Here is a 57,671-nt window from a genome sequence, read left to right on the forward strand (position 1 = left end):
CGATATATTTTTTTAGTTCGGACGATATATGGACTTGTTGTGTTGACATTCCATCCCCTCTGGTTGATTTTAGAGCGGGGATGGATTTTTTTCTATTCAAACTTTCTATGAACTTTCCGAAGTCATGAGGTAAACTAAGGTTGCTGGCAATAAGACCAGTTTTTCTTGGAGAAGGCGTTTTTCAGACACCAGAGCCAATAGCGAAGCCCTTGCATCCCGCACCTTAAAACAAAGTATTATATACAAAATGTGTATGGAGAATTCGCACTACTTGTGCAGGATGTGTCAAAAATGCCAACTGTAGTGGATGAAGAAAAATGCATTGGATGCGGCAGCTGCGTGGATGTATGTCCTGCTGATCCGAAGGTCTATGAAATAGTGGACGGGAAATCCAAGATTGTAAACCCAGATTCCTGCATAGATTGCGGGGCCTGTGTGGACGCATGCCCTGTGCAGGCAATTTCAATGAAGTAAGCTGAAAGCTAAACAGGATGTGACACCATGAAAGGGATGTACCAGTACATCAGAGATGCTTGGAAGGACCTTGACGACTCTTATGTAGAAAAATTGCTGAAGGAACGGATGATACTCTGGAGACAACAGGAGGCCTGTACGAGAATTGAGAGACCAACACGACTTGACAGAGCCAGGGCACTTGGCTATAAAGCAAAGCAGGGCTTTGTGCTTGTGAGAGTTAGAGTCAGGCGGGGTAATCTGCAGAAGAGAGCCATCAAAGCAGGAAGAAGGCCAAAACACAAGGGTATCCTGAAGATGACAGTCAAGAAGAGTTTACGCTGGATTGCAGAGGAGCGTGCTAACAAGAAATATCCAAATCTAGAGGTGCTTAATTCCTACTGGGTTGGAGAGGATGGCAAGCATAAGTACTTCGAAGTCATTCTGGTAGATCCCTGGCATCCTGTAATCATGAGCGACCCTAAAATTAATTGGATTGGAAGAAACACCATGAGAGGCAGGGTTTACAGGGGTTTAACCGCTGCAGGGAAGCGAGGTAGGGGATTGCGCTGGAAGGGTAAAGGGGCAGAGAAACTCAGGCCCAGCAGACATGCCCACTGGAGAAGAGAACGCAGGACACAGGTAAATGTGCTCAAACTCAAATACTCTTAAATTTTCTTTTAACCCCATTTTTAGGGTCTTGTCCTTTCCAGAGAGAGATAAGTTATTTCTTGTTCCGCTACGCCAGCAAACACAATTGTTTTTCTGACGCCATGGGCTAAACGCACTGCACCACTTATATCAGGCCATGAACCCTTGTAGTTTGCCTTAAGCGCATGAACGAGATACTTTGCGTGGGTTTTGTCTGGGTCATCTTCATAAGCCCTAAAGTGGGTTCCGTATTTGAAGCCAGTTTTCACAATCAAATTCCTTGCCTTCAATTCCTTATAGACCTTGAGCCGTTCATCAAAATCCTTCTGGATTTTCCTGCATTTTTTCAGAAATTCATCAAGCATTAGTTCTTTCTGGCTTTTTGCATCTGTCAATTTGAGACGTCCTTGCTCGCAAAGGTAATATGCTTCTGTGAGCGAGAGTTGGAGACGGCTGCCCACCATATGCCCATAGAATCCTGATGAATAAAGGGCTCTGGACTCATTTTCATCAAACACCATGACCCTGTCTTCAATGAACACTCCTGTTGCCACCGGCTTTCCTACCTCTTCAAACTTGCCTTTTGGCACCGACTTTTTCACAGAGTAATAAGTGATGTCACTTTCTTCGTCCACAACGCCAAGCAGCACCTCTTTTCTCTGGGCGGAAGCGGTCTCCAGAATTGAATTGAGTTTCCCGTAATCAAAAACCTGTCTCTCAGAGATTGCAAGCATCCAGTATTTTGCAGGGGTTTTTGTGGGAATGCTTCCACGGGAGAACACAAGAAAATGGATGTGTTCATTGCCCTTCTTCAGCACATAACCTCTTGTCCTCATGTCACGGTAGACAATGTACTTTATCTCAAAGGTCTTCTCCTTTTTAGAGCCATAGTTTATAAGGTCCTGGAGCGTGTAGGTTTTTCCACTTGTATCTTTCAGTTCAAATTTCTTGAATTCAAGCAGGTATGCGGTCTCAAAAAGGTCAAGCAATAGAGAACCGCCTGATTGTGGTTCACCAAAATGTCCCTTGTTGTAAATTTGAGATGCCTCAGACTGGTTCTTTATGATAGCCGCATCCTTTTCCAGAATCGCTTCCATGCTTTAACCCTCTTTCAGTTCATGGGCTTTGATTAGAGCTTGTAGTTTCACATTTTTGGTTGCGATTGCCTCGTTGCCGCCCTCCTCCCTGTCCACGACTACGATTACCTTTTTGACCACACACCCAGCATTTCTTAGAATATCCACAGATTTCACTATAGAACCAGCAGTAGTGCAAACATCTTCTACGAGCACAACTTCATCACCAGCTGCAAACTCACCCTCTATTTGCTTCATCGTGCCATGGGTCCTCTCGCCCTTGCGGATTATGAGAAATGGTTTCTTGGTCCTGAGCGAGAGAGCGGTTGCAAGTGGCACAGCACCCAGTTCCATCCCAGCAATCAGCTTTTCATTCTCAACATGCGCCGCCATCATATCAGCAATCAGGGAGAGAATCTCTGGTTTCGTGATTGCAAGCTTTATGTCCACATAGTAATTGCTCTCCTTCCCAGATGTAAGAATAAATTTTCCGAATTTGAGGGCACCACAACCCTTCAGCAACCTGATGAGTTCTGCTTTTGGTTCCATGTATCTTGAAAGAGAGAAGGAGAATATAATGGTTATCAACCCACCCTCACCCTGAATCCCTGTCTCATACCCCATTTCTCAATGTGTCTGAGCACATACCTTGAGCCCTGCTTTGCAATCACATCTAGCATTGGTTTTGTGAGACCTTTCAGTTTTGAAACGCTGTCAAACATTGTGTCGATTTCCTTTATCGTGTGTTTCCAGCATTTGTAAACCAGGTTGAACCTTGTCTCATCAAATTGTTTCGTGAAATCAAAGAATCCCTTTTCTTTCCATGCTGCAAGAGGCACAAATGCAAGCGGTGCAACGATGAAATGCAAGCCCTCCCTCTCCATCCTGTCAATCAGTGCAATACTTTCCTCGACATCCTCCTGTGTTTCCTCAGGCAAACCAAGGATAAGGGTCATCCCCGGAAGCCAGTAATTCTGGTTGAGAATTTTTACAGCGTTAAAAACCACATCAGGCCATTCTGATGGCTTAAATGGTAGAGTTTTCCTTGGCATTATCTTCTCCATCAATCTTCCAGAGCCAGTTTCAAGTCCTGGCTGAATACCAATCCATCTATCTGGCCCAGCCCTTAAAATCTTTGAAAGCTCTGGAATTAGCTCTGGTGCTGCTGCAATTGCTGCAAGTGAGCCATGCGTTGGATTCGCATGGGTGACTCCCTTAATGTTCATCACAAAAGAAAACAGTTCTTTGATTGCTTCCGTGTTCGGATAAAATTCCCTGCTTTCAACTTTGTAAAGGAATATATCGTCTGAATGCATCCAGACCTTGCTCACACCTTTCTTCAGATTCATTTCCACATCATTTTTCACAACCTCAAATGGAATAAATCTTGCTTTTCTCATGTTTGGCTGGCAGAATCTACACCCTCTCCCACATCCCCTCATAACCTCTACAAGTCCTATCATCGTTGCTCCGATGTTAGGACAGATGGTTTCAAGAGGTGCTGGCTCCTTTATCTGAACAATTTCGTCTGCATTGCCATCTTCAATCTCCCTTACCACTTTTCCAGCTATGTGGTCGCATTCTCCACTCACCACATGGTCTATTCCAAGTTCTCCCATTTTCTCAGGAAAATTTTCCAGTTGCCAGGTGCCACAACCGCCTATGACCATCTTGAAATCCCGCTCCCTCGGAAGCTGCTGGAGAACACGCATGAACATGAATTTTGTAAACGATGTATGTTTTCCACCGGTAGTAAACATTAGGGAAACTGGGCCTAGTCCGAGAGGGTCCATCGTGTGAATTCCCACAATTTTTGTTCTCTTCCCGATGAATTTATCCAGATGTTGGGGAGAAGCAACAACTACATTTTCTTTTCCTATGTCTCTAACCAGTGCTGCCTCAAACCTTCTCAATCCCATCGGTGCAAAATCCAGGACTGGTTCTTTCGCATATGTCTTAGGCATGAGCATTCGATGGACAAATCTGGACAACATCCTATCGCTTGGAACACAACTGAAAAACTGCCCAAGTGGTATGTTTCTGTACTCTGAAAGCAAGGTTTCATCTGTTGTAAGCACTACCTCCGCACCTTCACTCTTCACTACTCCTTTTCCCAGCATATCCATCACCACATTCGTATTGCAGTGAGGACTCTGTATGAAAAATATACATGAAGGAAGATATATACCCTGCGGTTTGTGATGCCCACTCTGTTTTTTCGTTAAAAATTTTGCAAGCCAGTAATCACGAAATTATTTCTCCTAATTTGTGATTTGCCACTGCCAACTTTATTTCTCTTGCTATTCTTCGCCCTGTGGACATACCTGGCTCAACTAGTTCAGAGTAGGGACTACCGCCAATGGCAACATTGGTTCCAGCCACAATCCTTGCGGAAATTTCAAACACCTTGATTTTAAGTTCATCTGTCACTATGGTCTCCAGGCAGAATGGTCCTATCATTCCTCCAAAGAGCTGTAGGGAACGCTCCACAACCCTTTCTCCCATCTCCAGAATCCTAGGAAGCAAGGATTCTCGCATCACAACTTCAACATTGCCTGTAACAACAAATGTCTGCTTCCAGCCCAACTCACGGAGGCGTTCTATGCTTCCCACCTTGTAGACCTCATCGATGTTGGCTTCGTCCCTTCTATCCATGCCAAGCAATTCCAAAGTTCCTTTCGAAAGCCGATAACCATCCTCTTTTATTGGAGAGTAAAAGTAGTGAATGTAGTACCTTGTTCCTATCACATATTCCTGAATTGTGTATTTTTCTTGCGGATTTACCTCTAAAAATTCTTCATAGTTCTTTGCTATGAAAAAGCCCTTTCCACCTTTCGCACCATAGAATTTCACAAGCACAGGGCGGTCTATTTTTCTGGGGTCATCAAACTTCATTGGCATTTCAATGCCAGCACTTTCTAGCCACTGCCTTGACTTGTCTCTGTCTGACTCCCATTCTAGGACTGCTCGATTTCCGAATGTGGGAATTGGAAGTTCTTCAAATTTTTTATGACCCAGGTATTCAACGAATGAACCATGGGGTATAATTATCGCATTTTCCTCTTTCAGTTTTTCCACTATGTCTGGTATTTCCTGGTAGGAGTTCAGAATAATGAATTTATCTGGCTTCCCGAGTGGAAACGCATCGTAAAACTTTGGTTGTTTACCGATTGCTATGCCAAGTGTTTTGAAACCCTCTTTTCTTGCACCATTGAAAATCTGCAAGCTAGAATGAGAACACACCGTTGCGATTGTAAGATTTTTCAGGTCATAGGAAGTAAGAATGTCTAGAATTTTCTCCTTTGGAACCATATCCAAGATATTGAAAACCTATATATATAGTTGATGGAAACGACAAGAGAGAATTCCACAATAAAAAAATCAATAGCATCAATAGCAAGATATTATAGATCCTGGCTTTAATTTTGAATTTTCAGCCAGTATCCCAAAGTGATGCCGAAAATGGTACATCGTGATATACCCCATTCTAGCGAGGTAATAACCCGAGAGGTTTTAAAAACATTCAAACCCGTTTTGCAATCGAAGAAAAATAGGAGGTGAAAAAATGAAAACGATAAAAAGAGGAAAAATGCGAAAATTGGCAGCAATCACAGCAATAACAAGCTGTGTAATGCTGCTCCTGCTCGGATTCCTCCAAGCTAGTCCCCAGATTTCAGGGATGGGGACGCAGAGTAACGAATTCGAAGACAATCAGACAGCAGTTCCGGAGGGAACAATCAGTGCAGAATTGAATGCGATTAAAGTTGGCTCAAAGGGTGTCTGGGTCTGGGGTACTGATGTGGCAAATGTAGGGGCAACAACACTTGCCTCAGAGTTTGCCAAACATGGTATTAGTGATGTCTTTGTGTTGATAAAAGGCGTTTCAGGTGCTTACAGATTTGACTTATTAGAAGCTATGTACGAGAAGGCACATGGAAAGGGAATTAGAGTTCATGCCTGGGTAATATGCTTTGACGATGAATCCTGGGGTGGCTGGATCAATCCTAGTTCTGATACTTACAGAGCTTATCTCAAAAACAACATATTTATTCCACTCGCCAAGAACCATAGATTCGATTGTGTTGTCCTTGACTGTATAAGGTATCTGGGCACTGCATATGGAAACACCTATCCAATAACCTCTTTTTGCAAGGAAGTTTCTGCGATTATCAAAGCTTACAGACCAAATGCAATCATGGGTGCTGCAGTGATGCCAGAAATGGCGTCCAATGCCTACTATTATGGACAGGACTATGCCCAGATGGCACAACATCTGGATGTGCTCATACCCATGGCGTACACCCACAACTATCACCAGTCACCATCTTGGGTGGGTACAGTAACCCAGTATGTGCGTCAAAAGGCACAGCAGACAAATCCAAACTGCAAAGTATGGACTGCAATTCAGGCGCTTGATGACAATGGCCAGTACATGAGTAACACAGAACTCCATGCCTGCATAAACTATGCTCTCTCTGGAGGTGCTGCAGGGATCAACTTCTTCAGATACCCGATTACCTCTGCACAATACCAGGTCATTGACAGGTATTCTGTTGACAATTCTCCACCAAACCCCTCCTCATTGACCAAGCAGGAAACTTTCGAGGCCTGCATTCAGCTTGCAAACTACATTGACAAGCATTTGAGGACTCCAAAATATGTGAGTACAAGCAAAGGCAACATTCCAATGCCCCAGATGCTCTACATCTCCTCAAAGTTTGTCTACGACCTTTCAACTGGCTCCCCGAATTCCAGCTACACCATTATCTCCTGCAACTATGCAGCAAATCCTCATGGAGAAGCGTATTCTGGCTCACTCACACGCCCGGACTATGTGGATATCTCGTACAGGGTCTATAGATTCATTGAAAATAACGGTGTCGCACCGAATTGCGCAAATTCAGCTGTGGGCAAGATAAGAATGTGGGAGATTCTTTACATCAATGCAAGGGTTGTCAGATGGTACTACTACAATGGAATGCTGCCCACGCTTGCCTATGTAAAACCAGTGCCCGGCTTCAAGACAGATGCCTATTCTCAATATACGGGTGCAACCGTGAACTGCCAGGCAACAAATGGTGCCATACTCAATCTTGCTATGAGCATCATATGTAGTTACTCAAATCAAGCAAACAACGGCACGATGAATCCAAATGAGGCAATGTATAAATCAGGAGAAGCGATCTATTCATGGGTGAGAGACAACAAGGGTTATGCGTTCTATTACAACACCAGGTATGGAGCATACAGGGCAATCTTTGAAGCAAGTTCAATCAACTGCTGCGACCATGCTAACGCAGAGAATGCGCTAGCAAGGGCAGTTGGAATTCCTGCACTCTATCGCCATGCCTACTGTCAATTCTCAAGCGGTGCCTATGGGCATGTCTGGGGTTATTTCTATATCAACGGAAAGGGCTGGATAAACGCAGACCCGGTGAAAAAGAGTGGTGGTTACTTCGGCTACCGCTACCCCATTATAAGTGACTACGGGACATACTACCAACTCCAATTCGTGATAGAGAACTAAAACATTTTTTCCACTTTTTTACTCTGCCTTAAATTTTTGAAATCTCAGTCCTTGCTTTCTCAACCCATGCTCTGTTCCCTATGCTCTCAAAAAATTGCAGGACTTTTGCAATCGCATCTTTATCCGCCGTACTCCTACCAAGCTCAAACAGAATTCTGTAATAGGAATAGTCATGTCTTCCAATTTTCTCGTACATTGTAAGTGCCTGCCTCAGTGATTCAACTGCCCTCTTCCTTTCCCCCTTTGCAAGATAAAATTTCCCCTCCACATATTTAGCAAAAGCAACTGTGTCTTTTTCTCCAAATATGAGTGAAACTTCTAAGGCCTCCTGAAGCAACGGAAATGCTTTTCCCAGTTCACCTGTTGCAATGTAGATTTCTGCCATTCCACACATGGCGGCACACTCATTACCACGGGCACCCACCTGCCTGGCAAGTTCAAGTACCTTTTTAAAACACTCCTGGGCTTTCTCGTAATTTTCCATTTCAAAGAAAAGCATGCCTAGAAGAAAGTAAATGCTACAAAGACCTGCCCAATCACCAATTTGCTCCTTTATGCTAAGGCCTTTCTGATAAAACTCCAGCGCCTTCTCATACTCTCCTTTTTGATAGTATGTTTCCCCCAGGCTACTGTACGAGATTCCGATACCCCTGAGGTCGCCAATTCGTTCTTCCAGCGTTAAGCTCCTCAGATGATACTCCAAACCCTTCTCAAAATCTCCCTTCATCTTATATATCATCCCAATGTTATCATAACAAGCTGCAATTCCTCTCAGGTCTCCAATTCTCTCTTTTATAGCAAGAGATTTCTGATAAAATTCCAGTGCCTTTTCATATTCCCCTCTATAATCGTAAATTACTCCCATGTTGTTGTAAATCACTGCAATTCCCCATACATCACCGATGCGCTCATAGAGGGAAAGCCCTTTCTGGAAGAACTCCAAAGCTTTCTCATGCTCTCCAATCTGGTCATAAATCAGTCCAATGTTGTTGTATGCCCCGGCAACTCCTCTTACATCGTTGATTTTTTCTCTTATTTCGAGGGCTCTTTTAAGATATTGAAGTGCTTTCTCAGATTCTCCCAGGTAGGCATAACATGTACCGATTCGGTGTAATGCATTTGCAGTATCTTTTTCTCTTTCCATGGTCTCAAACACTTTCAGCGCTCTCTCCTGCCATTCAATCCCATTTTTATACTCTCCTTTACGCTCATATATATGTGCCTTGGTGCTCCATACCCTCGCAAGTTCAAGTTTCCCTTCAGATTTCCCCATGAGAATCTCTACCGCTTTTTCCACTTCCCGTAATGCATTCTCGTATTCTCCTTTAGTAGTGTAGATTTCTGCCATCTTTCTATGTGTTCTTCCTGCCTCCAATGGCTCTTCTAAAATTGCATACTCCCGCCTTTTACCCAACAACTCAAGTGCATCCTCAAATTTACCTTCCACCTCTAGCACCTCTGCAAGCTCCAAGAGAACCTCAATTTTTTGCCGTCTTTCCGCACCAGTTTCTCCAAGGAACTTAATCGCTTCCCCAAGAAATGCTGCCGCTTCCGTATTTGCGAATTTTTTCGCCGCACTTCTTCCAGCTTTCACAGCAAACTCCACAAACTTGGTATTGTTACCTCCTTCTCTGTAATGATGGGCTATCGCAGGCCAGAATCTTTCATCTGTGCCATGATATTTCTCTAGAACTTCTCCAGCCTTCAGGTGCATGTATCTTTTTCGAGCACCAGTTAATTCCTCATATATTACCTCATGTATGGTATTGTTCACGAATTTATATCCCTCCTCCAGTTCTCCTGTTTCCACCAAAAAATTCTGGTTCAAGAGTAGCTCAATAGAATCCAATAACTCTTCTTCGGTCAAGTCCAAGAGTTCCGCCAGCACTTTATACTCAAATACCCTTCCCAGAATCGCACAGCGTGATAAAACACTCCTTACCCTTTCATCCAACCTCAACACAAGGAACTTCACAATCTCTTTCACACTCTCTGGTAGTGTCATCCTTTTAATTGCCTCAATATCATTTACTCTCGCACTTCTCATCGCTGCTAAAAATTCGACTACAAAGAAAGGATTTCCAGAGGTTCTATCGTAAATGTAATTTGTAATCTCTTCTGGCTGTGGGAATCCAAGCTGTTCAACAATTGCCTCCACCTCTTTCTCACCAAAGTTCTCCAGCTTTATCTGTGTGGCAACTCTCTCTATGTTAATGTTTCGCAAGGTTTCCGCAAAAAGAGTTTCTACAGTAGCATACTTCTCCACATAGGTTGCTAAAGCAATTATTCTTTCGTTTCTTATGTTTCTCGCCAGATAATGAAAAAACGCGAGGGTTGCAGAGTCAGCAAGATGGAGGTCATCTATTATAAACAGCACTGCTTGCTTTTTTGCAATTCCAACAAACTGCTGGAGCAAATACTCGAGCATTCTTGTTCTCTCCTTTGTCATCCCATTCGGAGTTCTTTCCTCAATCTCCAGCGGTTGAAACCCAGCAAGTCCGACCGGCACATAGGTGTCTTTCTCCTCTCGAGATTTTTTTGCATAGTTTTCAAGTGTGCTGACAACGGGAAGGTAAGCGGGCTCACTGGTGCCCAGACACATTGAGCTCAGCACTACAAAGCCCTCTTTTTCGCAAATTTCCGCAAACTCCTCTGCCAACCTTGTTTTACCTGTGCCAATATCACCAGCAATCAAAACAGTGCTGCCTCTTCCCGCCTTACAATCTTCCATTACTTTCTTTAATACAGCAACCTCTTTCTCTCTACCCACAAACACTGGTGGAAATTTTTCTATCGCCACAAAAAGCCAATGCTCTTGCAATATATAACAGTTTTTTGGTTTATTGTAGTATCATCCGATTATCCTATTCAATAAATGTGAAATTTTATCACTCTTCATGACGCACCATACTGTGAATTATACATCCAAAAATTTTATCTACATGGTTGCCTATGCCATGTGGGAGCTTGGGAAAATGGCGACAATCAAAGTAAAATGTCCCAAATGCGGTATGGAAGTAGATGCCCCAGATAACCTGGAAAGAGTGTTCTGTCTTGGTTGTGGGTCACCAATAAATGTGAAGGCACCAGGAGCACCCCAGGAAAATGTGGATAGATGCATGAAATGTGGCAACATCATAACCCTAGAAAACAGGAGACACAAGTGTTCTGTGTGTGGAAACGAATTTTGTGAACAATGCCAAGAACCCCATGTTCCTCCCGAACCTGATAAAATCACTGTGGATGTGCATTACCGTTATAGATTTTATACTGAAACAAGGTGGTTTGTAGATGTAGCTCACTTTCCTGAGACCTTACCATCCCCTCTCTGTTCTGCATGTTACGAAAACGAATTTGAAAAAGCAATTCAGAGGGCAAAAACAAAGATAAAGGCCTGGCGTGCAGAACTCGCAAAGGATGAAGAAATTAAGATTCTAAAGGAAGAATATCCCCAGCCAAAGAAGAAGAAACTTGAAACCGCAAGAGAGTTTTTGAAACTGATTAGCTCAGGGGAAGAGTGATGCCACCCGAAATAACTGCATCCGCAGAGGGGCTAAGGGCTGAGAGCATTGAGTTAATGCGAAGGTTAGTTGCAATTCCCGCAATTGCACCGGAGAACGGTGGAGACGGAGAGTACACTAAAGCAAAGTTTCTAATAAATTATTTGGATAAGATGGGGTTCGATGAACTTAACTGGTATGATGCGAAGGATGTACGGGTAAGCAACAACTATCGCCCTAACATCGTGGCAAAACTCTATGGAAAAAACAGGGAAAGAACAATATGGTTCATCTCTCATCTGGATATTGTGCCACCTGGAGACCTTGCAAAATGGGAAACACCGCCGTATGAGTGTACTGAAAAAGATGGAAAGCTTTATGGACGAGGAACAGAGGACAATGGTCAGGCCATTGTCTCCACGATAATGGCTGCAAAAATCTTGAAAGACCTGAATCTGGTTCCTGAGTACAACATGGGACTTGTTTTTGCAGCAGATGAAGAGCAGGGCAGTGTTTACGGTCTCAAGTTTCTCGCCACTCAAGATATCTTTTCACCAAAGGATATGGCAGTAGTGCCCGATTATGGCAATAGTGATGGAAGCGTTATAGAAGTTGCAGAAAAATCTATACTCTGGCTTAAGTTTAGCATCATAGGAAAGCAAACTCATGGCTCACGACCAGATACGGGAATAAATGCCCATCGTGCCGGTGCGAATCTTATTTGTGCTCTTGATCGAAGCTTGAAAAGAAAATTCAACGCTAGAAACAAAATCTTTGAGCCAGCAACTTCAACATTTGAAGTGACGAAGAAGGAAGCAAATGTGCCGAATGTGAACACCATCCCAGGCCAGGATGTTTTCTATTTTGACATGCGAATTCTTCCAGAATACAAGCTAGATGAGGTATTGGCCCATGTGAACAGCAACTGCAGAAAAATTGAGAAAAAATTCGGTGTTAAGGTGAGTTTTGAAAGTGTGAACAGTGAGCCAGCAGCACCGCCCACCTCAACAGAGAGCGAGGTTTATGTACGGCTTGCAAACGCAATCACAGAGTTGCGGGGAATTAAACCAAGGCCAGTGGGTGTTGGTGGAGGCACATGTGCTGCAATTCTGCGAAAGCAGAGAATTCCCGCGGTGGTGTGGGAAACTTTGGATGAGAAGGCACATGAAGTCAACGAGTATGCCTGGGTCAAAAACATTCTTGGAGATGCTGCAATTTTTGCAAGGATGATGCTGTAGTTAGAGGATTGCTTGTAACCTCTCATAAGGCATGAGTGTGCGTTTTCTGCCAAAGCACTCCACAAAGGTTTTCTCAGCTTTGCTCACCACTTTGTGCTCTATCTTCTCTTCTGTTAGAATCCTCTCAAGAAGTGCAAGAGATGCAGGAAGTGTTGCCAAAAGCTTGGTGTATCTTTCCTGTAGTCCTTGACTGAGCAAATAATTTTCCTTTTTCTCCAGTATCCCAAGTTCTATGAGTTTGCTCAATGTTCCATAGAGCGAGTTTTTGTTCCGCCCAGTTAAACTCTCAAGCCTCTCAATGCTCATTGGTTTTTTACATGCTAGAATAACCTTGTAGTAACTCTCTCTTTCAAGAACTGAAAAAAGTGGCACATCCACTGCCATCTCTTTAATTACCACACCGCCATTTGGAAGCACAACTAAGTATTCCAGATTCCCGAGTTTTCTATGCAAGCTACTCTTAGGCATCTGGCAAAGTTTAGCAAGCGTTCTTACTCTGATGCAGGGTCTTTCAAAGATGCAAAAAATTGCCTCCTGCATCCTTGGGTCAGCCAGGTTTGAAAACTCATAGAAATCTTTGCCTGGCATTTTCCGCGGCCTCCACAATTTCCTGCTCTCCTTCCATCTTTCCATTCTTTATCCGAATCTTTCCATCTACAATAACATGCTCTATTGCCGCCTGGCTTGCGCTATAAACAATCCCCGAAACAATGTTTGCCTTGTCTGCGGGTGCAAGTGAAGGATGGGCTAGATTGAAAAGCACAAGGTCTGCCTTCTTACCTACCTCTATAGAGCCAATCTCGTTTTCCATCCCGAGAGCTGAGGCAGCATTTATGGTAATCATGTCCAGAATTGTTTGGGCAGGTATAAGTGCAGGATTCGCAAAGGTAACTTTTTGGAGTAAGCCAGCAATTCTTGCCTCCCTCAAAATGTCCAGACAATTATTTGATGCATTGCTATCTGTGCCCAAGCCCACATTTACTCCTGCTTCAAGCATTGGAGCGACTGGCGAAATGCCAGAAGCAAGTTTCATGTTGGATGCAGGACAATGGGCGACACTCACTCGCTTCTCAGCCAGCATTTTGATTTCTCTGCGGAGGAGATAGCAGCAATGCACCGCAATCTGGTTCTTCGAAAGAAAACCAATTTTCTCCAGGTGCTCACAGGGTCTCTCATTTTTCCCCCTCATAAACTCATATACCTCTTTTCTGGTTTCTGCCAGATGGTATGTGCACACTGTCCCATGTTTTTCAGCAATTTCCTTTGCCTTTAGCCATGTCTCATCAGAGGCAACATAGACGCCCTGAACTGCAATGCCTGGCTTTGTGAGGGCTTTATCTTTGAAATCGCTGATAAACTTCTCTGCGTTTTTGAGTGGATTTCCCTTCTGGGTTGTAAATTGCTCATCTAGCGTGCACCAGCAGAGCACACCCCTGATTCCAGATTTCTCAACTGCTTTGGCAATCACATCCTCGCTGTAGTAAAAATCAACGAAAGTGGTAACGCCTGAGCGAAGCATTTCAGCAATTCCAAGCAAGGCACCCGCATAAATGTCTTCCTCCTTTCTTTTGGCATCCAGTGCAAATGTAATCTCAAGAAACTTATCAAGCGAAACATCGTCCGCCATTCCTTTAAAAATGCTCATTGCTACATGAGTATGGAGATTGATGAAACCGGGCAGGGCTGCAAGTTTGCCAGAAATCACAACATCTGTTTCTGTGTCTATCTTCTGCTTTGATATCTCTCTTATAATACCATCTTCAATCAAAATGCTTCCCTCAAATATATCCCTATTCGCATTCTGAGTGACAATCAGCACATCCTCTAACAGAATTTTCATGCTCCATGAAATAGGAGAAGAATATATAACTTGTACGGAATAATCTCAAAATTGTTCCTGATTTTCTACACTGAATACCAGAATAGTGCGGTCTGCTCACAGATACTTTCAAGCCTTGTCTGGAACTCTCTCACCCTATGGGCAACCTGAAGGGTGGAAAGAAGCACATTTCTCTCAATGTTCTCGGGTTTCGGAAACTTTATTCTTGCCTGTATCTCAAAAATTCTTCTCTCTGTGTTGACACGCTCCCTTGCAATTTCCATCCGCATCTTCAAGCTGGATTTGCCATCGCGATTTTGCACATACTCTTTTATTTCTGGCAGAATCTGGATGCAGTGTCTCACTGCCCTGAGATACTCCTCTTTCAATTCAGCCACGCATTCGGGAAATTTGGGTTTCTGAAACTCTTTCATCAAAATCTCGTAGGGATAGTTCAGATGTGGCCTGGGAATTCCATAAATATCACACATCAACTCTGCAATTCCAATTGAGGAATCACCAAGTCGCTCTAAAATGTCGTTCACAAGTACCGTATAATTCAACTCTATGAAGCTCCTAAACTTAAAATTCAATCTAGACAGGTTGCGAATAATCTGGTAAACGCCTCTGTCTATATCCCTGTCCTCTATTGCTGCAAGCATCTGCATCAGATGAATTGTTCTTTCAGGATTCAAATCAAAGTAGGTGAGGACTTCGTAGGCAAGATTCATCGCGTCCTGCACCCTGTCAAACAGAAGCGAAATTGCCTCCTCTATGTTGAACTCCTTCTCCACAAATCTATCAGTGAATTCTATTCTATGCTCATCTGTGCTTGTGACAAGTGTCTCGTCAAGAAATCGCATCACATTTCTTGCCTCCAGAATGCTCTCCTCATTCAGCCCCTGCTCTGCTTCCAGTGTAAAGTGGGAGAGCCCATTCACATAGGCAGAAATCAGTGCCTGCTTTGTTTCTCGTTTGTCAGGTTTTTCCATCTGAACCTTGTTTTCCACATTTTTTGCTGGTGGTAGAATGAGAACTGCTTTTTCCAGAATTTTTAATGAGACAAGGTACTCCTTTTCATTCTCTCTATCTGAAAAAACCTTTCTTATCCATTCCTTGGGAAGGTAAATTGCATAAGTCCCACTGCCTGTTCTTGTGAGTTTTTTTACATATGTTTCTTTCATGAGAATGATATATACTTACATCTATGTATATTTTTTGATTCTATGTAGTTGACATGCAAAATATATAAATACTTCTCTGGGCTTCGCTCTCTCCAAAAATAATGGAGTGTGAAACAATGGAAAAGAAATCTGGAACAAAGCACGGTCATATGCTTCACATAGTCAGGTTCGGCACAAAAGGACTCATCTACAACGGAGAACTTTATGCCTTTCCCAACCAGAAGATGAGGGAAGAGGTGTTCAGGCAAATCTGGAAAGTAGAGGAGGGAAGGAGCCTTTATGCAGAAATGGACCTCAAGGCAAGATTGTATAAATACTCGAAAGGAAAACTCGAGACCAATTAATCACTGACGATGATGGTGCAGGAATGTGATACCTCTGCCAACCCATTTCTTACCCCCTTTCCTGCACAAATTTATTTTATTTTTTATAGACCTCCGCGTTTGCTTTTCACTTTTTGTCTGAGCTTGCCAGATTGAGGTTATGGTAATTATGCAGTTATCTTTGCCATGCTGTGGGCGAAACCAGAGCCAGTAATATGGACTTCATCTCCGACAGACACATATATATCTGGGATGAAAGAAAGGAGAATTACATCACCTGCATACCAACTTAATTTCGAATCGGTTGTAATCAACGGAACACCACTAGCCACGATGTTGTTGTTTCTCAATACCACCACATTCTGGGGACAAAACTCGTGCCCCGTTGTGTTGTTAACAACAGATATTCTGGAGCCAGCTAGAGGTGCGTTTGAAGGGGCGGATGCCACAATCACATTCACATTGTGAGAATCGCTCACACTTGCATAAAGGTCTAGCGGCGGAGGGGTGGGTCCACCTGTTAACATGCTAATTATTACTACATAACTTACTATCGTTCCTATTATCAAAATAACAGTAACAATTACCATTGCATCTGGGACTTTATTTTTTGCCTGCTTATCTTCCATTTATTCCACCTCCCTGTGTCTTTTTTATTTATGTTTAGAGGTAATTATCTATATTATAAACTTACCCTCCACCATTCGGTAAATAACGATTTGTAATTCGATATTTGTTTTAAATTGATTAGAATTAGCACTTTTTCATTTGCAGGTTCTATGCTATCTCCATACAAATAGACTGATGTTGCTTATAGGAGTTTGTAGTGTTTATATGCCTCCACATCCTCTGCAAAGCAGTATTTGATTGTCTTGAACTGTGATTTGAGTTCGATAACCTCCTTCTTTACCTCTTCTGGGTCTTTCTTGTCAATGCAGATTTTCTTCAGCAGATACGCAACCTCTTTCATCTCGCTTTCCCGCATTCCGATTCTTGTAAGTTCCTGAACACCGAGCCGTATGCCAGATGGATTCAAAGCAGCATTCACATCATCCCAAGGCAGCAAATTCTTGTTGGCAATTATGTTGGCTTTTTCCATTGCTTCCACACACACCGTGCCTCCACCAATCTTCGAAACATCAATAGCCAGTGTGTGAGATTCTGTAAAGCCCTTATGGGCACATAGCACATCAAAACCAAGCTCATGCATCGCCTGTCCAAGTGCCTTTGCGTTTCTCACGATTTGGTCAGCATACTCTCTTCCAAAGACGATGTGTTCAGCAAGGGAAATACAGAGAGACGCCATTGCATGCAGGTGATGGTTGCTTGTCACACCCGGGAATACTGCATAGGTGAGCTTGTTCTTCATTTTTTCATCTTTTGGATTCGCAAGAATGATGCCATGCTGAGGTCCTGGGAGCGTCTTGTGGGTGCTTGCGGTCATCACATGGGCGCCCTCTCTTAATGGGTCCTGGAATTTTCCCCCTGCAATCAAACCCAGCACATGGGCGGCATCATACCAGACAACCGCACCGACTTCATCTAGCACCGGCTTCAGCTCCTTGAGTGGTGCTGGGAACAGAAAAACAGACATCCCGAAAAGTGCCAGCTTCGGCTTTGTCTCCCTTATCACCTTTTCAGCTCCATCCACATCAATGCACATGTCCTTCACATTGAATGGGTAAGGAACACCAGTAACACCACGAACACCAACTGCTCCAAACTTAGCACTGCTTATATGGGCACCGTCGGAAACATTGGGAACTGTGATCTGGTCTCCAGGCTTTGTGAATGCGAATAGCACTGCGAGGTTTGCGACAGTGCCAGATGTAGGCCTCACATCCGCATGCTCGCATTTGAAAAGCTTCTTTGCCAGTTCTATCGCCTTCAATTCCACCCTATCCACATAGATATTACCCTGATAGTATCTAGCACCTGGAAGTCCTTCTGCATATCTATCACAAAAATCTGAAATAAGCATTTCTCTAGCAAGTGGGGATATCAGGTTTTCAGATGCAATCATTGGCAGTGAGTTCTCAAACCACTTGTGATGCTGAGCGATCTGGTCACGGACAAATAGCACATTTCCAAACATTTCCTCAGCGATCTCGTCATTCATATATCTATCTGGAATTTTCAAGCTCATTGTATCACCGCACCCGCATACGCAACAGATAAATTATACTTTTGCATCCTCCCTACATGGAAGCGGAAAAGTCGCAAACAGGTGAGAAAGCAGCAATTGGGAAAATCGCTGCTGCAGAGAGGGCACTAGGACTTGTGCAGAACGGAATGGTTGTTGGGCTGGGAACTGGTTCCACAGCGGAAATCTTTGTGAGAAAATTAGCCGAACGGGTGAGTTCTGAAAAAATAGATGTCAGATGCATACCTACCTCCCAGAAAACTGCTGCACTTGCCAGAGCCCTCGGGCTCAAACTGATAGAAATAGAAGAATACACTGAGATCGACTTGACGGTTGATGGTGCAGATGAAGTTTCGCCAAAATTGGATCTTATAAAGGGAATGGGCGGTGCTCTTCTCTGGGAAAAAATTGTGGCTAAAATGAGCAGAAAAGAGTGTATAGTCGTTGATTCCTCCAAACTTGTGAAAGTTCTGGGCGAGAAAACACCAGTGCCCATTGAGGTAGTGCCATACGGCTGGAAAAAAACTAAGCAGATTCTAGAAACAAAATTTGGTTGCAGAGCAGAACTGCGGAGAAAATGTGGTGAGATTTACTCGACGGACAGTGAAAATTACATTCTTGACTGTAAATTCGAGAGAATTGAAGAGCCAGAGGCAATTGAGAGAGAAATAAAGTCGATGACAGGCGTCATAGAATCAGGACTCTTCTGTGGGATTGCAACGCTCGTAATAGTAGGTGACGAAAATGGAAAAATAAGGGAGATAGAAACTAGCAGGACTACTTGAAATTCTTAGCGAGACGCTTTATTTTTTCCAGGTTTTCATTTATCTGTTTGATTCTCTCCTTTTCTTTTTGTTCAATGTACTCTACCACCTTTTCAAATGGGACTATCATCTTGTATGTGTGAATAGGCCTCCCTTTACCTTCTTTCCTTCTCTCAAATTTGATCACCCAATTAAGCTTTCTAAGTTCCTGGATGCCTATTGAAACCTCTGGCTGTCTCATATCCATTCTATTTTCTATGTCTCTAGATGAAGATTCACCATTAAGTGCTAGGTGCACCAAACACTTTGCAACATTTTTGGAAATATTCGCTTTTATTAAAGCGGAAACCATCTCCATTTCTTCATCTTTTAGTTGGCCGCACATATTGATACACCCATAGTTATTATTAAAACACCAATATTTAAATCTTTCCATAATCTGGCATCGAAAAAAATTTAAGTTTTAGAAAAGTAAGAATAAATCACACAACTGCTGGCACACCAGGCACTCTTGGGAACACCTGCACATCCTCAATATGAGGCATCCCTGTGAAGTATCTCACAAGTCGCTCAATCCCGATTCCTGCACCAGCAGAAGGTTTCAACAATCCTTTTCTTGCAATCTCAAGATATGGCCAGAAGTTTGTGGGGGAGAGGTTTGACCTTTGGAGTTTTGCAATTATTTTCTCATACTCGTGTTCTCTTTCGCCACCTGAAAGCACCTCTCCATAACCCTCTGGCATCACAAGGTCGTAGTTAAGCGTATGCCCTGGTTTTACCTCATCCTCTTTGTCATAGAACTCCCTTGAAATGTCAGTTATCCAGAATGGCTGGGTTGAGACCCTACTCAACTCTCTATCATTTCCGTATTCTTTCACTACCTCCTCCATAGTATAAACCTTAAAAGGACGCTGGAAAACAGGAATCTCTCGCTCAAATCGCTCCCAGACAGTTTTTCGGACTGCTTCTGCAGTTCTGCAAACTGCTTCCTCAACAAACCGCATCACATCGCCCATTTTTCCATAAGCAATCTCAAAATCAAGCTGGGTGAACTCATATGCATGGTGCCCATCGTCCCTCTCGGGCCGCTCAATTCTTATGTTCGGAGAGAGAATGAAAATTTTATCCAGCCCCATGCTCACTGCAATCTGCTTGTGCAGTATCATACTGTGCATCAACTTCATTTTTTTGCCATAAATCTCAACTTCCGGTGCCGTTATCTGAGTGCTCGATGGCTCTGGCCACAAAGGGTCCGTAACAAAGCTCAGCATCACTGGCAGCATCCATCGGAATCCGTTTTCCTTGAAAGACTCAGTTAGTGTGTGGATTACCTCCGTCTGGACTTCCATAACTTCGCACATCCGCCTTCTTGCCACAATCTCTTCTATGGTCCTCAGTGCCATTTTTACACCTCAATTTGTCTGCACGACATCCATGTTTATAAGCGTTTTGTTTTATTTGTTGGCAATTTTACGGCATTATTTGGAAAAATTTAAATATTTTTAGGCATTATGACGGACATGGGCGGAATAAAGTTTGATGAGATGGATGCCAAAATTCTTCGCATTCTCGTAGAGGACGCCTCAATGCCAGTGACAAAAATCGCTGATAAGCTCGGGCTACCCAGAACAACAGTGCAGGAAAGAATTGCTAGAATGAGAGAGCAGGAAATCATCCAGAAATACACTGTGATTGTGAACCACAGATTGTTGGGAAGAGGGACTGCTGCCTTTGTGCTGGTTTCATTCATGCCTGGTGTTGGCTATTCTCAACGAGAAGTGGCAGAAAAAATTGCGAAAATTTCTGGTGTGGAGGAAGTGCATTTGATTGCTGGCGAATGGGACATTCTGCTAAAGGTGAGGGCGGCCACCATAGAAGATATCGGGAAACTGATAATTGATAAAATCAGGGCAATTCCTGGCGTAGCTAGAACGCTCACATGCACCGTCTTTGAGACCATTGTAGAAGACGAAAAGTAACCTAAGCAGCGCTGAAAATCCGTCCAAACCCTACCAAAAACCGTATATATTCTTATGCCTTTCTGATTAATGGTGTAAGAAATGGGTGACAGATTTCAGGAACTATTTTCCCATAGGGCGCAGCAAATGAAAGCGTCTGATATAAGGGAACTTTTGAAACTTGTCCAGCAGCATGACATCATTTCTTTTGCAGGCGGGTTACCAAACCCACAGGCGTTTCCATCTGAGGAGATAAGGAAAATAGTCATGGATGTGGTAGAAAAGGACGCAGCGTCTGCCCTCCAATATGGTCCCACTGAAGGAATAAAACCACTTCGCCAAAAAATCTCAGAAAGGATGGCAAAAAAAGGAATTCATTGCGAAGATACCGATGTGCTCGTGGTGACAGGTAGCCAGCAGGCATTAGACCTTGTTGCAAAGGTATTTCTGAACAGAAAGGACATAGTAATAGCAAGTGCACCAAGCTACCTTGCCGGATTGAGTGCATTTTTAAGCTATGAAGGTAAGGTGGAACAAACGCCGATGGATAGCCAAGGTGTGCTAACAGATGTGCTAAGAGAGAAAATTCATGCAATTCACAGGCACGGGGGTAACATAAAGTTCATCTACGCCTTGCCAACATTCCATAATCCTGCTGGTGTAACAATGCCAGAAAAGCGAAGGAAGGAGATGCTAGACATTGCAAAGGACTACGATTTACTTATCGTTGAGGACGATCCATACAGCGAGCTCAGGTATGTGGGTACCGATTTAAAGCCGATAAAAGCATTTGATGATGAAGGAAGAGTGATTTACACAAGCACATTTTCGAAGATTCTCACACCGGGGCTACGAGTTGGTTGGGTCATTGCAGACCCAGAAATCATAAGAAAGCTGACAATTGCAAAGCAGGCAACTGACCTCTGCACGAGCACATTCAATCAGTATATTGCGTATGAGTATATGGCAAGAGGCTACATTGATAAGCATATTCCGAAAATTAAGGAATTATACGGTAGAAAAATGAAAATCATGCTTGAGGCAATGAATAAATATTTCCCAAAGAGTGTGAAGTGGACAGAGCCAGAAGGAGGCATGTTCTTGTGGTGCAGTTTGCCGAATGCGGGGAAAACGGACACGCGGGAGATATTGAAGGAGGCACTCGTACAGAAAGTTGCGTTTGTGCCAGGCAATGGGTTCTATGTAGATGGAAGTGGAAAGAACTGCATGCGGTTGAACTTCACCCATCCAAAAGATGAAGACATTCCTGTAGGTGTGAAACGGCTTGCAAAGGTGCTGGAAGAAGAACTCGCAAAAGCAAAGGAATACAAGTTCCTAGATACTGCACCAATTGGAGTTTAAAATGCGTTGAACTAACTTTAAATATTCCATCTACCTTGCAGCCAATATGGGCGTGGACATTGTATCAATTGTTGAGGCTAACCAGGCGACACTGGAAGATTTCTCTGGCAAAATAATTGCAATTGATGGTTACAACACCCTCTACCAGTTTCTTGCTATAATTCGACAGCCCGATGGAACACTACTGATGGACAAACAGGGAAGAGTAACATCTCATTTATCAGGGCTTTTCTACAGAACTGCAAATTTTCTGGAGATTGGGATTAAACCTATTTTCGTCTTCGATGGGGAGCCCTATCCTCAAAAAATGAGGACAATAGAGGGAAGAGTCGCCGCAAAGGAGAAGGCGATGGAAGAATGGAAAAAGGCGCTAGAAGAGGGAGACCTGGAGATGGCAAAATCAAAGGCACAGCAGACCTCTCATTTAACAAAGGAAATGGTAAGTCAGGCAAAGCGATTGCTAGGATATATGGGTATCCCTTGGATTGATGCCCCGAGAGATGGCGAAGCGCAAGCAAGTTACATTGTGCAGCGGGGCGATGCAAATTACAGTGCGTCTCAGGACTTTGATTCCCTTCTTTTTGGAAGCCCAGCTCTAGTTAGGAATCTCGCAATCTCTGGCAAAAGAAAATTGCCAAGGAAAAAAGAATTTGTGGATATAAAGCCAGAGATAATCCTACTCAACGATGTGCTCCAGAAAAATGGAATTACCAGAGAACAGCTCATTGACATTGGAATTCTGGTTGGAACTGATTTTAACGAGGGTGTTAAGGGCATTGGGGCGAAAAAAGCTCTGAAATTGATAAAGGAGTATGGAACGATAGAGAAAGTGATTGAGGTAAAGAAAATAGATGTGCCTGGCTATGAAGATGCAAGAAAGATTTTTTTACAGCCAGATATTGTGAATAACTACAACCTCAAATGGTCGTTGCCTGATACTGAGAAAATTATAGAAATGCTGTGCGAGGAGTTTGAATTTTCGGAAGACCGCGTAAGAAAAGCGCTATCATTCGTTGCGGCGAGAAAGGCCATGTGTATGCAAACTTCACTCGACCAGTTCTTTTGAACATGTTGAATTTTCTTAGAAGAAGGGTAATCTGTGCACCGATGGCTGCAGTCACTTCACCTGACTTCCGATACATGATACGCAAGTATACGGACACCCTGGTGTTTACAGAAATGTGCAGTGCCCATGCACTAGTGCACAATCCTGCGTTACTTTCTGCTAGAATCTATGAATGGGACCATCCAATTGGGTTGCAGATATATGGTGCTGACATTAGAAGAATGGTAGAAGCGGCAAAAATTGCGGAAAGGCTTGGTGCAGACATCATAGACATCAACATGGGCTGTGCGAGAAGAATTATAACCAAGCAGGGAGCCGGTGCCGCCCTACTTAAAAAGCCAGAATTTGCAAGGCAACTGATAAAGGAAATCGTAAGGAATGTTTCAGTCCCAGTAAGTGTGAAAACTAGAATCGGTTGGGATAACTTTCAGCCGGATTTTTTCGAGGCCATTGCAGATTGTGACCTCGCATTTGTTACAGTTCATGGAAGAACTGCAAAAGCAGGTTTCAGCGGTGATGTAGATTTTGACGCTATAGCCAGTTTGAAAAAAATTTTAGGCACAGTTATTGTGGGCAATGGTAACATTTTCGCACCTGGAAAAGCAGTTGAAATGCTGAAAAAAACGGGTTGCAATGCAGTGATGGTAGCGAGGGGAATGATGGGGCGACCTTATTTTCCAAGTCAATGTATAAAAGCGGTGAATGATGAAACCTTTCATGAGCCAACGAAGAACGAGATTCTATCGGACTTGCTAGAACATGCTCGAAAATTCTGCGAAATAAATGGCACGACAGCACTGAAAAAGTTTCGTCAGCATATTTACTGGTATTTCAAAACCTTCAGGAAGTCACCTGAATTTTACGAAAAAATTCAGGAGGTGAAGGAATTCTGCCAACTCGTGAAGTTGCTAGAATGGTATACTAGAAGTGTACCCTCAGCACGGGAAAAAGAATCACCTTAGGCATTCCAGCCCAATCCTCATTTCCAGCCCCTGAGGGCAAGAGAAAAAAGAAATCGTGATAAAAGGTTTTTCCGTCTCAGTATCAATATCCATAAATATTAAGAGCGTATATGCAATGCTGTGAGAGAATGGCTGAGAAAGAGGACAAACCAATAAATGAACTCTTTACTGAAATACTCATCCGGATAAAGCAGGATGTGGAAATCTCCTTACTCATGGACTCTTTAGGGAGGTACAAGAGAAAGTACAGAGAACTAGCAAAAATCGGAGTAACGCCTGACTATGAAGTAACCCTGAAGGGGGAAATTAAAGATGTGGAAGAGACCTTGCTTGGATTCCTGTATGCGGTCTACGAAACAGCCAAGGAAAAATCTGGAGTGGAAAGGGCGAGGGCAGAAATGAGCGAGGTACTTGAACATCTAATTGCCACGAGTGAGAACACCTCGGTAGCAAAAGTTGCTAAGGAATTTCTGAGTAAGATCCGACTTGAGCGGAGCCCTGTGGAAGAAATTGCTGAAAAATTGCTCAAGTATAAATTTGAGGGTTACCCAATTGAGGATGTGATTGGAGAGAAGGAGAAGGGAAAGGATGCCTTCTTGAAGGCCTACGAGGAATATGTGGCAAAAATAGAAAAATTAAAGAGTATCGAGGCACAGCTTGATGAATTAGATGTTACTGGTTTTGAGAAGGAAGCCCTTGAAATTCGTTCACATATAAAAAACCCTGCAAAACTAGATTATGTGGAGCAGCTGATGAATAAGATTGTTGCTGGTGCGAGCATTGACAGAATGGAGAAAGAATTAAATGAAATTTCAAAAGAGATAGATGTACTAGAAAAGAAGGTCGCAAAAAAACCAAAAATTCAGCCCGCACCGAAAACTCCTAGGGAAGGTAAGGTAAACGGACGGAAAGATGGAAGAATTAATGGCAGGATCAATGGAAAAGTCAATGGGATGCGAGAAAGTAAAGGTGTTGTCCCAAAACGAGAGACCGAAGCTGGAAAGAGAACGGCAATCGCACTGATTGTATTCCTCTTGCTTGCTATCCCTCCTGCAGCAATCCTTCTCTATACAGAGGCAGGAATAAAGATAGATGGAAATCTAGATGATTGGGCTGGTAAGGCATCAATAGAGCAGGTGCCAACTGGAATGGATGTGCCAATAACGAAGTATGCGATCGATGTAGATGAAAAGTATGTGTATTTCTATCTGCAAGTGCAAAGCCCTCGTGCAGTGTTTGAGAGCAGTGGGAATCAAAGGGACACCGTTTTGCTGTTTCTAGATACAGGACAAGCTGGCTATAGATTTGATGGAATAAATGCAAAGTACAAGGTTGAGATTTCTGGTAGTGAGGGAAATGTGGTTTCTACATCGCTTTCCGAATATCAGGGCGATGGCACAAGCTGGAAATGGGCACCAAAGGGTTCAATTGAAGCAAAGGCAAGTATTGGAACACTTGAAGGTAGGATAAAGAAGAGCGATATTGGAAATGCTGAGCCGACAGTTTACATTCTAGCACAGCATGCGGATGGCAAGACGGGGAAGAGTATCATACCATTCAACAAAGAAATGAAAGGTGTGGCACTCACACAGGTTGGCATTGTGGACGAGATAGTACAGCCAGATGCCAATGCTACCTTGCTCACAGTTAATGCAAGGGCTTATGGAAAAGATGTGGAACTCAAGACACTTCTGCTGAAGAGAAGTGGGGGCTACAACGGAGTGCTAAATGTGAGAGTGGTTGATGCAAACAATGCGGAGCTTGGCACTGCGAGCTTCAGTGATGGAGCAATAGAGACAACAGCCACGCTGAATCGTGCAGTGGGTACGACTGGAGACCTTACTTTTAAGGTCGTTGCAGATGTGAGTGGAATTGCTAACAATTCAATTGGATTGAAGGTTGCTGGTGCCACAGTTGAAGGCACTGTAAAGGTTTATGGGGAAAGTAAAGTGGTGTATGTTGGTGCACCCACAGGAATAATAATCGATGGAGCATTTGGAGATTGGGCAGGAATTCAGGGACATGATGACCCTACGGGAGATGTGGCTATGATTCCAACGACTCTACCAGCGAATTCAAACATAGACATAAATGCAACAAAGTACACGAACGACACAAACAATGTGTACTTCTATGCAAAGGTCTATGGTGATAAAATAATGGCAGGGTTGACACAGGTGTATCGAGGAGTAGCAGGTGGAGGTCAGAGTGGCACACCTACACCAATTGAAGAGGTGGACATTTACGATTACCTTTACATCAACTTTACAGTGAGTGCAGTGGGGAAGGAGTATTCGATCCAAGTTGTGGGTAAAGATGGTGTAGTTCTCAGCAAGAAGGTGTTGGAGAAAGATATACAGGCAATGGTTTGGAGTGAGAGCACAGGATTGAGTGCAAGCTTGACAGTTGCTTGTGCAGCAGGGGAACTTGAGCTTGGCATACCGTTTGCAGATGGACAGATTACCACATACACAGTGACAATGAGCGACTGGATTGGAAAGGACACGACAAGTGTGATATTCAGTTACCACGGAGGGATAAGAGCATCTGGGGAAATACAACCAAAAGGCACACCGCATGCACCGATTCACATAAACGGGAATGCAGATTTTGCTGCAAAGGCAACAGCTGAAAGCTGGCCTGGAGATGGGACACAAAACAATCCCTACATTATTGATGGCTATGAGATAAACGCAAATGGTGGGAGTTATGGAATCTGGATTGAGAACACGGATGTCTATTTCGTGATACGGAACTGCAATATAACAAATGCAAGTAATTCGGGCAGTGCTCCGTACGGTTCGGGCATTGCATTGAATAATGTTCAAAATGGAACAATAGAAAACAATACTTGCACAAACTCAAAAAGAGGCATATACTTATCCAACTCCGGTAACAACACGCTGACAAACAACAATGTGTTAAGCAATGAGTATGGAATTTACCTATCTGCCCAAAGTACTAATAATTACAATCATAATCTTCTCTACTCTAACAATGTGTTAACCAATGAACATGGGATTTACATATATAGATCGAGTAACAATACGATAATCAACAACAATATTTCTGAAAATACAGTTAACGGCACTTATCTATACCAATCGAGCAATAATACGCTATCAAATAACAATATTTCAAAGAATAATGTTGGAATTTTTCTGAATTCCACCAGCAAGAATAACCTTATCACCTACAATTGGATTACACAGAATTCTAATTACAGCATAAACATAAGTAGTTCAAGTGCGACTGGCAACCTCATCCACCACAACAACTTCATAGCTAACAACGGTGCTGGCAAAGGCCTAACAGGTAGATGTCAGGCATATGATGCAGGTGGAAATCAGTGGTACATTGCCACAAAGGATGGGAAAGGTACAGAGGGCAACTACTGGAGCAACTGGGATGGGAAAGACGATTATCCGATTGATGGAAGCAGTGCAAGTGACCCGTCGCCGTTTAGCAGTCCAGTATCAGAATTCACGCAATTGCCCCTCTTTGCCATGTTCCTTATCGGGGCTCTTGTCGCAATTGCCAGAAAACGAAAACACTGAAATCTTTTCTTTTCAATTTTTTAGTTTTCAGTAACGGCCAAGCGATTTTTAAAATCCCAGAAATCTTAATAAATACCGAAGGGTATAGCAAGGTGATGCAAGAGGTAAACCGATTTGTGGTTGGCAACTTAGAAGTAATTATAAAGCGAGGAGACATCACAGAGGAAGAAGTGGATGCAATTGTAAATGCTGCGAACAACCATTTCTGGATGGGAGGTGGTGTTGCAGGCGCAATAAAACGCAAAGGTGGTGTAGAGATAGAAAGGGAAGCTGTGAAAAAGGGTCCTGTGGAGGTTGGAAAGTGTGTCTATACTAGTGCTGGAAAACTCAAGGCAAGGTATGTGATTCACGCTGCAGTTATGGGTCAGGACCTTGTAACAGATGCGGAAAAAATTGCCACAGCAACAGCTAACGCACTGAAAATGGCAGAGGACCTAAAGCTGCAATCAATTGCATTTCCAGCTCTTGGCACTGGTGTTGGCGGCTTTGATTACTCAGAATGTGCAAAACTCATGCTTCACCAGGTCTTGGGATTCAAACCAGTGAACCTTATGGAAGTTCTTTTTATTCTCTACAGCTCTGAAGCATTTGAGGCTTTTCTAAACATTGCGAGGAAATTGTATGGCTGAAAAAACAGAAAGACAGAGAGCAATGGTTTACATAATGACTGGCGACTCCCTGTCAGATGAGGGAAAATATGTTGATGCCATTAAATACTACAACATGGCAATTGAAATAGACCCAAAGAATGCAGTTGCTCACAATAACAAGGGGGTTACACTGAACGCGATGGGCAGGCATTTAGAGGCAATCAGGTGCTACGACAAAGCCCTTGAACTAAATCCAAAGTATGAAGTGGCATGGTACAACAAGGGTAATGCTCTCTCTTATCTAGGAGAATACCTTGGTGCAATTGAATGCTATCGTAAGGCCTACACTCTCAATCCAAAGTATGAGGCAGCGTTCTACGATGAGGCAAGCACAAGGTTTCTAATGGGAGATGTGAAGGGAGCGATAGAGGTCATTGACAAACTAATTGAAATGAATCCGAAGAGTGTCAATGGCTGGCTCAAAAAAGGTCAGATGCTAGAGGATTTGGGACAGTTTGATGCTGCCCTTGCATGCTATGAGAATGCACTTTTGATTGATCCAGAGAGCGTAGAAGCCTACAATAGCATCGGTGGACTTTACTTTTCTATTGAGGAATACGAGAAAGCCATAGAGGCCTACCAAAAAGCAATTGAGTTGAATGATGGAATTGCCGAAACCTGGAACAATCTAGGATTCACCTACTTCGTACTTGGTTTCTATGATGAGGCATTAAACTGCTACGACCGTGCTCTCCAGATAAATCCAGAGTACAAGCATGCGTGGTACAACAAGGGCTACACCTACCACGGAATGGGAAAACTTGAGAAAGCGGTGGAGTGCTATCAACGAGCTATCAAACTCGACCCGCATGACGAAGTGCTCTGGAACAACTTAGGCAATGCTCTCTACAACCTGAAGAGATTTAAAGAAAGCATCCCCTTCTTCGTGAACGCACTTGAAGTTAATCCGGAATACGAAATTGCATGGAACAATATAGGGAATGCACTGGACAAAATGGGAATGCATGATAAGAGCATAAAGTATCACGAGAAAGCAATTGAACTCAATCCGAAATTTGACTATGCATATTATGCAAAGGGCTACGCCCTGCACAAGCTTGGTAAATCAGAGGAAGGACTGAAATTTGTTGAAATTTCACTTGCACTCAACCCGAACTATGACCATGCCTGGTATGCACTGGCAGACATCTATCTCGCACTGGGTGAAAGGGAAGAGGCACTTGCAGCCATAGAAAATGCCCTTATCCTTAACCCAGAGTATCCTGAAGCATATTTGATGAAGGCAGAAATTCTTGGAGCGATGGGCAGAGAGGCAGAGGCACTTGATATGCTCCAGACAGGATTGAAGGCTGCTCAGGCCTTGCTCAAATTTGAGAGAGATATTGACAACCTGAAGGTTTTGGAGAAAATTTTGATGAAATTAGGAAAATATGATGATGCCATAAATGTAGAGATGGAAATTCTCAGCATTGATTTTGTGCCTCAAGTAGCAGAGAATTTGGCTGCAAATCTTTTTGACAAAGAGCAGTACGCTAAAATCATTGAACTCTTTGGAATGCGAAAGGAATTGCCAAAGAATGTAGCTCTCCTGCTTGCCAGAAGTTATCGTGAGATAGGCGAGAAAGAAATGGCATTAAAGACCTGCGATGAAATGTTTCAGAAAACTGGTGACATAGATTTTGCAGTGGAAAAACTCAAAATCCTCTATGAATCAGGGTTGAGCGAAATTGCGAAGCTCATTCTTGAGTTGCCACAAAAAGACCCTGATGCCATCGCTTTGCTTGGAGATTACTACTTCCGGAAGAAAATGTATGCTGCGGCACTGCCTTGCTATACTTTTTATGTAAAGAACCGCGAAAATCTGGAAATCTGGTACAGAAAAGGGCTCTGTCATCTTTACCTCAACCAACTCTGGCAGGCAGATTTCTGCTTTGACTACCTTACTGGTGCCTATCCCGAATCTGGACTCGGTTGGTATGGCAAGTATCTAGTGCTGAAGAAGAAAGGAAAGTCAAAGAAAGCCAACGGATTTCTAGAAATTGCACTCTCAAAAGATGAAAAGATTGGAGAGGTTACTAGAGATGCTGAAGCGAAAGTTTCTGATACTCTGCCATGATGCAAGCACAGATGGTGCTTTCACGCTTGATGATTTACCAGGTTCTGGCGGAAGAATCGATGTTGCAGCAAGATGCGTAGTTGCAAGCTTGTTAATTTCATATGGCATAAGGAAGGATGCAGAGGTCATTCTGTTTTTCTGCAAGGGACCCAGAAATGGATTAACCATTAGAGTTAGTGGCAACAATGTAAAATACCTAAACCCAGATGAGCGGAGCACTGCTGCTCTCCTCAGAAATGCGATGTTGAAATACAAAAATGTGGCAATGGAAAGTTCACCAGGTGTGGAGGTGTGCACCACGAACCTGGAAACCATTCTGGCCGGGGAGAAAAATGTGTACTATCTGAAGGAGGAGGGGTTTCCAGCAGGAAATTTTGAGTTCCCAGACGAGGAAATACTGTTTGTGCTTGGTGACCACAAGGATTTGACGCCGGAAGAAGAGACAATTGTGCTGAAGTACGCAAAAGCCAAACTCAGCATCTCGCCGCTCTCCCTCTACTCAGAGCAATGCATTACTATCATTCACAACATCCTTGACAGGAAATTTTCAGGACGCTTTATACCAGAAAATCGAGAGCATAAGTCCGTTGACCGCAACGATGGCAAATAGTGGATATGCCATTATACTCATGGATGCAAAAAGAAGCCCCCCGACCAGTGCCCCTGCAGCCATACCTGCGGAAAGGGAGAGGTGGTAGACACCCATTGCACTTCCAGTGTGATAACTCTCTGCAAATCGCATCACCATTCTCACACTTGCAGAGGAAATGCCTGCCCATCCTAATCCCATCAGGCCATTTAGAACTATTGCTGTGAGTAAAACAAGCGAGGCGGAGGGTAAGAAAAAAATAAAGGCAAAGCTGGAGATAATCCCAATTCTGAGTGCAGTGGCAATTTTCAAAAGTTTGTCTGCTCTGGTTTGACTTACAATCAAATAGCCAAGCGTACATGCGAATGCACTGCTTAGATGTACAGCAAAAATTCCAGTTCCTGAGACACCGCTCTTGATCAGAAAAACAGGAAGGGTAGTGTTAAAAGCTGCAAACCCGAAAAGCATGAGCGAAAAGCCCAAGCATAACCAGTAAATTCTCTTGTCAACACTCGCAAACTTCAGTTTTGTAGCAATCTTCGAAGGCAGATAGTGGAGCCGTTCATATATCCCAGTGTTTATTTTCACAAGTTCCGACTTGGAAAGCATCGGTTTATGTGGTGCTTTATCAGGAAGATATGTTGAAAGCCCGAGACCTAGTGCAAAGGCAGCAAACACAATCAGAAGCAGAAGGCGAAGTCCGAATTCATCGTCAAATACATTGAGTAAAAGGGCTGCAAACGCAAGGGCTATGAGCGTGCTGGTAGATATCACAATATTGTAATTTTTCAATCTGTCTCTGTACTTGCCTGCCTTTGTTTGAGCTACCAGTGTACTTCCCAACAATCCAAAAACACTGAAGAAGAAGCCGAGGAGGGCTGATGCTATAATCAACCAATAGAAGCTATCACTGAAAATTCCAATTATTGTAGCAGTTGCAACACAACAGAATCCAAGAATTGCAGGGGCCCTGCGTGCCTCATGTCTGTCAATCCACATGCCCCAGTAGACAATGCCCAACATTGAAAAAAGAGAAACAAACATGTTCAAGAACCCAACTTCTCTCGCCCCTAGTCCAAGTGCAAGCAGCACTAGGAGTGGAAGGGTATTTGAGAAAATTGCATAACCGAATTGGGCAAAACCGAAGGGGATGTAGAGTTTCTGCATACAATAAATTTATTCACTTTATTCTATGCACCATGAAATCCGCAAACATGTTTAGAATCTCTCGTTCCCTGTTGTTAGGTAACACTTTGAGGCACTCCTTTGCTTTGAGTGAAAACTCAACAGCAACTTTCTCTGCATACTTTATGGAGCCTGTGGTTTTGAGAATGTCTATGCAGCCCTCAATTTCCTCTGGCGTTGCAAATCTGTTTCCAAGGCAGGAGACAATCTTCTTTTTCTGGCTCTCGCTTGCATTTGCAAGTGCATGAACCACAATAAGCGTCCGCTTCCCTTCTTTGATATCTCCTCCCCTTGCCTTTCCAGTTATTTCTGGATTGCCAAGCAGGTCGATTATATCATCTGCAATCTGGAAACCTATGCCCACCAATCTTCCAAATTCAGCACAACTTTCTATCTGCTTCTCGGTGCCATCTGCAACGATTGCACCGCCCATTGCCGCAGTCCTGAACATCAGTGCAGTTTTTTTCTCTATCATCTTCAGATACTCCTCTTCACTGATGTTGTATCGCTGGGCAAAGTCCATGTCCATCTGCTGTCCCTCTGCGATTCCCAGCACCATTTTTGCGGTCTCTCTTACCAGTCGCCGCACGATCGCATCACTTGCATCCACGCTCTCCAGCACCTCAAATCCTTTTGCGAAGAGGGCATCGCCAACATCTATGGCATAGGCAAGGCGATAATGTTCATCGGGATGAATGGTTTTGTCAGCGTGAATGCACTTTATTTTTCTTCTTGTTTCAGCCATGTCCATGATATCGTCATGCACAAGCGTGAAGTTATGGATTAGTTCAAGAGCAATCCCAAAGAGCATTGCCTTGTCTCCAGCACCTGCAATGCAGTCAGCAGTGAGCATTGCAAACACGGGTCGCCAGCGTTTCCCGCCTGCAAATGGATAACGCTGCATTCCTTTCAGCAACGGCTCATATTCTCCATGTCCGAGAATTTCCTTTATTGCTACATCTATCTTCTCTCTGCGCTCAAGGATTTCAGGCAATTCAGAAATGTCATTCATTCCTCACTCCTCCAGATACTCCTTTGTTTTACCAACAATAATGCAGGGAACCTTCTTCAGTTCTTCGATGTTCTTCACACCAAGCAAAAACATTACTGCCTTCAACTCTTCCCTGATTGCTTCAAGCTTCCGCTCTAGTTTCTGCTGGCTATCATGTGCGGGTTTCAACAGAGCTCCCGCAATGCCTACCGCATCTGCACCAAGTGCAATTGCCCTTGCTACATCCATTCCGTTTCTTATCCCTCCACTGGCAACGAGTGGTAAACCTTTCACCCTTGATTTGAGCACGCACACTGGAGAGGGAATTCCCCATTCACCAAGAGTGGTGCCGAGAACCGCATGAAGGTAATCCTTCTGAAGCACAGCCCTGTACTGCTCTACCTTCGCAAAACTCGTGCCGCTCAAACCAGAAATGTCTATTGCTTTCACTCCCGCAGCCCTTAGTTTTTCAGCAGTTCCACGCGAAATTCCCGCACCAGTTTCTTTTACCATTACTGGCATTGCTGATGCAAATTCCTTGATTTTTGCAAGACAACCCTTGGCATTTTTGTCGCCTTCGCGCTGCACAACTTCCTGCAGAAAGTTAAGGTGGATTGCTAAAACATCACCATCAATCATCTCAATTGCTTTCTTTCCATCCTCAACAGTAAATACATGTCCACCTTTCTTCTGCGGAATAAGTTGTGGTGCACCTAGATTGGCTATTTTCAGAGGAATTTTATGGGCTTTAAGTATCTCGTAGGACTTCACATCGCCGCCCTCAAATGCAGGTCTCTGACTTCCCACACCCATTCCAATCCCGAATTTTTCTGCAGCCGATGCAAATCTTCCATTATACTTCTCAGCTTCTGGGATTCCACCAGTGATTGCGTTTATTATTACGGGCATCTCTAGTTTTTTTCCAAGAAACTTCGTTTCTAGTGAGATATCATCATAGTCAATTTCTGGCAATGCATTATGCTCAAAAGTAATGTCATCCCAGTAGTTATGCTGCGCCTCCACATTTTCACGAAGGCATATTTCCAGATGCTCCAACTTTCTTTTTTGTGCGGTCATTTTATCACAACCTTAGTTCCATGAATGTCTTTTCCTATAAGTGCATTTCTAAGGTTGACAAAATCTCTACCCGAGATTATCCATATCTCTACATTCTCTTTTGTTTTCAAGAACTCAAAACACTTCTGAACTTTGCCAAAAATCCCGCCAGTCACATCAATTTCTGGGTTGGCAGCTTTGAGGTTACCAAGAAAATCTGGGGATATCTCCTCTAGAATCGCTGTACCTTTTTTTGGAGGATAATCTGCATAGACGCCTGGAACATCACATACGAATATCACTCTCTCTGGCTTAAAATGGGCTGCAAGACATAATGTGAGGTCGTCACCTGAACAGATACTGAAACCCATTTTTTCATCAAACACTACATCTCCAAAAGTTACTGGCAGAAGGGAATTCGCAAGTGACTCCTCAAACTTTCTCACATCTAGTGATTTGAGAGTGCCACCAGAATTGAGGGCTGTGGCTAGAGGAGGCAGGGAGATTGCTGGTACACCGACCCTCATGAGAGTTTCCATCACACGATGGTTGAGCGTTCGCACATCATGATGTACCGTAGCAAACCCGAAATTCTGGTTCCTAATTTTCAGATTTCTGCCAAATTGGAGTTGATACTCCTTTGCCTTTATGTGTCCGAAGGAGCCAGCACCATGAACTATCATGATTTTTTCATCGGCATCAGTTGCTCTTTTTATCTCGCTTGCTATTTTTTCTACAATTTTGCGCCTGAACCTACGATATCTTTTCTTGTCTGTGATGACAGAACCACCAAGCTTTATCACATGCATGCTACCGTATATGCATTGCCCAATTAATGTTTTTTGGTTTTTATTCAGCATAACAAAAAAATAATCTGCATTTAAAGGATTGTCTCCAACCCTCACATATAGTTATTTCAACTATAGAAAATTCAATGAAATAGAAAAATTTATATTTAGTATTTTTATATGGTTGTGCGGTAGAAATGAGGGGACTGACAGTAAAGGAGAAGTGCACGTTGTGCGGTCTAATATTGTATCCTGATGCTACTGATAAGGAGATCGCTAACAAACTGAATATCCCAACTAGCACAGTGACTGCAATTAGACGAAGGCTCAGAGAACGAAATCTCTTTAGATTTGTCTATCTCCCGATGCTCAACTTACTGGGACACGAGTTACTCGTGATCTCTTATGGAAAATTTGACCCAAATTCCTCAGAGAAGACAAGGGAATTATTTCTGAGTAAACTAAAAGAGATAAATCCAAAGATTTTCGCACAATGCAGAAACCACGAAAACTGGCTTATGATGAGCAATGCTGCAAACTACACAGAAGCAAAAAAAAACCTGGATGCTTTAGAAGAATACATTGGTAGACATGAAATTGCAAGCACCCAGAAAATCTCACACATCCTGTTTCCATATGCTGTAACTGACATTATCAAATTTTTTGACTTTGGAGGACTAGCAAGATACATAATGCCATCTGAGATTAACGCTAAACTCTGGAAAGAAAGTTATGAGCTCCCCCAAAACTATGCAAGAGAAGTGCTTACAAAAAAAGAACTGCTTGTACTTGCTGGGCTTTTGAACTATGCTGAGTACCCGTTAAGCGAGATTGCGACGAAAGTGAAGGTCTCAAGGCAGTGTGTGTCCAAGACAGAAAAAGAATTAAAGGAAAGGAAAATTCTAAAACCTATAATAATTCCAAATCTGCATCTGCTTGACTACAAATACCTACTTGTACTTCATCTTCAGTATAAAACCCATATACAAAAAATAGATAGGGATAGGATTGCAGGCACAGTTCTGGACAATTTTCCTGTGATATTTTTTGTGAGTGGAACTTTTGAGAGTTTCATGGTTACGCCTGTAAAAACATTTGAGGATTGTGTGGCTGCAAGAAAAACCCTGATTGAACTACATGCCTCACACGACCTGTTGAGAGCGGCGCCAACATTCATGTTCTTTCCCACGGACCACATGGCATGTTTACAGGATTTTGATTTCAAAAGATGTATTGGTGGCGGAAAGGTATAATTCTATCTAATTTTGAAGGTAGGAGCCACAGATTCTGCATCTCTTGTTGCCAGGTGCGTTTATGGAGCCACATACTGAGCATTCCAATTCCTGTATTTCTGCCTCTCTAGCTTCCCTAATGCTTCGCTCAATCTCGCGAATCTTCTCTCGTTCTATCTCAATCTTTTTAAGTTCGTGTTCATGCTCTTCCAGCATCTCATCGATCATCTGAAGCTTCTTTCCAATCTCGGGGTAAACACTCTTATCAGGAACTGCTCTCCCAATCTCTGCGAGCATTTTCACAATTTCTTTCTCCTTCGCAAGAAGCTTGTGCTCTTTCTCGTTGAGTTCCTTTTCTCTTTGTATCAATTCTTCGTATTTTCTAGTAATTTCTATCTCTTTCTCCTGCAAACGGGCTTCAAACTCATCTAGTTCATGCTCCCTCTTGTACAATCGTTCTAATCTTTCTTTGTAATCTCTTTCCTTAATCTCCAGCTCACTTTCTCGCTTTACAAGAGCTTCCTCCCTTTCCTCTATAATTTTCAGCTTTGAGTCAATTTCATCCTGGATGTTCTTGAGTATATCTCCAATTGTGATTACCAAAGCTTCCTCAAGGTTTGTGCCACACACAGGGCAATGCTTACACATCGGATCAACACTTGTGCCGCAGGTTCTACACCTGACTTCTTTTATAAGGACTCGCATTACTGCACCTGTTCATTTGTGGACCGAACCCATGCATCTTCTGGTATCTGGTAATATACAGAAGTCAAATCATGGTCCAGGTCCTCTACTTTCTTCTCAGGGGCTTTTATCAACTCTAGCACTCTTTCTTTCCTAAAAATCCAGTAATGGATTCTCCACTCCCTCCCATCATAAAGGGTGGTTTCCTCGCGCTCTGTCGTTAAAATCCCCACATCTTCAAGGGTATAGAAGACATCTCGGTCTTCTGGTTCAAGAACATTATCTATGATTCTCTCCCCATAACCAAAAAAATTCAGGATGTGATGCGCAATCCTTCTAGCCTCTTCATCTGGAATTGGGCGTCCTGGTTCTGAATTCTGAATTGCAATAGCAAGCTGTTCTACATCTACATTAGTTTTCATGTAACCACCACTCAACCCGTTCTCTTTTCCAATCTTCATTTTTTTCGGAACCTCTTCATACTTCATTCTAAAAGCCATAGTTTCACGGCTCCTTTTATGTGTAAACTATAATGTAATTGAACTGAGGTGTATATATAAGTTTCTGTGGCTAATTGGCACGTGTGCTATCAAGAGTTCTTCTGTGAAGCTGACTTTTAGTGTTCCGAGGGCATTTATATAATGTACCCCTCCAAAACCCTAACATGGATATTATCAAGAGCGCAATCAATGAGAGTTGTGAGCACTCACTCACAGGGCTTCCCATTGGATACCAGTCGCTTGCACCCGCACCGCCATCAATTGGGTAGGCATTTGCAGTGCCGTTGCCATTGCCATCCCAATTGCTCCAGTAGTTGCCCTCGTTCACACTGTTGTCATACCAGTAGTTGCCACCAACATCATCGTAGGCCTGGCAGTTGCCGGAGACGCCTTTACCAGCACCGTTTGGGGTATCGTTAGATACCCCTTGACCCAGGTACCATAGGGCGGTAGCCCTGTTGCCAATGAAGTAGTTGTGATTGATTTTGTTGTTCGTAGACATATCTGTGAGGTAAACTCCATACTTTACATTGTTGCAGAACCAGTTAAGGGTTATGGTGTTATTGGTTGAGCGATGGAGGTAAGTTCCATTGGAATTGCCAGACACATTGTTTTCTGTGATTGTGTTATAGTTTGAATAGTATGTGAGATAGAGGCCATTTTCGTTGTTGTTGGAAAGAATATTCTTCGTTATTGTATGGTTGGTTGAGGTGTGCAGAAGCATCCCGTAATAGTAATTCCCGCTGAAATTGTTGTATGCTATGTTGTTGTAATTTGAGAACTGAATGTAGGCACCATCATAGTTATTGTAGCCAGTGTTAAATGTTATATTGTTATAGTGTGCCTGGGAAAGATAGATTCCGTAATTGTTTCCATTTACCAGATTTGTGTTTATTGTCGCATTGTTTGAGGAAAACAATGTGATTCCATATGTGTTGCCGTTTGCGTTTGTGTTGGAAATTGTAATATTATCTGAAGAGCCAACATAAATTCCACTGACAGAATTGCTGTTCGCATTGCAGAAATCAACAACGACATTACTTGCGTAGTAGAGATAAATCCCGTAGGTATTGCTGTTGGCTGAATTGTTAACAATAGTATTGTTATCAGAAAAATAGAGTGCGATACCTTGCTGCACTGTATTTGCAGTGTTGTTCACAATCGTGTTGTACATAGAGGCACCATAGATGTACACTCCACGAATTGAGGCTGTGCAAGTGTTGTTTTCTATTTTGCCGTTTTGTACATTGTTCAGGGCAATTGCAGCCCCGAATGGTACAGTGCTGATGCTAGTTGCACCTTGGATTGTGCAGTTCCTAACTGCGAAGTGCACCGTTGTGTTCTCAATCCAGATACCATAACTTCCCCCAGCACTGTTGATGTCATATCCCTCAATGAGGTATGGAGCATTCTCTGTTCCATCTCCACTCCAACCCTCAGATAGTGCCTGTGATGCAAAATCTGCATCTCCGTTTATATGTATCGGAGCATGAACTGTCCCTCTGGATGCAATAACTGGCGTTACTGTTGGTGTTTTTGCGGTTAATACTCTCTCTGCCAACATGAAGTTATCAGGATTTACATACTGCAAAGCATTCTCTAGCTTGCACTCCTTGTTCTGCCAGTCAATCATGTAGAAGTAAACTGCATAATTTTCACCGATGCCAAGCAAACTTTTGCCTGCCATTGTTTCTACCTGCTTTCCATTTGTTGCTGCAGCCACACTCTCTCCAATTACCCATGTCCATTCCTGCTGCACCACACCAGCAAATGTAAGCACTCGACATGCCTCTATCTTTCCATTCTTGCCCACAATCTCTATTGATTTATCCGCACCCACTGCAAAATTAACAGAGGGCTTGAAGCCAGTTGCTGCGTTATTGTCCGTGTCCACAAACACATACGCCACATCCCTGCCATTCTGATTCGGAATTGCCGTCTCCCTCTGGTATGCAACATACACTGGATTTTCAGATGGTGCCTCCACAATGTATCTGCCATCGCCAACGAGCAAATTGCCATACACCTTCGCATAAAACGCCACATTCTTACCAGATTCTGCAGTTGCATACTCCGCAATGTCAATGTTCTCTGGCACACCCAAATCTCTTGCCCTCGTGGTCTTTTCAACGCCCTGCCAGTCCTCAAAACTGCCATCAATCTTGATCACATTTGAACTGACACCCTGCCATGCCAGAACACCGACAGCACTGAACACCAACACCGCAAATAAAACACCAATGCCAGCTTTACCATATTTTGCTCTATTCCTAGTCATTGTCATACTCCTTTTCCAGTTACTGCCCTGCAACCCGTTGGTAAATCCATTTTTAGCACTCGAGCCATTCTTTCTAACGCTGTAAAAATCAATACCCTTTGTAGTTCTGCTTTTCAATCTCATTTAAGCCACCATTATGAGATAGAACTGGTAGTATATATTACTTTAGAAATGGGTTGATCTTATAGTGTAATAGTAAAAAAGTTTGATGGAAAAATATACATAAATATAATAAACATTGCTCTATCTTACTCTATCTAAGATAGATTACTGATTATCTTGACTGCACTTTCCACTGTGTGGGCATCATTTTGATAAATTCCAACACTTGCAAGCATGAAACCAATTTCCCGCTTCGTCTCCATTCTGTAGAAATCATCCTCAATTGCATCTGCCACTTCCAGCGCCCTCTGAATCAAATTGTGGTTCTTTAAAACGCCAAGCTTGGCAAGGTTGAGGGCAATCTCTCGAAACACAGAGGTTCGGTAGTGTATGGTCAGGATTGCTTTGCCGATGCTGTACGCTTTCTCCAGCAAAAAACTGTTATCCGTCTTTTCGCCTTGTTTTGAAAATTCAAGAGCAATTTCTCTCAGAATTTCATCCCTTGATGCATGATTTTTCATATCCGAGAGGGCTTCAAGTCCTTTTCTGAAGGTCTCACGTTCGTTGACAATGCCCTTCATTTTAGCAATTTCCACGATTAAGTCCCTTATTGCCCATGCCTTTTGGGTTTCGTTCTCAATGGACAATGCCACATTCATAGCTCGGCTCAGCACCTTTTTTGTATTGTTGAAATTTCCATTTGATAGCCAGCTTCCAGCCACAATGGACAATGCCCAAACCTTGTGTCTTGTGCTCTCAAGTTGTTCCGATATTTCCTCTGCAGTAGCCAGCAGTTCCTCTGCTTTCTCGTTTTCCTCCACCTTAGAAAACAGATTTGCGGTCTCACAGATTGCAAACACACGGACACGGGGGTCGTCAATTGAATATGCAAAGTTCATAATGTTTTTCAGCATTTCTTTGGTTTTGGCTTTTTTTGTTTCAAATGTGCGGGCAATTTTTTCACTAATGAGGTCAGCAATCACGGTAGCACATTGGTAGTTTCCACTATCAAATGCTTTAACCGCCATATCGTATTCCACAGATGGATAGCTAAACCCATGTTCTTTCATTTCTCGGATATTCGAATGCAGTTTGTCAATTGCATTCCTTGTCTCTCTGTAGTCCTCATACACCTTTAAGAGGGCTTTTTCTGCTAGTGCGGCCTGTTCTGCTGCCTCCGCATACTTTCCACTTTTGTAAGAACGATGTGCTTCATTAACAATTATCTGAATTTTGCTTACATTTACGCCCTCTTCCAATGCACTAACAAGTTTTTTATCAAGCTCATCCAAAATTTTTTTTACATCAGTTTTTTTAATCATTTTTTCACCCCATATACAATGGACTACATAGTATTTATAAGTTGTTATAGTAGAAGTTTTTTTGTTAAAAATTTTATTGTGTGTTCTGCGGGACTCACTCCTTCTTTTCCTCTCCACTTTTATGGATGGGGCAGGGTCTTCCTAACCTGCAAAAATGGCATTTTTCCTTTGGCACTGGTTGAATGGGCTTTTGCAACCTTCCATACTTACGCCTAGGCATTTAACTTCTCCCCTGGTGTTATGTCCATCATGGTCAAGCCAGAAAGCATTTTTGGATAAAAGTCCGTGCTTTTTTCAGGCATCCGCTCGTGATTTTTTGCAATTTCAAGTACCTGCTCTGGCCTTGTCGCATTTACAAGAAAAGCTACCTTTCCCTTGCCACAGTTCACCTTGTCGATTGCTTCATCAATCCATCTACAGTAGTCAATGTCCACATCAATCTTTAATTCCTTTGCATTCATTATTCCCTCAAAAATCACATCTCTCAGCACGACCACATCAAGTCGCCTATAGCTCTCGCTGTACTCGGGCTTGAAAAATTTGTTCACTTGCTCTATGCCCTTGAGCATAAGACCCAAATACCTTTTGCCATCGTAAGCTACGAAGCAGATTTTTTCCCTGTGCTTTGCAAGGAAATCCTCAACATCTGCCCTTGAAATCTCCATTACCTCAAAATATTTCCTGACTTCCGTGAGATGTTGTTCAGTGAGAGGAATCTGCAAGAGAATCCTGTGTCCGGGCAAAATTACAAGCCCAGGGTCATTCACTGGCACGAGCAGGGTCATTCTGAAGTTAAAGGCATCATTTTCGTCCCATTTTACTTTCTGACGGAGTTCGTCCCTGAAAGCCACAGCTGTCTCATACCTATGATGCCCATCTGCAATCACCACCTGCTTGTCCTTGAGCACTTCCTGGATTTTTCTGATGTCATCAGGCTCTTCAATTTTCCATAGACGGTTGCGAACTCCATATTCATCTACCACTTCCAGGAGTGGTTTCTCCTTCGCATACTTCTCAAAAATTTTCACAGTTTCGTGATTCTCATCTGGATACAACATGAAACCCGGCTCCAGGTTTTTGAGGGTTGCTCTGAGCATGTTGAGGCGGTCTATCTTTGGTCCCGCATGTGTTTTTTCATGCGGAAGCACCACATTCTCGTTGAATGGATGCAGTTTAACTGCACAAATCATGCCCCGCCTCAGATATTTTTTACCAAGAACTTCAAATTCCTGGTAATAAACATATATTCCTGGCTTTTCGTCCTTTGCAAACACTCCTTCAGCTAAAAACATCTCAAGTCGCTGCTTCGCAATCTCATATCTGTTTTCTTCAATTGGCAATATCAATCTACAATAATTGAAATCTGACTTTGCGTAATATCTTTTTTGCATCTCCTGCGAGATTTTATCGTATGGTTGTGTCACCAAGTCCTCCAGTTTCCCTGCTTTCCCTGTGTATCTGATTGCCCGAAATGGCCTGATTTCCACCATTTTCTCCACCTTTTTCTCTTTTAGTTCTTCAATGCCTCAATAACTCGCTCTGCAATCTGCACGCCTGCACGCTGCTGGCCTTCCTCTGTCTGAGCGCCAATATGCGGTGTAAGAATAACCTGTTCTAAACTGAAGAGTTTGTGTTCTTTTGCAGGCTCTACCTCAAACACATCAAGACATGCGACCTTTACCTTGCCAGATACCAGTGCATCATACAACGCATCTTCATCCACAACACCACCCCTTGCACAGTTTACTATTATCACACCGTTTTTCATTTTATCAAATGCGGTTTTGTTCAATAGATGGGTGGTTTCCTTTGTTTTGGGTATATGAAGGGAAATGAAATCAGAATCTTTTAATATTGTATCCAACTCAACTATCTTGGCGAAATCAGAGGTTTTTACATAGGGGTCATAGGCAATAACTTCCATCCCCAGTGCTCTTGCCCTTTTTGCCAGTTCAGAGCCAATCCTACCGATTCCAATGATACCTAGCGTCTTTCCATAGAGTTCAGTCCCGTGGAATCGCTTCTTCTCCCATTTGCCCGCCTTCGTTGAAACCGTTGCCTGAGGAATCATTCTTGCTGCAGACAGCATCATTCCTAGAGCAAGCTCGGCAACAGATATAGAGGTTGCCTCTGGCGTGTTCACTACTTTTATTCCCTTTGCCTTTGCATGTTCCGCATCCACATTGTCAAGCCCTACGCCGGCTCTCCCAATCACCTTCAAATTAGGTGCCGCATCAATCAATTCTTTCGTGACCTTCGTAGCACTTCGCACAATTATGGCATCACAGTCCTTTATCAGTTCTGGCAATTGCTCCTTGGGCGCCTCCCAGGCCTCAACTACCTCAAGTCCTGCATCCTTCAACTTTTGAATGCCTTCCTTTGCAATTTTGTCAGCAACCAGCACCTTCATGTTCACAGCCCCCAGATGTCCTCTATGTTGAGAAGCAGGGATTTGATTTCTTCTGGCGTCCAGTCGCCCATGTGTCCAATTCTGAAGGTTTTATCCTTCAAAGCGCCATAGCCATTCGAAATCTGGAAGCCCCTTTTACCCAGTGCCTTGTTCAGTTCGCCAATGTTCTTGTTTAGATTGTTCTTGAGCGTGGTCACAGTAACTGATTCGTATCCCTTCTCCGGGAAGATTTCAATTCCATGCTCAGTTGCCCATTTCCTTGTCATCTCAGCCATTGCTAAATGTCTCTCGTATCTTTTCTGGGCTGTTTCTGCAAGCATTCTATCAAGTTGGTAATCCAGTGCATACATCAACGACACATTTGGCGTCGTTGGGTTCTGCTTCTTCTTTGCAAAGTAGTCAAAGATTGCAATCAGGTCTGTGTAATGCCCTCGGCCTGGCACCTGTTTTGCCCGTTCAAGTGCAGCATCTGAGACAATGCCTATTGAAAGGCCAGGTGGAAGTGCAAAACACTTTTGAGTGGATGTAAATATTATGTCCGCATTCATCACATCTGGTTCAATCAGGTCTCCACCTGCTGAGGAGACAGTATCAACAACAATCATGATGTCTGGATATTCCTTCTTCACTGCCTGACAAATCTCATTTACAGGGCTCCTTACACCTGTAGAGGTTTCGTTCTGGCAGACTGCAAGGGTATCGTAGTTCCCACCTTTCAACCGCTCAAGCACCATTTCCGGCTTTATTGCCTTGCCCCAGTCAACCACAAGAGCATCCACATCTTTGCCACAATCCTTTATGGTAAGATACATTCTCTCAGAGAATGCACCGTTCACGCATGCCAGTGCCTTCTTCTTTACCATGTTTCTGCCTGTTATGTCCATCCAGATTGTACCAGATGCAGTGAGCACGGTAATATTTCTTTTTGTGTTGAAGTATTTCTGAAGTTTTTCAATAATTCCTGTGTAAAGCTTTGTATAATCATCACTTCTGTGCCCAATCATAGGTTTTGTTTGCTGCAGCAGCACTTCTGGAAGAACATCTGTCGGGCCCGGGATTAACAACCTTTTATGTGCCATTTTACCACCTCAAGACCCCCAACTCATTGAGATAATTAAACTCTTCGGGGCTCTTTATTAGAAACAAAATCAGGGAAAAACATGGGATTGTTGTGAGAAAAAATTTTATTCTATAAACATGATGTTGCCATAAAATATAAAAAATAATATTTCAGGAAGAATTTTTGATGTAAAGAGACCCATAAAATACCTTTGAAAATCCATTTCGACCATGGATGGTGTATTTCAGGTAGTAATAGGGCACATAGCGTTCAAATGGATTTTTGAGGCTCTGATTCTCTGTGTCTGGCTTATAAGAAACTTCGATCTTCTCAATCACCACTTTTGTCACCTCGCTTGCGTTTATATCCTTGCCTATGTTGATTCCATGGGTTTTGTAGTAATTGAGAAGCTCTTGGGGTGTTCCAGAGTAAACTTGTGATTCGGGTGTGAGAACAAAGTCTGTAGGTGCAGTGTAGCTGAAAACCCCTCCTGTATGATTTATCCATACATTTATCAAATCGCCAATCCAGTAATTTCCATAATAGAGAGCAAATGCTACCACTTTAGAGACTGTGTACGTAGGATAAGGCCCTCCTGTTACATTGTTGGAACCAACAATCTCAAGTTTGAGAGAAAGGTGTTCTCGGAGGTGAGGCACCGTATTAAGAACTGTCATATTCACAAAATTCCATGCAATGCTGACTGCCTCCTCATCAGAAATGAAGTCATGCCCCGGGAAATGGGAATCAGAACCACATTCTACTGACACAGCAAATGGTGTCATTGCATCGGCATTTGTGTCTGTCGTCGGAATTGCAAATTTAACGGTTCCCTCAGGACCAGAAACAACAATCCAATTCGCGTATTGTAGTGTAACATTGTTTCCTGTGACTCCATATTTTTTTGCCTCTTTCAGTGCAGTCGTTGTGTTTATTGATACAAAGTATGTAGCTTTGTAGACATTAAGATAACTTTCCCATTTATTTTGGCTGGCGTTCACCAAATCGCCAAGATAGATTTCGCTACCGTTGTACCTCTGCTCAAAGCCCATGACAGTAGAAGGTGGTTCAGTAAATTCTACAGAATGAGGGCTTGGATAACCTTGTTTGGTTTGTTTCTCCATTGCTATCCACAGAAATCCTCCACTTCCACTTATAAGGAACACACAGCACATAATGATTAAAATTCTTTTTTTCATTTTCTGCACCTCCTTTTAAGGGTTATAACTATAGTCATGTGGCCAATCAGCCAACCAACTGTAATACTGGACATACACATACCATCTGATATTTCCCTGTGTCTTTGAAATCGGATCTCTCCATGGTTGTTCCACATCTTCCCACCAATAGTAATCCGTACCGACCAAAGTTCCGTCAACATAGTACTCTAGACACGCGTACAGTGACGCACCATATATACAGGTAGGATTAGGAGATTGATAAAATCTTGCTAGCACACCATCATCTATTGTGGTATTGTACCATGACTGCCCTGCACCCCTTAACCACTGAGCACCATGAAGATACCCTGCATACACTGCACCTCTAGGAGACCCCTTACCATCCTCTGACCAGTATTTATAGTTGTTTGCAGTGCCCTTAAACCCGTTAATCACATGCAATCCTCTATACAAAATGTTATCGCCCCAGCTTGCAATCGCTGTATTAGCATCAGGTCCCAGAACATCACATGCAGAAAAAGTTATCCACTCCAGGTCTGTGTAGCCCCAGAAATCCTCATCTGGCTCCACATCTTTGTCTTTGTCTCCTCCTGAAGCAGCGACATTGAACACAATCCTTGGTTGTCCGTTGAGCGTGGCACCATGCCCTGCAAAGTATGCAATATCTGCATTTACATCTGCATCAGGATCATGGCCAACCCATTTTGCGAAATGGTCAGGTTTTGCGTTGTTGTTTCCATAGCATCCTTTTCCAGTCCAGCCATATGGATCCAACATCTTATTATAGAATCCCTGTCCATCTTTATCTGCACCTATGGCTTGGGTGCCACCATATTGCTTTACCCAGTCAACCCACACTTCAGTAGTATTGTCGTTGTCGGCTCCAGCTTTCGCTGTAGGCATTTGAGCCACAGAGCACCAGAATAGTGCGAAAAGCACAATTCCTATCCCGAAAACTCTCCATTTTGTACCCATTTTTCTCACCAATAATAAGAAAACAAATCTATATATATATATATATCGCAAGTTTTCACAGTTTGAAGCATAAACACTGGCTCATTCTGGATTGTTTGATGAAAAATTATGCCAGTAATTTCAAATAATCATAAAAAACAACATCAAATTGTGAAATCACACATTAGTTTTATATAGGAGAACCTCACATCTCAACATTTGTCCCCAAACCTTTAAATTCAGAGGAATTTTATTCTGCTCCATGGCATCTCTGCTCTCCTACCAGATTCCAGTGTCTCTCCCCAACATCACCTTTTCACTCTGGGACATCTGTGTCTGCATCCTTGCCACCTGCGGATTGATTGCAATTATTTTTGTGCTCCTCATCCTCCTGAAAATAAAGAGGGCAATGAAGGTCATGGAAAAAACAAAACAATTGTTTTCCGGCGGAAAAGAGGTCGTGTTGAAAAAATGCCCGAATTGTGGAAACTTTTACGATGAAAACAGTTTTTGCGAGAAATGTGGCTATAAAAAGAAGTAAATAAAAATCCATAACTTCATGATGCGTAAACTTAAATGCAAAGGTTTAACAATCGTTAAGTGCATGAACTTAACGGTGAAAATATGGGTGATGGAATAGAAGCACTGGAAAAACTGCCCAGGTCTGCAAAAGAGGTCTACAGCCTTATTTCTGAAAACAGGGTAATAAGCAGGGAAGCCCTGATTCAGATGACAGATTTCCCTGAAAGGACCGTGAGGTTTGCAATAAAAAAATTGCTGGCTATGGGTTTAATCCAAGAAAGAATTTCGCTGAAGGACGCAAGGAAAAAGATATATGGGATTAAGCACTAATTGAATTCGGTGAGCACAATGAAAAAAGTACCCTGCGAGGACGCTGTATGGGAGATTCTGCCTGCAATAAGAAGAGAACTTGCAATCTCGCTTATAAAAGAACATTCGCTCACCCAGAGAGACACTGCAAAAATTCTGGGTTTAACAGAGGCAGCAGTAAGTCAATACATAAGCTCAAAAAGGGGTGGCAGAATGGTTCTTCCACCAGAGGTCATGCCAGAAGTCAAGAAGGCAGCAGAGACCATAATTCTCAACGAGGCAAGAACTACACATGAACTCTGCAGAATCTGCACCCTTGTGCAGCACTACTCAACCTGTGGCCAGAGCCATATGATAGTGAAGGAAGAGAGAAAAAAATCAAAAAAATAGTCACATGAAATCTTCAAGCGTGAATTTTTTCTTTGGCTCTGCTTTTCCTTGCTCCTCCTCTTTTTCAGAAGCCATAAACGAATCCAGCGAGCCCTCTGCCAAACTTGACTGTCTCCTGCCAGAAAACAAACTTTCTTCATCGTAGCCAAAGACCTCGAGCACCCTTGCCAGCGTCATCGCAACCCTTCTTGCGTAGTATTCGTAATCTGGCTTTCCTTTAAACTCACGGCCTTCTACATATGGTTCAACCTTCTGCGGTGTTTTCTTTGCGTCCACAACAATCCAGGACACTTTCATTCCAGGAATGAACTCATAGCCCTTTGCAATCATCTGTTTTGCCACCTCTACATGGGCAAGTCGTCCTGCGTCCTTATAACTATCAAACTCCCTTACACTTCTGGAAATCACAAGTTTTTCCACTGGCACCTCGCCACGCAATGTCATCTCCACAAGCAACTTCGCCTTTGCAATCACATTTTTCTTCAACTCCTCCTCATCCTTGCTGTTGAGCACGGTCTCAAACACTTCCATCAAAGCTTCGCTTTGCCAATCAAATGCGTCGGTGCGTCGTGTCTCATAGCCCCTCACCACAATTTCCTCCTTTGGCCAAACAGCTTTTCCCACATACCTCTTCTTTTTCCCATGCGAAAAAAACGGCTCGAGAATCCGCTCAAATTCCAGTGTCAGGCCACCCTTTGAAAACCTTGCAGCTGTTGTTTCCCCGAATTTGATGGACTCCTCCAGATTTGAATGTGGGGATTGAAAGAAAACGCTGTCGGTGTCGGAATAGAGCACCTTGTGCCCTTCACTCTCAAGTGTCTCAATCAGATTTTTTATGTTTTGCCTTGCAAATGCAGTTATTGAAGCCCCAATGTTTTTATCAGTGAATCTGTAAAAAGAGGATGCAAAAACTCCATAGAAGGAGTTCATCAGAATTTTCACAGCATTCTGGAGACCATCGTAGTACGCCTTCTCCTCCTCGCTCTTTGCTCGTTTTGCCTTCTTCTTAAATTCGTCTCTCTGCCTCATGAGGTTCTCAAGGATGTCTGGTACAATCCCCCGTTTTCTTTCCTTGGAGACGAACCGCACATTGCATGGACTCACAATTTCTCCATCTTCTGATATCGTGGTGAAGCAGATGTTGTTGGAGATTATGATGCTTGGGTACATTGATTTGAAGTCGCACACAATCACCCAGTGATAAAGCCCAGGCCTGATTGAATGCACATAACCTCCCTCTATCGGGGCCTCGCTGCCTCCGAATTTATTCATTGGCACGCCCACTTTTCTTCTATCCGCCTCCCTGATTATGAGGGAATCAATCAGTGTTGAGGTTCTACCGTTGATTGCATCATCAAGTGGAAGCTTCGCAACTGCAGCGATGTCCATCCCCCTGCTTATCTCCGCAATCTCCTCAAGAATTCTGAGGGCAAGTTCAGCGTCCTTGATGCAGTAACTTATCACCGCCTCCCTCCGCTCCTTCCACTCCTCATCAATCTTCAGGCGATTCACATCCTCCTTCTCCTCGCCCAGCAGCATCTTCGCAATGAAATTCAGGGTTTCCTGCTTGGGTCTCAGTCGCATCTTAGCGGTGAGCCAGACATCAATCACAATTCTGCCATGAATCCGCCAGAACCTTTCCTGGCTAACTGAAAAGATACCAAAATCCCGCCCCAGCTCAAGTGGAATTCCATGGGCTTTTGCCCTCTCGGTGAGCAACGGGATGTCATAGCCACCAATGTTGTAGCCAGTTATCACATCTGGGTCATACTCCCGCACAAGCTCAACAAATTTCCTCAGAATCTCCGCCTCGTCATCTGTCTCAGATGCAATAGCTCCTTTTATTAACTCAGTCCCCTTTCTAACCGCATACGAAATCACATAAATTTTTCCATTTGCGATGCTGTTCTCTATATCAAAACTCAGCACAACAAGGGGAATTTTAAATGGCTGCACTTGCGCAATTGCCTTTGTTTCAATTACTAGCTCAGTTGTGTAATTCTTTCTCACCTCTTCTGATGCCTCTTCCCCTTCTATTTCAACACAGAGAGAGAGGTCGTTATCAAAGAAATATCTGAGATGGAAGGGTATGTCTGCAGCCAGGCAAGCACCTTCTGGAAATTTTTTTCTGAATTCAGGCACCTTATAGGGATGTTTTATCGTTACTTTCAGGCAATCCATTTCCCTGTTTTTCACGAAAAGTTTGCAGTGCTCAACACCATGCACTTCCTCATGCGTTTTCAGTTCCTCGACAACAGCGGCTGGTGGCGAAACCACATAAAAATAGGGAGAGAAGCCATGAATTCTCGCTGTGAGAGATTGACCTTCCTTTGTTCTGCAGTATAAGTCAATCACAACACTCCCGTTTTCCTCGTGATAACTGGCATCAAGCACCATTGCCCTGTATTTCTTCATTAATTGGAGAATTGCATCAGAGTTATTTAACTTTCTTTCGCGAGCAAGAGCAACCTTGGAGTGCCGCAATCAAACCAGCGACAACAATACAGAACATCAGGACCTGGCCAGATTCTGTAGCTGCCGGCTGAACAATCACAGTGTAGTTCTCAGTTTGGGAGGCATAACCGCCAGAATCCAATGCATAGAAATAGTATTCAAGAGTTCCAGCAGCACCCTGGGCAGGAAGTGTTGCTGTGTAATTACCATCTGTGGAATTCCCTGATGTAAGCGACATTCCCATTGCATACCATGTAGTATCTCCAACTGGCTTGTAATACACCCAGACGCCTGAAAGCGACAGCGTGCTTGTAATTCTGACGGAAACTGGAATGGTCTCGCCTTGCAACACAGAGCCTGGTGGAGTGTGTTCAAAGCCAATCTTTGCCTCAAGGGTGACATTTGCATAAACATAGCTCCCACCATCTGGAATTGAAACTGGGGTCTCATTTGACACATTTGTTATTCCCCAATTATAATCAGTTGCATTCAGGAATTGAATTGTTCCTGTTGTCCCACTATAAGCATCATTCACCTTCACGAAAATTCGGTTTTTTGTGCTATGGTTTATGTAGTTTACGCCATCTGAGAGGTCAATCACAATGTTGCAGTCAGGGAAAGCATACCTTTGGTAGCTTGAGATTCCCACATATCCCTGGATTGAGTTGAAATCCAGAATTTTGAGAGAATAGGAAGGAGATGTAACGTTTCCAATCCCTCCTGTAATCCCATTCCACATTATTTCACCCCTGTAAGCATGCTGAATTTTTACCTCTGCAACCAGCGATGGAGTGTAATTTGTTCTATCCGTGAGGAAATAGGCAGTAAGCCAGCAAATGGTTGCGTTTTTCATCGCTTTGTAAGACATCCAGAAATGACCTGCATCTCCCCAGCCAGTTCCCCAGGAATTCACAAGACAGAACGCACCAGGCCCATCTGCAGTTTGTCTATCGTCATCAAAGCCGTAAACAGTAACTGCATGACCGCCTCTGTTTGTGCCATAAACTTCAGATTCACAGTATGTGTTGTTAAAACTTGAAATGTAGTCAAAATTCGAATACACATTGATTGCAATTACTGCAGTGCCACCATTGGCAATGTGCTGTTTCAGGTTGGTAAGCCCACTATCAGTGGCTGTGGAAATGTAAGAATAGTTCCAAGCCCTGAACTGAAGGGCATTTCTGTAGGTTTGAGATGATGATGGCCAGGATGTTGCATCACTGGCGCTATAAGGCATCTCTTGATAGGAGGCACAGCCCATCGTGCACATAAAATCCATTGCTTCGTGGATAAAACTCCCGGTGTCTGAGCCACCGTTGATGTGGTGATAGAGGAATGCAGGTGAACACTGATATGAGGTAAGATTAACATCCCATTGCTTTTCTCTCCATTCCAGATGTGTTCTGTGGTAGTAAGCACTTGCCCAGGCAGTGCAGGAACCCTGGGAACCCTGGCTTCTCACGGGAGGCAGGCCAGCACTGTTTATTACCGAGTGAATTGAGTGGTTGGTTCTTATGTCGAGTTCTGGTGATGCTGGTGCAATGTAGGTCACTTTGTGGTCAGGAATCACTATGTCTGGATTAGCAAACAGAAGCCCAAGACCATGTTCGCTCAAATCCGCATCGAGATTTCCAACACTACCTTCTCCCTGAAAATACAAAGGGCACATTACGAGGAGGGAGATGAATCCTATCATAACTTTCTGCATCAAGTTATCACCACTACAGGATATTGTCTCCAAAGTTATATATTTTCTCTTCGATGGGTTGGTCTCACGGTTATTGCTTTCCCTGTTCTATTCTGACCAAAAAAGTTATTTACACATCTCCATTATTTGGTCTCGTGATACCATGAAGTTTGAGCTGACCAAGGAACAGGAAGAGTTTAGAAGCAAGATAAGGGAATTTGCTCAGAATGTGATTGCAAAGTATGCAGAAGAGAACGACCGCACTGGGAAGCTCTCTCAGGAACTCATAAAAAAGATGGGTGATGCGGGCTATCTGGGATTGACAGTGCCAAAGGAATATGGGGGTAACCTCGTTGACAACATCTGCTATGCCATAGCGATTGAGGAGATGGCAAAGGTATGTGCCTCAACTGCTATCTCCGTGGCTGTCCACAGTTCCCTAGGATGCGGGACAATTCTCTACTATGGCTCAGAAGAACTCAAGAAAAAGTATCTGCCAGATTTGGCAAGCGGGCGAAAGATTGGGGCTTTCTGTCTAACCGAGCCGAATGCCGGAAGTGACGCAGGCGCCCTCCAGACCACTGCCAAACTGGAAGGAGAGGAGTATGTGCTTAACGGAGAAAAAACCTTCATCCTGAATGGACCAATTGCCAGCGTTTACACCATCTTTGCACTTACACAGCCGGAACTGAAAACAAAAGGAATAAGTGCAATCGTCATAGAGCGTGACACACCTGGCTTCTCAATTTCCCATGTTTTTGACAAGCTTGGTGTAAGAGCCGCTGAAACAGCAAAGCTGAAGTTTGAGAATGCAAGGGTGCCGAAGACCAATCTACTTGGCAAGGAAGGCGAGGGCTTCAAGATTGCCCTTTCCTGTCTGGATGGTGGCAGAATAGGAGTTGCCGCCCAGGCACTGGGAATTGCGGAAATCTGTCTTGAGAGTGCAATAAATTATGCAAAGCAACGAGTTCAATTTGGACAACCAATCAGCAAGAACCAGGGCTTGCAGTGGATGATCGCGGAAATGGCAACAAGGATTGAGGCAGCCAGATTACTGGTTTATAATGCGGCTTACCACAGAGACATGGGGAAAAGGGTCACAAAGGAGGCATCAATGGCAAAACTCTTTGCCTCCCAGTGTGCGGTGGATGCATCATCGCTCTGCATGCAGGTTCATGGGGGCTATAGCTACATGAAAGAATATCCAATTGAGCGGTATTACAGGGATGCGAAGATTACCCAGATTTACGAAGGCACAAGTGAGGTGCAGCGCATCGTAATTTCCAATATGCTTGGCTTATGAGAAATCCGTGGCTTTGGAGACACTCTTTTTTCCTTGGTTTCTTATTTTTGATCGGTGCAATACTCTGCTTTGCCTATGGAATTTACAAGGGAGAGGTGCAGGCAGGACTTTTACTCATTTTTCCATTTTTTATTGGTAGTGGGATTCTTTCCCTGCTCGGCACAATCTTTCTGATGCTTGCAATCTTCTGCTTTGCAATTGGATTCATAGGAAGAAGCGTGGGTTTCATAGATATTGGGGTTGAGGAAAAAGATTACGGAGAGCATTTACAAAGCCATGAAAAACCCGAGACAAGTGTAGATGGGATTCTGCTCGTCGGTCCTTTTCCAGTTATTTTCACCACAAAAAAATCCCACATACTCTATCTCGCAATCCTCGCATTTGCACTAGCAGTAGGAATTCTGCTCCTGTTTCTAGTTCTCGCATTCTTTCATTAGTTTATTCACTGATTTCTAATGCTAACTTTTGAGGACATGAAAAGGGGCTAACCGCTCTACGCTACCACGAGGGGCTGCGCCACTTACGGACGGGGTTACACCCTATGGTACCACGAGGGTTGGCACCCTTACGGTAACCTGCCTCAAGGGGATACCTTCGGTATCCCCGAACCTGTCCATTTTTTCCGTGAACGCTTTTGCGAGCGTTAGCGAGCAAAAGGGTTCACCGAACCAACCCTTTTTTCGTACGATCTATGTGTTGCCCTTATTTACCTCTCTTAAGAAGAGATTTTCTGCCTCCCTTTCATCCCTTCCCATATCCCCACAATTAGAAGCACAATTAGAAGCAATGCAAGTGGGATTCCAAAATCAATTCCTTGCTCTGGCACTGACTTAATCCAAACACCAGCTCCAGATTTTGCCTCTGCAAATCCCTCCTTTTTCGCTATTACCTGAAAAACAAGATTTCCCTCTTTTAATGCAGAAAAAGTAAACACAGCTCCTCCCTCAGCATTCGTAACCTTCTGGTATTCACCAGCAACTACTCCATTTTGCCCAACAAAAATCTCCACAGTTGCGTTCTCTACACCCCTTCCATTCTCATCCTTCACACTAACAACCACAGTAAAATTCTCACCAACCTTTACCGCTGTTTTATCAATCTCCACGCTTATTTTCATTTCTCCTGGCAGAATTCCAAGCAAAATACTTGTTGTTGCATTTTCGTAATGCTCAGCACTTATGTTCGCAACCAGTTTCCCAAAGATACTAGCATTTACATTCCCAGCAACAAATTTTGTTGTAAATGTTCCATTCGCATCTGTTTGCCCTGCCAGGCTCTCAAACTTACCCGGCAATTGCGTGGAAAGAGAAACAGTTGCGTTCTTTACTGGCTCTCCTGTCTCTGCATCTGCGACAATCACACGAAACTCATTTTCTTCGTCAGAGCGAAGCGTGCTCTTTGCCACAAGAATTTTCGCAGTGAGTTTTGCTAGTGGCACTGTAACACAAACTGTGTTGCTTGGCTCACTCTCGCCAATTGCGTTTACGGCTGTAACATGGTAGTAGTAGGTGATGCCAGGGGTAACATTGGTGTCAACAAAAGATGTAGTGTTGGCATCAACGGAGGCAAGAAGGGATTTGTTTTCTGGGCTAATACCACGATAAATATTATAGAAGAGAAGAGAAGAACTCCCATTGTGAAGTGGCGGTAACCAAAATAGCGAAGAAGATGTGGGAGAAACCTCAACTTGCAAATTGGTTGGTCTTTGGGGAACGCTCTTTTCAAATGCGAACCAAAACATATTTGTGCTCTCCAGATTGCCGCTTTCATCTTCAGCAGTAATGTAGTACTCAACCTCGCATATCTTTGGATTATATGAGAAGTCTAGAGTGCACAAGTATTTTCCATGTCTTCCATCTCCACCTTGCAATTCCAAATCTCTCGTGAGAAATTCTTCATTTTGATACTTATAATGAAGTTTTACAGAAGTAATCGGTAATTTGGATCCCCACACTTCAGCCTCTATCGGCACTTTCCAGCATGATGCAGCAGGGCAAAATTCATGAACAATGATTATTCTTGATGGTCGTGTAAGGGGAAGAAAATCATTATGCCCTGCCAACGGGACGGGGTAAGGTTTGTCTACAAATCCGTCGGAATTGTTGTCTGGCGAAAGCCAATTTGACCAGAAATTTCCTGCACTGCTTGAATTCCAGCAATTTCCATTTTCATGTCCTATCAGATGTCCTTCCCACACTTGCGTAGTATTGTTGTTATTGTTGATAAAAGCATTCTCATATGTTTGGGTGAAGCCGCAATTAAATCCTAGAGTTATCGCCAATTCTTCGTTTTCAATAAAACTATTGTTTACGATTCTCGTACTCACTCCTCCGTCAAGATATAAACCCTCTCTATTCTTTATGAGCGTGTTATTCTCAAATCTCGTACGCACAGATGCCCAGGTATCAATAGCAATTTCATTTCGGAAGAAATAGTTATTCTCAAACAAAAGACAGTTTAAGATTTCGCATCCTATGTAGTTTTCATAGAAGATATTTCCCTTTATTACCACCGTTGGTGTGTCATAAGCCGTAGTAGCGTCAAAAAGGATTCCATATGTGTTATGGAATATTGTATTATTTTCAATGATGGTTACATATGTGCCCTCAGAGGCCACTTCGGTATATACGAAAATTCCAGCGTAACTATCTGAAATTTTATTGTTTATTATATGTAAATCCCTACAAAATCTTACGTTTATTCCTCCATATTTTATTGTTGTCTCGGATAATGTAAGATTTGTGCAATTCAGAAAGATTACCTCTCCAATCTCGTGCCTAAATGAGATTTTTTCTCTCGCTCTATCCTTTATAAAAATTACAGGCAAATCGTTAACATAGTTTGTTTCATCTATATCTATCCCACAAACGAAAGGTGGTGAATAGATCGTGAGTGTAAGTCCTATTGAAGCATTGTACAATCTGTTTCCTCTGAGAGTGATGTTCCCTTGTGAAAAGACATCTATACACCACTGGTTAGCATAGATTGTATTGTTGAATATGTTCAAACTATAATCGTTAAATACACAAATCCCAACAATAGAGCTCCGAATTATATTCCCAACAATAGCAACATCTTTATTGTACGATGTAAATACACACCCGGCAAATAACCCTCCTTCCACTACCTCCTCAATTGTGTTGTTCAAAACTACACACATTTCCGAACGAGACAATGTGAGACCATACCCACATACATTATTTACCACTTTTCCGCCTTTACACTCGATAAGGAGTACCCTCTTCAGGAAAGAGCTATTAGATATTGTTATGTTTTGGGATTCGGATATCCAACACGAGATTATATCACTATTCTCACAATCTATACATTTTAATATTGTAAGGTTTACTGTATTAGAGACTCTAATCCCCCTGCAATTAATGAATGTAATTCCAAGAAGAGTTGCATTTTTTACATTGTTAAGAATAATGCCAAAACCATCAGATGTTATCTTCTTAATTAAACAATTAGCTATCTTAAAATGCTTTGTAGTATTTCCAATATATATTCCATATGTACCATACTCTCCGTCGATCTCCCAATCGGAAATAATAAAAGGATTCTCAGGCGTTCCGTTCCCTGAAGAAACTCCATTTGCTTCGATAAAATTTTCATCTCCTTCAATGAATATCGGTTTATGAGGATGAGAGTAAGAAGCTTTGCCACATGCTCCAAAAGAATATGAAGAAAAAGGAGTACTCACAAAAAAGAGGAGAAGAAAAAATACCATGGAAAAAATCTTTTGGTGCATCGTTCTTACCTCACAAAAACACATGAAGGGAAGTGGTATAGGCGACCTGTGGGTGTTCATTGGCCCATACATATACACCAACTTTTATCGGAAAAGTGAAATATTTACACTCAAGGTGTCCTGCCTGTGCAAATGAGTCTTCTTGGTTCGCATAATTGAAAGCCAACTGAAGCGATACTCTAAGTGAATTTACAGAAGGAGAGAAACCGATATGATCTTGCCGGAAAAATCCCCAATCAGGATGATGTTTCCGTAAATATGAAAGAAAATAGTAGAGAAATTCTGTTTCAAACCCTTCACAATCTCTATCTGCATATTGGTTGTAATAGGATTCACACATCTTTTCCCATGAAAATGCCTCTGGCTGAGAGGATGGATTATAGCTCTCTGCGCATCTATCATTCCACCATTTCTCTGCATTTTGAAGAGAACATCTATCTGCTACAGCGAAAGAATATTCACTCCCCTTGCAGCTAGTGATAATCACACCTATGTTATTGAGAGTAGAGTTTGAGAGCCACTTAATTACATTTGCCACAAAGTTACCACTTTTGCATGCAAAGATTAGGATGGACTGTTTTGTGGTGGATGGTAGAATGGAAAGGTCCGTTGC

52 protein-coding genes (1 of these 52 running past the window's edge) are annotated in these 57,671 nt (G+C 43.0%); 22 read left to right on the forward strand and 30 right to left on the reverse strand.

Features of this window, described 5'->3' with window-relative positions; all coding sequences use genetic code 11:
- The first annotated feature begins 291 nt into the window (after nucleotides 1-291).
- Both QXD64_05150 and QXD64_05155 read left to right on the forward strand, forming a co-directional pair.
- Nucleotides 292-474: a 4Fe-4S binding protein gene (locus QXD64_05150; GenBank protein ID MEM3396699.1), complete on the forward strand. Its 183-nt coding sequence runs from the start codon at nucleotides 292-294 to the stop codon at nucleotides 472-474.
- A 27-nt stretch (nucleotides 475-501) separates the two neighbouring features.
- A complete protein-coding gene (locus QXD64_05155) occupies nucleotides 502-1,125 on the forward strand; it encodes a 50S ribosomal protein L15e (GenBank protein MEM3396700.1) in 624 nt (207 codons plus the stop codon).
- Nucleotides 1,126-1,145: 20 nt separating this feature from the next.
- Here QXD64_05155 and endA read toward each other — a convergent pair whose 3' ends face one another.
- The 4 genes from endA to QXD64_05175 form a co-directional block, all read right to left on the reverse strand.
- Nucleotides 1,146-2,201 carry a tRNA-intron lyase gene (endA, locus tag QXD64_05160; protein ID MEM3396701.1) on the reverse strand — a complete coding sequence of 352 codons (1,056 nt, stop codon included), beginning with the start codon at nucleotides 2,199-2,201 and terminating at the stop codon, nucleotides 1,146-1,148.
- A gap of 3 nt (nucleotides 2,202-2,204) precedes the next feature.
- Nucleotides 2,205-2,729, reverse strand: coding sequence for an orotate phosphoribosyltransferase (gene pyrE / locus QXD64_05165; protein ID MEM3396702.1), 525 nt, complete (start codon nucleotides 2,727-2,729; stop codon nucleotides 2,205-2,207).
- Nucleotides 2,730-2,764: 35 nt separating this feature from the next.
- Entirely contained in the window at nucleotides 2,765-4,300 is a 1,536-nt protein-coding gene (locus QXD64_05170; GenBank protein ID MEM3396703.1) for a radical SAM protein, read from the reverse strand.
- A 124-nt stretch (nucleotides 4,301-4,424) separates the two neighbouring features.
- Complete coding sequence (locus QXD64_05175; protein ID MEM3396704.1) at nucleotides 4,425-5,492, reverse strand: formate--phosphoribosylaminoimidazolecarboxamide ligase; 1,068 nt, start codon at nucleotides 5,490-5,492, stop codon at nucleotides 4,425-4,427.
- 253 nt (nucleotides 5,493-5,745) lie between these two features.
- On the opposite strand from QXD64_05175, the gene QXD64_05180 reads away from it, so the two are divergent.
- Nucleotides 5,746-7,707, forward strand: coding sequence for a transglutaminase domain-containing protein (locus tag QXD64_05180; GenBank protein ID MEM3396705.1), 1,962 nt, complete (start codon nucleotides 5,746-5,748; stop codon nucleotides 7,705-7,707).
- Between the two features lie 28 nt (nucleotides 7,708-7,735).
- On the opposite strand, the gene QXD64_05185 is transcribed toward QXD64_05180, so the two are convergent.
- Nucleotides 7,736-10,507, reverse strand: coding sequence for a DUF2791 family P-loop domain-containing protein (locus tag QXD64_05185; GenBank protein MEM3396706.1), 2,772 nt, complete (start codon nucleotides 10,505-10,507; stop codon nucleotides 7,736-7,738).
- A gap of 112 nt (nucleotides 10,508-10,619) precedes the next feature.
- Between QXD64_05185 and QXD64_05190 the strand changes: the two genes are divergently transcribed.
- Together QXD64_05190 and QXD64_05195 are read left to right on the forward strand one after the other, a co-directional pair.
- Nucleotides 10,620-11,228 (forward strand): FYVE zinc finger domain-containing protein, encoded by a 609-nt coding sequence (locus QXD64_05190; protein ID MEM3396707.1) that lies wholly within the window; start codon nucleotides 10,620-10,622, stop codon nucleotides 11,226-11,228.
- The gene (locus QXD64_05195; GenBank protein ID MEM3396708.1) at nucleotides 11,228-12,445 is read left to right on the forward strand and encodes a M20 family metallo-hydrolase; all 1,218 of its coding nucleotides are present in this window, start codon (nucleotides 11,228-11,230) and stop codon (nucleotides 12,443-12,445) included. The genes QXD64_05190 and QXD64_05195 overlap by 1 nt, the downstream gene beginning before the upstream one ends.
- Here QXD64_05195 and QXD64_05200 read toward each other — a convergent pair whose 3' ends face one another.
- From QXD64_05200 to QXD64_05210, 3 genes are all read right to left on the reverse strand, one after another.
- The gene (locus tag QXD64_05200; GenBank protein ID MEM3396709.1) at nucleotides 12,446-13,033 is read right to left on the reverse strand and encodes a hypothetical protein; all 588 of its coding nucleotides are present in this window, start codon (nucleotides 13,031-13,033) and stop codon (nucleotides 12,446-12,448) included.
- Nucleotides 13,011-14,285, reverse strand: coding sequence for an amidohydrolase family protein (locus QXD64_05205; GenBank protein ID MEM3396710.1), 1,275 nt, complete (start codon nucleotides 14,283-14,285; stop codon nucleotides 13,011-13,013). Before QXD64_05205 ends, QXD64_05200 begins: the two co-directional genes overlap by 23 nt.
- A 65-nt stretch (nucleotides 14,286-14,350) precedes the next feature.
- The gene (locus QXD64_05210) at nucleotides 14,351-15,448 is read right to left on the reverse strand and encodes a hypothetical protein (GenBank protein ID MEM3396711.1); all 1,098 of its coding nucleotides are present in this window, start codon (nucleotides 15,446-15,448) and stop codon (nucleotides 14,351-14,353) included.
- A 101-nt stretch (nucleotides 15,449-15,549) separates the two neighbouring features.
- Between QXD64_05210 and QXD64_05215 the strand changes: the two genes are divergently transcribed.
- Nucleotides 15,550-15,792 carry a hypothetical protein gene (locus QXD64_05215; protein ID MEM3396712.1) on the forward strand — a complete coding sequence of 81 codons (243 nt, stop codon included), beginning with the start codon at nucleotides 15,550-15,552 and terminating at the stop codon, nucleotides 15,790-15,792.
- A 146-nt stretch (nucleotides 15,793-15,938) separates the two neighbouring features.
- Here the strand turns inward: QXD64_05215 and QXD64_05220 are convergent, their stop codons facing one another.
- Nucleotides 15,939-16,400 carry a hypothetical protein gene (locus tag QXD64_05220; protein MEM3396713.1) on the reverse strand — a complete coding sequence of 154 codons (462 nt, stop codon included), beginning with the start codon at nucleotides 16,398-16,400 and terminating at the stop codon, nucleotides 15,939-15,941.
- A gap of 182 nt (nucleotides 16,401-16,582) precedes the next feature.
- Nucleotides 16,583-17,917, reverse strand: coding sequence for a serine hydroxymethyltransferase (glyA, locus tag QXD64_05225; GenBank protein MEM3396714.1), 1,335 nt, complete (start codon nucleotides 17,915-17,917; stop codon nucleotides 16,583-16,585).
- A 56-nt stretch (nucleotides 17,918-17,973) separates the two neighbouring features.
- Between glyA and rpiA the strand changes: the two genes are divergently transcribed.
- Nucleotides 17,974-18,699, forward strand: coding sequence for a ribose 5-phosphate isomerase A (gene rpiA, locus QXD64_05230; GenBank protein ID MEM3396715.1), 726 nt, complete (start codon nucleotides 17,974-17,976; stop codon nucleotides 18,697-18,699).
- Here the strand turns inward: rpiA and QXD64_05235 are convergent.
- Both QXD64_05235 and QXD64_05240 read right to left on the reverse strand, forming a co-directional pair.
- Nucleotides 18,692-19,114, reverse strand: coding sequence for an ArsR family transcriptional regulator (locus QXD64_05235; protein MEM3396716.1), 423 nt, complete (start codon nucleotides 19,112-19,114; stop codon nucleotides 18,692-18,694). The two genes, rpiA and QXD64_05235, sit on opposite strands and share 8 nt — an antisense overlap.
- Before the next feature lie 46 nt (nucleotides 19,115-19,160).
- Complete coding sequence (locus QXD64_05240) at nucleotides 19,161-20,081, reverse strand: asparagine synthetase A (GenBank protein ID MEM3396717.1); 921 nt, start codon at nucleotides 20,079-20,081, stop codon at nucleotides 19,161-19,163.
- A 117-nt stretch (nucleotides 20,082-20,198) separates the two neighbouring features.
- On the opposite strand from QXD64_05240, the gene QXD64_05245 reads away from it, so the two are divergent.
- From QXD64_05245 to trmY, 8 genes are all read left to right on the forward strand, one after another.
- A complete protein-coding gene (locus QXD64_05245; protein MEM3396718.1) occupies nucleotides 20,199-20,657 on the forward strand; it encodes an Lrp/AsnC family transcriptional regulator in 459 nt (152 codons plus the stop codon).
- Between the two features lie 81 nt (nucleotides 20,658-20,738).
- Entirely contained in the window at nucleotides 20,739-21,998 is a 1,260-nt protein-coding gene (locus tag QXD64_05250) for a PLP-dependent aminotransferase family protein (GenBank protein ID MEM3396719.1), read from the forward strand.
- A 46-nt stretch (nucleotides 21,999-22,044) separates the two neighbouring features.
- Nucleotides 22,045-23,064, forward strand: a complete 1,020-nt coding sequence (fen, locus tag QXD64_05255) for a flap endonuclease-1 (protein ID MEM3396720.1) — start codon at nucleotides 22,045-22,047, stop codon at nucleotides 23,062-23,064.
- A 2-nt stretch (nucleotides 23,065-23,066) separates the two neighbouring features.
- Nucleotides 23,067-24,026, forward strand: a complete 960-nt coding sequence (locus QXD64_05260) for a tRNA-dihydrouridine synthase (protein ID MEM3396721.1) — start codon at nucleotides 23,067-23,069, stop codon at nucleotides 24,024-24,026.
- Between the two features lie 128 nt (nucleotides 24,027-24,154).
- The gene (locus QXD64_05265; GenBank protein ID MEM3396722.1) at nucleotides 24,155-27,583 is read left to right on the forward strand and encodes a NosD domain-containing protein; all 3,429 of its coding nucleotides are present in this window, start codon (nucleotides 24,155-24,157) and stop codon (nucleotides 27,581-27,583) included.
- Nucleotides 27,584-27,678: 95 nt separating this feature from the next.
- Entirely contained in the window at nucleotides 27,679-28,212 is a 534-nt protein-coding gene (locus QXD64_05270; protein ID MEM3396723.1) for a macro domain-containing protein, read from the forward strand.
- On the forward strand, nucleotides 28,205-30,310 hold the full coding sequence (locus tag QXD64_05275) for a tetratricopeptide repeat protein (protein ID MEM3396724.1): 2,106 nt from the start codon (nucleotides 28,205-28,207) through the stop codon (nucleotides 30,308-30,310). The genes QXD64_05270 and QXD64_05275 overlap by 8 nt, the downstream gene beginning before the upstream one ends.
- The gene (gene trmY / locus QXD64_05280) at nucleotides 30,276-30,920 is read left to right on the forward strand and encodes a tRNA (pseudouridine(54)-N(1))-methyltransferase TrmY (protein ID MEM3396725.1); all 645 of its coding nucleotides are present in this window, start codon (nucleotides 30,276-30,278) and stop codon (nucleotides 30,918-30,920) included. Before QXD64_05275 ends, trmY begins: the two co-directional genes overlap by 35 nt.
- Here the strand turns inward: trmY and QXD64_05285 are convergent.
- From QXD64_05285 to QXD64_05300, 4 genes are read right to left on the reverse strand one after another with little or no spacing between them, the layout of a single operon-like run.
- A complete protein-coding gene (locus QXD64_05285; GenBank protein ID MEM3396726.1) occupies nucleotides 30,858-32,066 on the reverse strand; it encodes an MFS transporter in 1,209 nt (402 codons plus the stop codon). The genes trmY and QXD64_05285 overlap by 63 nt on opposite strands.
- A 13-nt stretch (nucleotides 32,067-32,079) precedes the next feature.
- Nucleotides 32,080-33,096 (reverse strand): polyprenyl synthetase family protein, encoded by a 1,017-nt coding sequence (locus QXD64_05290; GenBank protein ID MEM3396727.1) that lies wholly within the window; start codon nucleotides 33,094-33,096, stop codon nucleotides 32,080-32,082.
- Between the two features lie 3 nt (nucleotides 33,097-33,099).
- Complete coding sequence (gene fni / locus QXD64_05295) at nucleotides 33,100-34,152, reverse strand: type 2 isopentenyl-diphosphate Delta-isomerase (GenBank protein ID MEM3396728.1); 1,053 nt, start codon at nucleotides 34,150-34,152, stop codon at nucleotides 33,100-33,102.
- Complete coding sequence (locus QXD64_05300; GenBank protein MEM3396729.1) at nucleotides 34,149-34,940, reverse strand: isopentenyl phosphate kinase; 792 nt, start codon at nucleotides 34,938-34,940, stop codon at nucleotides 34,149-34,151. Before QXD64_05300 ends, fni begins: the two co-directional genes overlap by 4 nt.
- A gap of 176 nt (nucleotides 34,941-35,116) precedes the next feature.
- On the opposite strand from QXD64_05300, the gene QXD64_05305 reads away from it, so the two are divergent.
- A complete protein-coding gene (locus QXD64_05305; protein ID MEM3396730.1) occupies nucleotides 35,117-36,172 on the forward strand; it encodes a hypothetical protein in 1,056 nt (351 codons plus the stop codon).
- Between the two features lie 6 nt (nucleotides 36,173-36,178).
- On the opposite strand, the gene QXD64_05310 is transcribed toward QXD64_05305, so the two are convergent.
- From QXD64_05310 to QXD64_05355, 10 genes are all read right to left on the reverse strand, one after another.
- Complete coding sequence (locus tag QXD64_05310) at nucleotides 36,179-36,856, reverse strand: hypothetical protein (protein MEM3396731.1); 678 nt, start codon at nucleotides 36,854-36,856, stop codon at nucleotides 36,179-36,181.
- Nucleotides 36,856-37,296 carry a DUF6015 family protein gene (locus tag QXD64_05315; GenBank protein MEM3396732.1) on the reverse strand — a complete coding sequence of 147 codons (441 nt, stop codon included), beginning with the start codon at nucleotides 37,294-37,296 and terminating at the stop codon, nucleotides 36,856-36,858. Before QXD64_05315 ends, QXD64_05310 begins: the two co-directional genes overlap by 1 nt.
- 109 nt (nucleotides 37,297-37,405) lie before the next feature.
- Nucleotides 37,406-39,736, reverse strand: coding sequence for a right-handed parallel beta-helix repeat-containing protein (locus tag QXD64_05320; GenBank protein ID MEM3396733.1), 2,331 nt, complete (start codon nucleotides 39,734-39,736; stop codon nucleotides 37,406-37,408).
- A 134-nt stretch (nucleotides 39,737-39,870) separates the two neighbouring features.
- Entirely contained in the window at nucleotides 39,871-41,037 is a 1,167-nt protein-coding gene (locus QXD64_05325) for a hypothetical protein (protein MEM3396734.1), read from the reverse strand.
- Between the two features lie 94 nt (nucleotides 41,038-41,131).
- Nucleotides 41,132-41,257, reverse strand: coding sequence for a hypothetical protein (locus tag QXD64_05330; protein ID MEM3396735.1), 126 nt, complete (start codon nucleotides 41,255-41,257; stop codon nucleotides 41,132-41,134).
- Nucleotides 41,250-42,527, reverse strand: a complete 1,278-nt coding sequence (locus tag QXD64_05335; GenBank protein MEM3396736.1) for a DUF1015 domain-containing protein — start codon at nucleotides 42,525-42,527, stop codon at nucleotides 41,250-41,252. Before QXD64_05335 ends, QXD64_05330 begins: the two co-directional genes overlap by 8 nt.
- A 20-nt stretch (nucleotides 42,528-42,547) precedes the next feature.
- A complete protein-coding gene (locus QXD64_05340; protein MEM3396737.1) occupies nucleotides 42,548-43,447 on the reverse strand; it encodes a hydroxyacid dehydrogenase in 900 nt (299 codons plus the stop codon).
- A gap of 2 nt (nucleotides 43,448-43,449) precedes the next feature.
- Entirely contained in the window at nucleotides 43,450-44,526 is a 1,077-nt protein-coding gene (locus QXD64_05345; GenBank protein ID MEM3396738.1) for an alanine--glyoxylate aminotransferase family protein, read from the reverse strand.
- Nucleotides 44,527-44,677: 151 nt separating this feature from the next.
- Entirely contained in the window at nucleotides 44,678-45,706 is a 1,029-nt protein-coding gene (locus QXD64_05350) for a hypothetical protein (protein MEM3396739.1), read from the reverse strand.
- 15 nt (nucleotides 45,707-45,721) lie between these two features.
- The gene (locus QXD64_05355; GenBank protein MEM3396740.1) at nucleotides 45,722-46,663 is read right to left on the reverse strand and encodes a DUF6345 domain-containing protein; all 942 of its coding nucleotides are present in this window, start codon (nucleotides 46,661-46,663) and stop codon (nucleotides 45,722-45,724) included.
- A 241-nt stretch (nucleotides 46,664-46,904) separates the two neighbouring features.
- Here QXD64_05355 and QXD64_05360 point away from each other — a divergent pair, with 241 nt between their 5' ends.
- Genes QXD64_05360 through QXD64_05370 form a run of 3 tightly spaced genes read left to right on the forward strand, consistent with a single transcriptional unit; the run spans nucleotide 46,905 to nucleotide 47,863 of the window.
- A complete protein-coding gene (locus tag QXD64_05360; protein MEM3396741.1) occupies nucleotides 46,905-47,183 on the forward strand; it encodes a hypothetical protein in 279 nt (92 codons plus the stop codon).
- A 59-nt stretch (nucleotides 47,184-47,242) separates the two neighbouring features.
- Nucleotides 47,243-47,494, forward strand: coding sequence for an ArsR family transcriptional regulator (locus QXD64_05365; protein ID MEM3396742.1), 252 nt, complete (start codon nucleotides 47,243-47,245; stop codon nucleotides 47,492-47,494).
- An 18-nt stretch (nucleotides 47,495-47,512) separates the two neighbouring features.
- Entirely contained in the window at nucleotides 47,513-47,863 is a 351-nt protein-coding gene (locus QXD64_05370) for a transcriptional regulator (protein ID MEM3396743.1), read from the forward strand.
- Here the strand turns inward: QXD64_05370 and QXD64_05375 are convergent, their stop codons facing one another.
- Both QXD64_05375 and QXD64_05380 read right to left on the reverse strand, forming a co-directional pair.
- The gene (locus QXD64_05375) at nucleotides 47,864-50,278 is read right to left on the reverse strand and encodes a DNA polymerase domain-containing protein (protein MEM3396744.1); all 2,415 of its coding nucleotides are present in this window, start codon (nucleotides 50,276-50,278) and stop codon (nucleotides 47,864-47,866) included.
- Between the two features lie 22 nt (nucleotides 50,279-50,300).
- Complete coding sequence (locus QXD64_05380; GenBank protein MEM3396745.1) at nucleotides 50,301-52,025, reverse strand: C1 family peptidase; 1,725 nt, start codon at nucleotides 52,023-52,025, stop codon at nucleotides 50,301-50,303.
- Between the two features lie 142 nt (nucleotides 52,026-52,167).
- Here QXD64_05380 and QXD64_05385 point away from each other — a divergent pair, with 142 nt between their 5' ends.
- Both QXD64_05385 and QXD64_05390 read left to right on the forward strand, forming a co-directional pair.
- Nucleotides 52,168-53,307, forward strand: coding sequence for an acyl-CoA dehydrogenase family protein (locus QXD64_05385; GenBank protein MEM3396746.1), 1,140 nt, complete (start codon nucleotides 52,168-52,170; stop codon nucleotides 53,305-53,307).
- Between the two features lie 47 nt (nucleotides 53,308-53,354).
- Entirely contained in the window at nucleotides 53,355-53,744 is a 390-nt protein-coding gene (locus QXD64_05390) for a DUF131 domain-containing protein (GenBank protein MEM3396747.1), read from the forward strand.
- Nucleotides 53,745-54,022: 278 nt separating this feature from the next.
- Here QXD64_05390 and QXD64_05395 read toward each other — a convergent pair whose 3' ends face one another.
- Nucleotides 54,023-56,782 carry a NosD domain-containing protein gene (locus QXD64_05395; GenBank protein ID MEM3396748.1) on the reverse strand — a complete coding sequence of 920 codons (2,760 nt, stop codon included), beginning with the start codon at nucleotides 56,780-56,782 and terminating at the stop codon, nucleotides 54,023-54,025.
- Here QXD64_05395 and QXD64_05400 point away from each other — a divergent pair.
- Nucleotides 56,688-56,948 carry a hypothetical protein gene (locus tag QXD64_05400; GenBank protein ID MEM3396749.1) on the forward strand — a complete coding sequence of 87 codons (261 nt, stop codon included), beginning with the start codon at nucleotides 56,688-56,690 and terminating at the stop codon, nucleotides 56,946-56,948. The genes QXD64_05395 and QXD64_05400 overlap by 95 nt on opposite strands.
- Nucleotides 56,949-57,068: 120 nt before the next feature.
- On the opposite strand, the gene QXD64_05405 is transcribed toward QXD64_05400, so the two are convergent.
- On the reverse strand, nucleotides 57,069-57,671 hold the end of the coding sequence (locus tag QXD64_05405; GenBank protein ID MEM3396750.1) for a CARDB domain-containing protein. It continues 4,131 nt past the right edge of the window; only the last 603 of its 4,734 coding nucleotides appear in the window; its start codon lies off the right edge, out of view — the gene reads right to left on this strand; its stop codon occupies nucleotides 57,069-57,071.

The sequence above is a fragment of the Thermoplasmata archaeon genome, assembly GCA_038874435.1.
GTDB lineage: Archaea > Thermoplasmatota > Thermoplasmata > Lutacidiplasmatales > SKW197 > SKW197.

Coding starts and splice junctions, on each gene's coding strand:
- QXD64_05150 (MEM3396699.1), top strand. CDS start 292: ATGCCAACTGTAGTGGATGAAGAAAAATGCATTGGATGCGGCAGCTGC.
- QXD64_05155 (MEM3396700.1), top strand. CDS start 502: ATGAAAGGGATGTACCAGTACATCAGAGATGCTTGGAAGGACCTTGAC.
- endA (MEM3396701.1), bottom strand. CDS start 2,201: ATGGAAGCGATTCTGGAAAAGGATGCGGCTATCATAAAGAACCAGTCT.
- pyrE (MEM3396702.1), bottom strand. CDS start 2,729: ATGGAACCAAAAGCAGAACTCATCAGGTTGCTGAAGGGTTGTGGTGCC.
- QXD64_05170 (MEM3396703.1), bottom strand. CDS start 4,300: ATGCTGGGAAAAGGAGTAGTGAAGAGTGAAGGTGCGGAGGTAGTGCTT.
- QXD64_05175 (MEM3396704.1), bottom strand. CDS start 5,492: ATGGTTCCAAAGGAGAAAATTCTAGACATTCTTACTTCCTATGACCTG.
- QXD64_05180 (MEM3396705.1), top strand. CDS start 5,746: ATGAAAACGATAAAAAGAGGAAAAATGCGAAAATTGGCAGCAATCACA.
- QXD64_05195 (MEM3396708.1), top strand. CDS start 11,228: ATGCCACCCGAAATAACTGCATCCGCAGAGGGGCTAAGGGCTGAGAGC.
- QXD64_05200 (MEM3396709.1), bottom strand. CDS start 13,033: ATGCCAGGCAAAGATTTCTATGAGTTTTCAAACCTGGCTGACCCAAGG.
- QXD64_05205 (MEM3396710.1), bottom strand. CDS start 14,285: ATGAAAATTCTGTTAGAGGATGTGCTGATTGTCACTCAGAATGCGAAT.
- QXD64_05210 (MEM3396711.1), bottom strand. CDS start 15,448: ATGAAAGAAACATATGTAAAAAAACTCACAAGAACAGGCAGTGGGACT.
- QXD64_05215 (MEM3396712.1), top strand. CDS start 15,550: ATGGAGTGTGAAACAATGGAAAAGAAATCTGGAACAAAGCACGGTCAT.
- QXD64_05220 (MEM3396713.1), bottom strand. CDS start 16,400: ATGGAAGATAAGCAGGCAAAAAATAAAGTCCCAGATGCAATGGTAATT.
- glyA (MEM3396714.1), bottom strand. CDS start 17,917: ATGAGCTTGAAAATTCCAGATAGATATATGAATGACGAGATCGCTGAG.
- rpiA (MEM3396715.1), top strand. CDS start 17,974: ATGGAAGCGGAAAAGTCGCAAACAGGTGAGAAAGCAGCAATTGGGAAA.
- QXD64_05235 (MEM3396716.1), bottom strand. CDS start 19,114: ATGGAAAGATTTAAATATTGGTGTTTTAATAATAACTATGGGTGTATC.
- QXD64_05240 (MEM3396717.1), bottom strand. CDS start 20,081: ATGGCACTGAGGACCATAGAAGAGATTGTGGCAAGAAGGCGGATGTGC.
- QXD64_05245 (MEM3396718.1), top strand. CDS start 20,199: ATGGGCGGAATAAAGTTTGATGAGATGGATGCCAAAATTCTTCGCATT.
- QXD64_05250 (MEM3396719.1), top strand. CDS start 20,739: ATGGGTGACAGATTTCAGGAACTATTTTCCCATAGGGCGCAGCAAATG.
- fen (MEM3396720.1), top strand. CDS start 22,045: ATGGGCGTGGACATTGTATCAATTGTTGAGGCTAACCAGGCGACACTG.
- QXD64_05260 (MEM3396721.1), top strand. CDS start 23,067: ATGTTGAATTTTCTTAGAAGAAGGGTAATCTGTGCACCGATGGCTGCA.
- QXD64_05265 (MEM3396722.1), top strand. CDS start 24,155: ATGGCTGAGAAAGAGGACAAACCAATAAATGAACTCTTTACTGAAATA.
- QXD64_05270 (MEM3396723.1), top strand. CDS start 27,679: ATGCAAGAGGTAAACCGATTTGTGGTTGGCAACTTAGAAGTAATTATA.
- QXD64_05275 (MEM3396724.1), top strand. CDS start 28,205: ATGGCTGAAAAAACAGAAAGACAGAGAGCAATGGTTTACATAATGACT.
- trmY (MEM3396725.1), top strand. CDS start 30,276: ATGCTGAAGCGAAAGTTTCTGATACTCTGCCATGATGCAAGCACAGAT.
- QXD64_05285 (MEM3396726.1), bottom strand. CDS start 32,066: ATGCAGAAACTCTACATCCCCTTCGGTTTTGCCCAATTCGGTTATGCA.
- QXD64_05290 (MEM3396727.1), bottom strand. CDS start 33,096: ATGAATGACATTTCTGAATTGCCTGAAATCCTTGAGCGCAGAGAGAAG.
- fni (MEM3396728.1), bottom strand. CDS start 34,152: ATGACCGCACAAAAAAGAAAGTTGGAGCATCTGGAAATATGCCTTCGT.
- QXD64_05300 (MEM3396729.1), bottom strand. CDS start 34,940: ATGCATGTGATAAAGCTTGGTGGTTCTGTCATCACAGACAAGAAAAGA.
- QXD64_05305 (MEM3396730.1), top strand. CDS start 35,117: ATGAGGGGACTGACAGTAAAGGAGAAGTGCACGTTGTGCGGTCTAATA.
- QXD64_05310 (MEM3396731.1), bottom strand. CDS start 36,856: ATGCGAGTCCTTATAAAAGAAGTCAGGTGTAGAACCTGCGGCACAAGT.
- QXD64_05315 (MEM3396732.1), bottom strand. CDS start 37,296: ATGAAGATTGGAAAAGAGAACGGGTTGAGTGGTGGTTACATGAAAACT.
- QXD64_05320 (MEM3396733.1), bottom strand. CDS start 39,736: ATGAGATTGAAAAGCAGAACTACAAAGGGTATTGATTTTTACAGCGTT.
- QXD64_05325 (MEM3396734.1), bottom strand. CDS start 41,037: ATGATTAAAAAAACTGATGTAAAAAAAATTTTGGATGAGCTTGATAAA.
- QXD64_05330 (MEM3396735.1), bottom strand. CDS start 41,257: ATGCCTAGGCGTAAGTATGGAAGGTTGCAAAAGCCCATTCAACCAGTG.
- QXD64_05335 (MEM3396736.1), bottom strand. CDS start 42,527: ATGGTGGAAATCAGGCCATTTCGGGCAATCAGATACACAGGGAAAGCA.
- QXD64_05340 (MEM3396737.1), bottom strand. CDS start 43,447: ATGAAGGTGCTGGTTGCTGACAAAATTGCAAAGGAAGGCATTCAAAAG.
- QXD64_05345 (MEM3396738.1), bottom strand. CDS start 44,526: ATGGCACATAAAAGGTTGTTAATCCCGGGCCCGACAGATGTTCTTCCA.
- QXD64_05350 (MEM3396739.1), bottom strand. CDS start 45,706: ATGAAAAAAAGAATTTTAATCATTATGTGCTGTGTGTTCCTTATAAGT.
- QXD64_05355 (MEM3396740.1), bottom strand. CDS start 46,663: ATGGGTACAAAATGGAGAGTTTTCGGGATAGGAATTGTGCTTTTCGCA.
- QXD64_05360 (MEM3396741.1), top strand. CDS start 46,905: ATGGCATCTCTGCTCTCCTACCAGATTCCAGTGTCTCTCCCCAACATC.
- QXD64_05370 (MEM3396743.1), top strand. CDS start 47,513: ATGAAAAAAGTACCCTGCGAGGACGCTGTATGGGAGATTCTGCCTGCA.
- QXD64_05375 (MEM3396744.1), bottom strand. CDS start 50,278: ATGAAGAAATACAGGGCAATGGTGCTTGATGCCAGTTATCACGAGGAA.
- QXD64_05380 (MEM3396745.1), bottom strand. CDS start 52,025: ATGCAGAAAGTTATGATAGGATTCATCTCCCTCCTCGTAATGTGCCCT.
- QXD64_05385 (MEM3396746.1), top strand. CDS start 52,168: ATGAAGTTTGAGCTGACCAAGGAACAGGAAGAGTTTAGAAGCAAGATA.
- QXD64_05400 (MEM3396749.1), top strand. CDS start 56,688: ATGAATGTAATTCCAAGAAGAGTTGCATTTTTTACATTGTTAAGAATA.